Annotated in this window: 54 protein-coding genes (1 of these 54 only partly in view); 22 read left to right on the plus strand and 32 right to left on the minus strand. The window is 62.5% G+C overall.

Translation table 11 applies throughout. From position 1 onward, the window contains the following. The first annotated feature begins 29 nt into the window (after positions 1-29). A complete protein-coding gene (locus tag ACIQUB_RS18745; RefSeq protein ID WP_113239388.1) occupies positions 30-1187 on the plus strand; it encodes a GGDEF domain-containing protein in 1158 nt (385 codons plus the stop codon). Between the two features lie 46 nt (positions 1188-1233). On the opposite strand, the gene cysE is transcribed toward ACIQUB_RS18745, so the two are convergent. The 6 genes from cysE to ACIQUB_RS18775 all read right to left on the minus strand — a co-directional run bounded on the left by cysE (position 1234) and on the right by ACIQUB_RS18775 (position 5995). Next, positions 1234-2043: a serine O-acetyltransferase gene (gene cysE / locus ACIQUB_RS18750; RefSeq protein ID WP_402931292.1), complete on the minus strand. Its 810-nt coding sequence runs from the start codon at positions 2041-2043 to the stop codon at positions 1234-1236. Positions 2044-2230: 187 nt separating this feature from the next. Next, entirely contained in the window at positions 2231-3220 is a 990-nt protein-coding gene (locus ACIQUB_RS18755; RefSeq protein ID WP_113239385.1) for a WD40 repeat domain-containing protein, read from the minus strand. Then, the gene (locus ACIQUB_RS18760; protein WP_113239384.1) at positions 3220-4356 is read right to left on the minus strand and encodes a GTP-binding protein; all 1137 of its coding nucleotides are present in this window, start codon (positions 4354-4356) and stop codon (positions 3220-3222) included. The genes ACIQUB_RS18755 and ACIQUB_RS18760 overlap by 1 nt, the downstream gene beginning before the upstream one ends. A 119-nt stretch (positions 4357-4475) precedes the next feature. After that, positions 4476-4874: a type II toxin-antitoxin system VapC family toxin gene (locus ACIQUB_RS18765; RefSeq protein ID WP_113239382.1), complete on the minus strand. Its 399-nt coding sequence runs from the start codon at positions 4872-4874 to the stop codon at positions 4476-4478. Next, positions 4871-5131: a type II toxin-antitoxin system Phd/YefM family antitoxin gene (locus ACIQUB_RS18770; protein WP_018901933.1), complete on the minus strand. Its 261-nt coding sequence runs from the start codon at positions 5129-5131 to the stop codon at positions 4871-4873. The genes ACIQUB_RS18765 and ACIQUB_RS18770 overlap by 4 nt, the downstream gene beginning before the upstream one ends. A 72-nt stretch (positions 5132-5203) precedes the next feature. Then, a complete protein-coding gene (locus ACIQUB_RS18775) occupies positions 5204-5995 on the minus strand; it encodes a creatininase family protein (protein ID WP_113239381.1) in 792 nt (263 codons plus the stop codon). Between the two features lie 185 nt (positions 5996-6180). Here ACIQUB_RS18775 and ACIQUB_RS18780 point away from each other — a divergent pair, with 185 nt between their 5' ends. The 4 genes from ACIQUB_RS18780 (at position 6181) to ACIQUB_RS18795 (ending at position 10120) form a co-directional block, all read left to right on the plus strand. Next, positions 6181-6693, plus strand: coding sequence for a MarR family winged helix-turn-helix transcriptional regulator (locus ACIQUB_RS18780; RefSeq protein WP_113239379.1), 513 nt, complete (start codon positions 6181-6183; stop codon positions 6691-6693). A gap of 136 nt (positions 6694-6829) precedes the next feature. Then, positions 6830-7852 carry a LacI family DNA-binding transcriptional regulator gene (locus tag ACIQUB_RS18785; protein WP_018901930.1) on the plus strand — a complete coding sequence of 341 codons (1023 nt, stop codon included), beginning with the start codon at positions 6830-6832 and terminating at the stop codon, positions 7850-7852. A 57-nt stretch (positions 7853-7909) separates the two neighbouring features. Next, entirely contained in the window at positions 7910-8857 is a 948-nt protein-coding gene (locus ACIQUB_RS18790) for a 2-hydroxyacid dehydrogenase (RefSeq protein ID WP_113239378.1), read from the plus strand. Positions 8858-9115: 258 nt separating this feature from the next. After that, positions 9116-10120 carry an adenylate/guanylate cyclase domain-containing protein gene (locus ACIQUB_RS18795; RefSeq protein WP_402931297.1) on the plus strand — a complete coding sequence of 335 codons (1005 nt, stop codon included), beginning with the start codon at positions 9116-9118 and terminating at the stop codon, positions 10118-10120. Between the two features lie 3 nt (positions 10121-10123). Here ACIQUB_RS18795 and ACIQUB_RS18800 read toward each other — a convergent pair whose 3' ends face one another. Continuing rightward, on the minus strand, positions 10124-10903 hold the full coding sequence (locus ACIQUB_RS18800) for a gamma-glutamyl-gamma-aminobutyrate hydrolase family protein (protein ID WP_113239847.1): 780 nt from the start codon (positions 10901-10903) through the stop codon (positions 10124-10126). 291 nt (positions 10904-11194) lie between these two features. On the opposite strand from ACIQUB_RS18800, the gene ACIQUB_RS18805 reads away from it, so the two are divergent. Further along, the gene (locus ACIQUB_RS18805) at positions 11195-12301 is read left to right on the plus strand and encodes a TRAP transporter substrate-binding protein (protein ID WP_018901926.1); all 1107 of its coding nucleotides are present in this window, start codon (positions 11195-11197) and stop codon (positions 12299-12301) included. Positions 12302-12474: 173 nt separating this feature from the next. Here the strand turns inward: ACIQUB_RS18805 and ACIQUB_RS18810 are convergent, their stop codons facing one another. Together ACIQUB_RS18810 and ACIQUB_RS18815 are read right to left on the minus strand one after the other, a co-directional pair. After that, complete coding sequence (locus ACIQUB_RS18810) at positions 12475-13983, minus strand: TRAP transporter large permease subunit (RefSeq protein WP_113237472.1); 1509 nt, start codon at positions 13981-13983, stop codon at positions 12475-12477. A 21-nt stretch (positions 13984-14004) separates the two neighbouring features. Then, positions 14005-14544 carry a TRAP transporter small permease subunit gene (locus tag ACIQUB_RS18815; protein WP_018899834.1) on the minus strand — a complete coding sequence of 180 codons (540 nt, stop codon included), beginning with the start codon at positions 14542-14544 and terminating at the stop codon, positions 14005-14007. Between the two features lie 341 nt (positions 14545-14885). Between ACIQUB_RS18815 and ACIQUB_RS18820 the strand changes: the two genes are divergently transcribed. From ACIQUB_RS18820 to ACIQUB_RS18830, 3 genes are all read left to right on the plus strand, one after another. Beyond that, a complete protein-coding gene (locus ACIQUB_RS18820; RefSeq protein ID WP_113237473.1) occupies positions 14886-17192 on the plus strand; it encodes an EAL domain-containing protein in 2307 nt (768 codons plus the stop codon). A gap of 188 nt (positions 17193-17380) precedes the next feature. Next, positions 17381-18133, plus strand: a complete 753-nt coding sequence (locus ACIQUB_RS18825) for an N-acyl amino acid synthase FeeM domain-containing protein (RefSeq protein ID WP_112823385.1) — start codon at positions 17381-17383, stop codon at positions 18131-18133. Between the two features lie 173 nt (positions 18134-18306). After that, a complete protein-coding gene (locus ACIQUB_RS18830) occupies positions 18307-18531 on the plus strand; it encodes an aa3-type cytochrome c oxidase subunit IV (RefSeq protein ID WP_018899831.1) in 225 nt (74 codons plus the stop codon). A 97-nt stretch (positions 18532-18628) separates the two neighbouring features. Here ACIQUB_RS18830 and ACIQUB_RS18835 read toward each other — a convergent pair whose 3' ends face one another. The 4 genes from ACIQUB_RS18835 to rpsU (ACIQUB_RS18850) form a co-directional block, all read right to left on the minus strand. Next, complete coding sequence (locus ACIQUB_RS18835; RefSeq protein ID WP_402931500.1) at positions 18629-20287, minus strand: sensor histidine kinase; 1659 nt, start codon at positions 20285-20287, stop codon at positions 18629-18631. Positions 20288-20502: 215 nt separating this feature from the next. Beyond that, positions 20503-21564, minus strand: a complete 1062-nt coding sequence (locus ACIQUB_RS18840) for an FAD-dependent oxidoreductase (RefSeq protein ID WP_113237474.1) — start codon at positions 21562-21564, stop codon at positions 20503-20505. Positions 21565-21596: 32 nt separating this feature from the next. Beyond that, positions 21597-22454 carry a tetratricopeptide repeat protein gene (locus tag ACIQUB_RS18845; protein WP_402931303.1) on the minus strand — a complete coding sequence of 286 codons (858 nt, stop codon included), beginning with the start codon at positions 22452-22454 and terminating at the stop codon, positions 21597-21599. Between the two features lie 134 nt (positions 22455-22588). Next, positions 22589-22804: a 30S ribosomal protein S21 gene (rpsU, locus tag ACIQUB_RS18850; RefSeq protein WP_018899827.1), complete on the minus strand. Its 216-nt coding sequence runs from the start codon at positions 22802-22804 to the stop codon at positions 22589-22591. 704 nt (positions 22805-23508) lie between these two features. Here rpsU (ACIQUB_RS18850) and rpsU (ACIQUB_RS18855) point away from each other — a divergent pair. From rpsU (ACIQUB_RS18855) to ACIQUB_RS18865, 3 genes are all read left to right on the plus strand, one after another. After that, positions 23509-23748 (plus strand): 30S ribosomal protein S21, encoded by a 240-nt coding sequence (gene rpsU / locus ACIQUB_RS18855; RefSeq protein ID WP_018899825.1) that lies wholly within the window; start codon positions 23509-23511, stop codon positions 23746-23748. A 34-nt stretch (positions 23749-23782) separates the two neighbouring features. Further along, positions 23783-24007, plus strand: a complete 225-nt coding sequence (locus tag ACIQUB_RS18860; RefSeq protein ID WP_112982644.1) for a hypothetical protein — start codon at positions 23783-23785, stop codon at positions 24005-24007. Between the two features lie 208 nt (positions 24008-24215). After that, on the plus strand, positions 24216-25397 hold the full coding sequence (locus ACIQUB_RS18865) for a TadE/TadG family type IV pilus assembly protein (RefSeq protein ID WP_113237476.1): 1182 nt from the start codon (positions 24216-24218) through the stop codon (positions 25395-25397). 68 nt (positions 25398-25465) lie between these two features. Here ACIQUB_RS18865 and ACIQUB_RS18870 read toward each other — a convergent pair whose 3' ends face one another. After that, entirely contained in the window at positions 25466-26206 is a 741-nt protein-coding gene (locus ACIQUB_RS18870; protein ID WP_402931307.1) for an SDR family oxidoreductase, read from the minus strand. 121 nt (positions 26207-26327) lie between these two features. Here ACIQUB_RS18870 and ACIQUB_RS18875 point away from each other — a divergent pair, with 121 nt between their 5' ends. Then, positions 26328-27251, plus strand: a complete 924-nt coding sequence (locus ACIQUB_RS18875; RefSeq protein WP_113237478.1) for a LysR substrate-binding domain-containing protein — start codon at positions 26328-26330, stop codon at positions 27249-27251. Between the two features lie 56 nt (positions 27252-27307). On the opposite strand, the gene ACIQUB_RS18880 is transcribed toward ACIQUB_RS18875, so the two are convergent. From ACIQUB_RS18880 to ACIQUB_RS18890, 3 genes are all read right to left on the minus strand, one after another. Next, positions 27308-27745 (minus strand): VOC family protein, encoded by a 438-nt coding sequence (locus ACIQUB_RS18880; RefSeq protein ID WP_111563435.1) that lies wholly within the window; start codon positions 27743-27745, stop codon positions 27308-27310. Positions 27746-27759: 14 nt separating this feature from the next. Then, complete coding sequence (locus ACIQUB_RS18885) at positions 27760-28026, minus strand: DUF2277 domain-containing protein (RefSeq protein ID WP_113237479.1); 267 nt, start codon at positions 28024-28026, stop codon at positions 27760-27762. 201 nt (positions 28027-28227) lie between these two features. Continuing rightward, a complete protein-coding gene (locus ACIQUB_RS18890; protein WP_113237480.1) occupies positions 28228-29109 on the minus strand; it encodes an AraC family transcriptional regulator in 882 nt (293 codons plus the stop codon). A gap of 136 nt (positions 29110-29245) precedes the next feature. Here ACIQUB_RS18890 and ACIQUB_RS18895 point away from each other — a divergent pair, with 136 nt between their 5' ends. The 5 genes from ACIQUB_RS18895 (at position 29246) to ACIQUB_RS18915 (ending at position 32303) form a co-directional block, all read left to right on the plus strand. Then, positions 29246-29989 (plus strand): SDR family oxidoreductase, encoded by a 744-nt coding sequence (locus ACIQUB_RS18895; RefSeq protein WP_113237481.1) that lies wholly within the window; start codon positions 29246-29248, stop codon positions 29987-29989. 15 nt (positions 29990-30004) lie between these two features. Continuing rightward, complete coding sequence (locus ACIQUB_RS18900; RefSeq protein ID WP_113237482.1) at positions 30005-30400, plus strand: VOC family protein; 396 nt, start codon at positions 30005-30007, stop codon at positions 30398-30400. A 1-nt stretch (position 30401) separates the two neighbouring features. Further along, positions 30402-31385 carry a saccharopine dehydrogenase NADP-binding domain-containing protein gene (locus tag ACIQUB_RS18905; RefSeq protein WP_113237483.1) on the plus strand — a complete coding sequence of 328 codons (984 nt, stop codon included), beginning with the start codon at positions 30402-30404 and terminating at the stop codon, positions 31383-31385. A gap of 13 nt (positions 31386-31398) precedes the next feature. Further along, the gene (locus tag ACIQUB_RS18910) at positions 31399-31725 is read left to right on the plus strand and encodes a nuclear transport factor 2 family protein (protein WP_113237484.1); all 327 of its coding nucleotides are present in this window, start codon (positions 31399-31401) and stop codon (positions 31723-31725) included. Positions 31726-31829: 104 nt separating this feature from the next. Continuing rightward, the gene (locus ACIQUB_RS18915; RefSeq protein ID WP_113237485.1) at positions 31830-32303 is read left to right on the plus strand and encodes a nuclear transport factor 2 family protein; all 474 of its coding nucleotides are present in this window, start codon (positions 31830-31832) and stop codon (positions 32301-32303) included. A 157-nt stretch (positions 32304-32460) separates the two neighbouring features. On the opposite strand, the gene ACIQUB_RS18920 is transcribed toward ACIQUB_RS18915, so the two are convergent. Further along, positions 32461-33480 carry a DUF1254 domain-containing protein gene (locus ACIQUB_RS18920; protein WP_113237493.1) on the minus strand — a complete coding sequence of 340 codons (1020 nt, stop codon included), beginning with the start codon at positions 33478-33480 and terminating at the stop codon, positions 32461-32463. Between the two features lie 333 nt (positions 33481-33813). Here ACIQUB_RS18920 and ACIQUB_RS18925 point away from each other — a divergent pair, with 333 nt between their 5' ends. The 4 genes from ACIQUB_RS18925 to ACIQUB_RS18940 are packed head-to-tail and all read left to right on the plus strand — an operon-like array spanning position 33814 to position 38952. Next, positions 33814-35067 (plus strand): sarcosine oxidase subunit beta family protein, encoded by a 1254-nt coding sequence (locus tag ACIQUB_RS18925; RefSeq protein WP_016557052.1) that lies wholly within the window; start codon positions 33814-33816, stop codon positions 35065-35067. Positions 35068-35079: 12 nt separating this feature from the next. Continuing rightward, a complete protein-coding gene (locus ACIQUB_RS18930; RefSeq protein WP_016557053.1) occupies positions 35080-35421 on the plus strand; it encodes a sarcosine oxidase subunit delta in 342 nt (113 codons plus the stop codon). Further along, the gene (locus tag ACIQUB_RS18935) at positions 35418-38411 is read left to right on the plus strand and encodes a sarcosine oxidase subunit alpha (RefSeq protein WP_402931314.1); all 2994 of its coding nucleotides are present in this window, start codon (positions 35418-35420) and stop codon (positions 38409-38411) included. Before ACIQUB_RS18930 ends, ACIQUB_RS18935 begins: the two co-directional genes overlap by 4 nt. Then, on the plus strand, positions 38404-38952 hold the full coding sequence (locus ACIQUB_RS18940; protein WP_113237487.1) for a sarcosine oxidase subunit gamma: 549 nt from the start codon (positions 38404-38406) through the stop codon (positions 38950-38952). The genes ACIQUB_RS18935 and ACIQUB_RS18940 overlap by 8 nt, the downstream gene beginning before the upstream one ends. Before the next feature lie 327 nt (positions 38953-39279). On the opposite strand, the gene ACIQUB_RS18945 is transcribed toward ACIQUB_RS18940, so the two are convergent. The 14 genes from ACIQUB_RS18945 to ACIQUB_RS19010 form a co-directional block, all read right to left on the minus strand. Beyond that, the gene (locus tag ACIQUB_RS18945) at positions 39280-39405 is read right to left on the minus strand and encodes a hypothetical protein (RefSeq protein ID WP_402931316.1); all 126 of its coding nucleotides are present in this window, start codon (positions 39403-39405) and stop codon (positions 39280-39282) included. A gap of 497 nt (positions 39406-39902) precedes the next feature. Next, positions 39903-40028, minus strand: a complete 126-nt coding sequence (locus ACIQUB_RS18950; protein ID WP_402931318.1) for a hypothetical protein — start codon at positions 40026-40028, stop codon at positions 39903-39905. After that, positions 40025-40258, minus strand: a complete 234-nt coding sequence (locus ACIQUB_RS18955) for a hypothetical protein (protein WP_113237489.1) — start codon at positions 40256-40258, stop codon at positions 40025-40027. The genes ACIQUB_RS18950 and ACIQUB_RS18955 overlap by 4 nt, the downstream gene beginning before the upstream one ends. A gap of 32 nt (positions 40259-40290) precedes the next feature. After that, positions 40291-40776, minus strand: a complete 486-nt coding sequence (locus ACIQUB_RS18960) for a MaoC family dehydratase (protein WP_113237490.1) — start codon at positions 40774-40776, stop codon at positions 40291-40293. Positions 40777-40865: 89 nt separating this feature from the next. Next, positions 40866-42821 (minus strand): glycogen debranching protein GlgX, encoded by a 1956-nt coding sequence (glgX, locus tag ACIQUB_RS18965; RefSeq protein WP_402931321.1) that lies wholly within the window; start codon positions 42819-42821, stop codon positions 40866-40868. Positions 42822-43197: 376 nt separating this feature from the next. After that, positions 43198-44829, minus strand: a complete 1632-nt coding sequence (locus ACIQUB_RS18970; protein WP_111563428.1) for an alpha-D-glucose phosphate-specific phosphoglucomutase — start codon at positions 44827-44829, stop codon at positions 43198-43200. A 6-nt stretch (positions 44830-44835) separates the two neighbouring features. After that, positions 44836-46278 carry a glycogen synthase GlgA gene (glgA, locus tag ACIQUB_RS18975; RefSeq protein ID WP_111563427.1) on the minus strand — a complete coding sequence of 481 codons (1443 nt, stop codon included), beginning with the start codon at positions 46276-46278 and terminating at the stop codon, positions 44836-44838. Positions 46279-46281: 3 nt separating this feature from the next. After that, positions 46282-47544 (minus strand): glucose-1-phosphate adenylyltransferase, encoded by a 1263-nt coding sequence (gene glgC / locus ACIQUB_RS18980; RefSeq protein WP_018899809.1) that lies wholly within the window; start codon positions 47542-47544, stop codon positions 46282-46284. Between the two features lie 19 nt (positions 47545-47563). Further along, positions 47564-49771, minus strand: coding sequence for a 1,4-alpha-glucan branching protein GlgB (glgB, locus tag ACIQUB_RS18985; protein WP_113238631.1), 2208 nt, complete (start codon positions 49769-49771; stop codon positions 47564-47566). Next, entirely contained in the window at positions 49768-52230 is a 2463-nt protein-coding gene (locus ACIQUB_RS18990) for a glycogen/starch/alpha-glucan phosphorylase (protein WP_113238632.1), read from the minus strand. The genes glgB and ACIQUB_RS18990 overlap by 4 nt, the downstream gene beginning before the upstream one ends. 275 nt (positions 52231-52505) lie before the next feature. Continuing rightward, entirely contained in the window at positions 52506-53777 is a 1272-nt protein-coding gene (locus tag ACIQUB_RS18995) for a pilus assembly protein TadG-related protein (RefSeq protein ID WP_402931325.1), read from the minus strand. Between the two features lie 228 nt (positions 53778-54005). Further along, the gene (locus ACIQUB_RS19000; RefSeq protein ID WP_402931327.1) at positions 54006-55010 is read right to left on the minus strand and encodes a TadE/TadG family type IV pilus assembly protein; all 1005 of its coding nucleotides are present in this window, start codon (positions 55008-55010) and stop codon (positions 54006-54008) included. A 138-nt stretch (positions 55011-55148) separates the two neighbouring features. Then, positions 55149-56027, minus strand: coding sequence for a transglutaminase domain-containing protein (locus ACIQUB_RS19005; RefSeq protein ID WP_402931329.1), 879 nt, complete (start codon positions 56025-56027; stop codon positions 55149-55151). Positions 56028-56031: 4 nt separating this feature from the next. Beyond that, positions 56032-56057, minus strand: the end of a protein-coding gene (locus ACIQUB_RS19010) for a circularly permuted type 2 ATP-grasp protein (protein WP_113238635.1). 2392 nt of this gene lie beyond the right edge of the window; 26 of the gene's 2418 nt are visible here — the last part of the coding sequence; its start codon lies off the right edge, out of view; it ends in the stop codon at positions 56032-56034.

The raw sequence follows: 56057 nt of genomic DNA on the forward strand, positions 1-56057 counted from the left end.
GTACGCGCCGGTGAATTGGAGGCGCGTACATGATTTTGGATCTGCGGACGATCTACGTCGTCTCCGCCATGACGCTGCTGGTTCTCGGAAGCGCGCATATGGTGAGCTATTGGACCGGGCGGTTCGGCCGCTGGCCGGCATGGTGGGGCGCCAGCTATCTGGTGCTTGGCGTCGGGACGCTCCTCGTCTGCCTGCGCAATTTCATTCCCTATGTGCTGTCGATCCAGCTGGGCAACGTGCTGACCATCGCCGGTTACCTGCTGTCGTTCTTCGCCATCCGCGTGCTCGCCGGCCGGCCGGTGTCGATGCTTGCCTGCGCGCTGGCGCTCGTCTGCATCAGCCTCCCGGTCGCGGCTCTGCCCTCAGGCGACATGGCTGTGTCGACGCGGCTGTTCTATGTCTCGGCCATCTGCTGCCTGTGCGATCTGGCGGTGCTGCGCGAGGGTATCGGTATCCACAGGCGCGAGAAGCTTTTCTCGGCGGGCCTGCTGGCGTGGCTCTATCTGCCGACGGCGGCGATTTTCCTGGTGCGGAGCGTCATGGCGGCAACGGGCGAGATTGCGGGTCCTGATCCCTACGGCGCCACCGTCGCCCATAGCTGGATGGCATCGACGGCGGTCATCTTTCTGGCGCTGCGCAGCATGCTGATCGTATTGATGGCGGCCGAGCGCAACAGGAGCGAACTGATCGCGCTGGCGCATCATGATCCGCTGACGGGCGCGCTCAATCGCGGTGGACTGGCGCAGCGGCTGCCGGTGCGCGACGCCCACGCGTTGGCACTCCTGGTGGTCGATATCGATCACTTCAAGCAGCTGAACGACCAGCATGGCCATCCCGTCGGAGACGATGTGCTCCGGCTGTTTTCCAGTGCGGCGCGCAGCGTGCTGCGGCCCGATGATCTCCTGTCGCGCCACGGCGGCGACGAGTTTCTCGTGGTACTGAAGAATACCGCCGAGGATGGGGCGATTGCCGTCGCCGAGCGGATGCGGCTGGCATTCTCGCAGCAGGTTTCGGCGATGGCGCTGTTCGCGTCGCTTCCGACGCTCAGCATCGGCGTCGCCGCCTGCAGCGGTCCGGACATCGATTTCAAGAAGCTTCTGGAGCGGGCCGATACCGCGCTCTACGCTTCCAAGCGGCGAGGCCGCGACCGGGTCGAGGCATCGCCCGCGCAGGAGCAGGCGGCCTAGAGCATTTCCGCGTTTCTTCGAAACGCAAAAATGCTCTAGCCCGAGCTCAGATATTCTGATCCATGCTTTCGGCGGGGATTTCGCTGGCAGAGTGGATGCGCACCACCGCTGCCGGGACGCCGGCCACCGTGCAATGAGCCGGGACCGGCTTCACCACCACGCTGCCGGCCGCCACCTTGCTAAAGGCGCCGATCTCGATATTGCCGAGGATCTTGGCGCCTGCGCCGATCATCACGCCGCGGCGGATCTTCGGGTGCCGGTCGCCGGTTTCCTTGCCGGTGCCGCCGAGCGTGACGCCCTGGAGGATCGAGACCTCGTCCTCGATGACAGCAGTCTCGCCGATGACGATCCCGGAGCCGTGGTCGAGCATGATGCCGGAGCCGATCCTTGCCGCCGGATGGATGTCCGGGCCGAAGACCAGCGAGGCGAGATTGGCAAGCCAGCTGGCGATCTCGACGCGGCCTTCGATCCACAGTTTGTGGGCGGCGCGGTGGATCTGCAGGGCGTGGAAGCCCTTCAGGTTGAGCAGCGCATGCAGATAGGTCGTGCAGGCCGGATCGCGCTTGCGCACTGCCATAAGGTCGGCCTGGATCTCGGTGAGGATAGCAGGTGTCAGCGTTTCCTGGAGAAGCGTCGTCAGAGCCGCTGTATCGACATCGGCGCGCGAGAGGCGCGCGGCGAGCACGCGGGCAACGATTGTCGCGCTATCCGCAGCCTCGATCACCTGCGATGTCAAAAGAGGCCGCAAGACCGGTTCGCGTTCGCAGAGCGCCAGGGCCTCGGCGCGGATCAACACCCACGCCGAGGCATCGTTGGCGGCTGCGGTTTCGGCGATGGCGGTTCTGGTCTGCGACATCTGGCTCAGCTCTCTGTTTTCACGCCAACTGTTTTCAAGCGTGTCATATCCCGAAACCGGTGGCCAGTCTCGGGATATGTGTCTTAAAGCGTGTCGCGATCCTTCGGATTCGCTCGTCACGCTTTAAGTGTTTGTTCTGTCGCATGTCGGTGCCGCAAAACCGCTGCACACTTTCGCGCGACATGCCCTAGGCGGCGATATCGACCACGCCGCAATCGCCTGCTTCCGAAGCGAAGGCCAGCAGCTTGCCGTTCTTGCTCCAGCTCATGGCGGTGATCGCACCCTTGCCGGGGCGGCGGATCAGCGCTTCCTTGCTGTCGGCAAGGCGAACGGCGAGGATCATGCCGTCGATGAAGCCGATGGCGAGGATGTCTTCGGCCGGGTGGAACTTGACCGATGTCGCCATGATGTTGGCGCGGGTGCCGAGTTCGAGCGGCGCCTTGCCCATCGGGCCATCCTTGCCCGAGAACGGCCAGACGATGGCGGCAGGGGCGCCTGATGAGGCGAGCCACTTGCCCTTGGCCGACCAGGAGAGCGACTTGACCTTGGCGGGGTAGCCGGTCATGCGCATGTGGCGGGCTTCCGAGCCGGGCTTGATGTCGAGCTTCCAGCCATGCAGCGCGTTTTCCTGCATTGTCGTGACGAGGAAGTTGCCATCCGGCGAGAAGGTCACGCCTGTATGGGCGCCCTTCCATTCGAGATCGACGGGCTTAGCATCGCCCGCCACCCAATGCAGCGATACGCCATTATAGCGGGCGGCGGCGACGCGCATGCCCTTGGGCGCGAAGGCGAGGCCTTCGACGGTGCGTTCCTCGGTGAATTCGCGGGTGGTGCCGTCAGAAAGGCGGACGATCGCGCTCTTGCCGTGGGAATAGGCGATGGCGCCCTGCGGGCCGGCTGCGAGCTGCGAGATCCACTTGCGCGGCGCATGCGCCAGCTCGGTGACGCCGCCATCGGCGGCAATCCGCAGCACCTTGCCGTCTTCGCCGCCCGAGATCAGGCTTTCGCTATAGGGATCGCGGATGCAGGTGAGCATGCCCTGATGGGCTTCGGTAACCTTCTCCGAACCATCCAGCCGGTGAAACGTGCCGGTGGCGCTGGCGAAGAAGGGGGTATCACCTAAAAATTCGACGGCCAGGATATGGCCGTCGATATCAAACGGGGCAACAGTCGGCATCAGGCAGAGGCCTCGCACGCCTTGAAGGAAGCTTCGAGCTTTTCGCGGTCAAGCTCGCGGCCGATGAAGACGAGACGGGTCTCGCGCTTCTCGCCGTCCTTCCAGGCACGCTGGTGGTCGCCTTCGATGATCATGTGCACGCCCTGAACGACATAGCGCTCGGCATCGCCCTTGAACGCGATGATGCCCTTGAGGCGCAGGATGTTCGGGCCCTGCGTCTGGGTGATCTTCTGGATCCAGGGGAAGAAGCGGTCCGGGTTCATCTCGCCGCCGCGCAGCGACACCGACTGCACCGTCACGTCATGGATCGGGGAGACGGCGCCGTGGTGATGGTGGTCGTGTCCATGATCGTGGTGGTGATGATCGTGCCCGTGGTCATGATCATGGTGGTGATGATCGTGATCATGCGCATGGTGATGGTGGCCATGGTCGTGGCCGCAATCCGGGCCGCAGACATGGTCGGGGTGATCGTGGTCGAGGAAGTGCGGGTCGTTTTCCAGCGCGCGTTCCAGGTTGAAGGCGCCCTGATCGAGCACGCGGGCGAGATCGACGCCGGAGCGGCTGGTCTTGTAGACGCGGGCCGACGGGTTGATGGCACGCACGACGTCTTCGATCTGCGCCAGCTCTTCCGGGGTGACGAGGTCGGTCTTGTTGATCAGCACGACGTCGGCGAAGGCGATCTGGTCTTCGGCCTCGCGGCTGTCCTTCAGGCGCAGCGGCAAATGCTTGGCGTCGACGAGGGCGACCACGGCATCGAGCTCGGTCTTGGCGCGGACGTCGTCATCCATGAAGAAGGTCTGGGCAACCGGCACCGGATCGGCAAGGCCCGTCGTCTCGACGATGATGCCGTCGAAACGGCCGGGGCGGCGCATCAGGCCTTCGACGACGCGGATCAGGTCGCCGCGCACCGTGCAACAAACACAGCCATTGTTCATCTCGTAGATCTCTTCGTCGGATTCGACGATGAGGTCGTTGTCGATGCCGATCTCGCCGAACTCGTTGACGATGACGGCATACTTCTTGCCATGCGCTTCCGTCAGGATGCGGTTCAACAGCGTCGTTTTGCCGGCGCCGAGGTAGCCGGTGAGAACGGTGACGGGGATGGGCTTGGGTTGCGTCTGGAGAGCGTCGGTCATGAGAACCTCGATAGGTGGGGGCTTGCTCGGGGTTTTTCGCCCGGGCCTTTCAAATTCGTCGTCTCATATAAGGGGTGCGGCGCGGCAGTTCAAAGGGATTCGTATGTTATAAGATCACATTAGGATGTGGAGGCCGCGATCGCCGATTTCACGTCGGTCTTTGAGAAGTCGTTGCCGATGTAGAGCAGCGGGCAATCGAACTCCTTGGCGGTGGCGTATGAGAAGCAATCGCCGAAGTTAAGATAGGCGGGGTGAAAGCCTTTGCCCCACGAGCGATAGGCGTTCGCTGCAAGTTCGGCGCGGATTGATGTCAGCTCGACGATCTCGGTGACCGATGTTTCGATGATATAGCGCATATCGGCTGAGATGCCTCGCCCTTCAGCCACGATCAACGCCTCCGTCACGGTTGCCGCCGACATCAGTATCTCCCGCTCTCGCTCCAGGATAGCTTGGCACTGTTCTGCGGCCGGCTCGCTCGCGATGAAGGCCATGAGTGCGGACGTGTCGACTACGATCACTTTGGCAGACCGTACTCATCATACAGAAAGTCCTGGCTGTGAGCGGCGTCGGGACCCGGGGGAAGATCCATCTTTCTGACGCGCTCCCTGACCTCATTGAAGATTCGTGACTTCTCTTCTGCGCTCAGGGGCTTTTTCAATGGTGTTATACGCGCGCTAGGACGACCATCCTGCGTCAACACGATCTCTTCGCCCTGATTGGCAAGGCGGACCAGTTCTGTCAGCTGACCCTCAGCCTCTTTCACGGAAATGCGCATGCGGGCCTCCTTGGTGAGCCACTGCGATTGCAATCAATATGATGAAAAGCACCGGCCGATACAAGCGGCCCGCTATGTCAGCGTGTCGACGTCGAAGGCGTCCACATCCTCCAGCAATTCCACCAGACCCTTCACCGCATGCGCGATCAGCGCCTCGCCTTTTTCGGCGGTCGCCTTGGCGGCGTTGCCGGCGACGCCTTTATCGTTGAGGTCGGACATTTTCCAGCCGAAGGCGTGCTGGCCGTAGGCACGCAGGTGCTTGTAGCGGGCGGCGAAGTCGGATTGGCGGGAGGGGAAGTTTTCGGCTTTCGACATGTCCACCTTGTCCGGGTGCAGCGCCAGCATCACCGAGGTCTCGATGTCGCCGCCGTGGATGTCGATCGCTTTCTCTTCCGGCGAGATCACGCCATCGGGCAGGCCGAAGCGGGTCCAGCTAGTGGCGACGGCCAGCATGTTGAAGCGCACGCGGGCTTCGGTGGCGACAACAGTCGTCAGCGGAGAATTGCCGCCATGGGCGTTGAGCATCACGAACTTGCGGATGCCCTGTTGCGACAGTTTTTCGGCTATGCCGAGCCAGCGTTCGATCGCCTCGCCGTAGGTCAGCGTTTGCGTTCCTGTCACATCCATATGCTCGATTGAGTAGCCGACTGATTCCGTCGGCAGGAAGGTCACGGGAAGCTTTTCAGGAAGCGCGGTTTTGAGCCTGCTAACGATGCCGTCGGCGATCAGCGTGTCGGTGTCGAAGGGAAGGTGGGGGCCGTGCTGTTCATGGGCGCCGAGCGGCAGGACAACGATGTGCCGCTCGCGCTCCGCACCAGAAAATTGCGGATCGTGGTCGTCGAACTCGGTCGCTGGCGCGTTCATCCGGCTAAGGCCTCTTGTTTATGACGAGATCATGCGCAATGTCATAACGCAACGATCTCAATGCTTAATGCATAAGCCTTTAAATCAAAATGGATTTGGAGGAAGGCTTAGGCGCCAAATGAAACTGTTGCCGTCCCTCACAACCTCGATTGGGGGCAGGGCGCGGCAAGATCAAAGGGACGGCAATGGGTAAGAAGCACAAGGACGGCAAGAAGCAGAAGTCGAAGAAGAAGGACCAGACCGAATATACGGTGGTCGATCTTTCGCCGGCTTTGACGCAGGCCGCCCGCTCGATGCGCACCGTGCTCTCCCGCAACCTTCTGGAGAGCGGGCTATATGCCGGGCAGGATGGCGTCATCACCTCTCTCGCCGAAAGCGACGGCATGACCGCCGGGGCGCTGGCGCACAAGCTCGGCGTCAAGGCGCCGACCATGACGCGCACGATCGGCCGCATGGAGGCGCAGGGCTTTCTCGAGCGCAAGGCCGATGCCGACGATGCGCGCCTTACCAAGGTCTACCTCACCGATCTCGGCCGCGGCAGCGTTGCTGCCATCGAGCAGGCCGCGACAGCCTGCGATCGCCTGGCGACGCTCGATTTTTCCGAGAAGGAAATCCGCAATCTGGTGCGGCTTCTGAAGGCGATCGACGGCAATCTGCAGGCCGATGCCATCATGCTCGAAGAGCCGGATGAAATCTGACGGTTTTGTGAAATTAGAAATTGCCTGCTCCGGTTTAATCTTTTAATTAAACATTTTAAGGACGCTCGGCTCATAGCTGGCCGGGTGCATATGTTCATCGCGCGTCACAGTCCTTCCGCGCGATCCGGGAGGCACAGTGGCGCAGAAGATCAAGCTTTCGACGATCGCCGAAACGCTCGGCATTTCCACCGCAACCGTATCATTGGCGCTCCGCGACAGCCCGCTGGTCGCCGGCGCCACCCGCGACAAGATCAAGGAACAGGCGCGCGCGCTCGGCTATATCTACAATCGCCGCGCGGCCAGCCTGCGCACCTCGCGCTCGGGCATCATCGGCGTCGTCGTGCACGACATCATGAACCCGTTCTACGGGGAAATCCTGAAGGCGATCGAAAGCGAGCTCGACCGCAGCCGACACACCTTCATTCTCTCCAATCACTACGATTCCGTCGAAAAGCAGCGCACCTTCATCGAGACGCTGCTGCAGCTCGGCGGCGATGGCGTCATCATGTCGCCGGCGATCGGCACGCCGCCGGAGGACATGCAGCTCGCCGAGGATAACGGCATGCCGGCAATTCTCGTTGCCCGCTCGATGGACGGATCGGAGCTGCCGACCTATCGCGGCGACGACAGCTACGGCATCTCGCTTGCCACCAATCATCTGATCGGCCTCGGCCATCGCTCGATCGCCATGATCGGCGGCACCGACCAGACCTCCACCGGCCGCGACCGCTACCAGGGCTATGTGAATGCGCTGCGCAAGGCGGAGATCGAGGTCGATCCCGGCCTGCGCATTCCGGGCCCCCGCTCGATGCAGGGCGGCTTCGAGGCGGCGGTCCACTTCCTGTCCCTGCCGCAGAAACCGACGGCCGCCGTCTGCTGGAACGATCTGGTCGCCATCGGCCTGATGAACGGCATCGCCCGCGCCGGTCTCGTCCCCGGCACCGACATTTCCGTAACCGGTTATGACGACCTCGAGGAGGCGTCGATCTCGATGCCGGCGCTGACAACCGTGTGGAACGGCCAGGCCGAAGTCGGCCGGCTTGCCGCCCGGGCGCTTCTCGATCGCCTCGCCGGCAGCCACGAACCCGACGGCATCCATCTCATCAAGCCCGAGATGCGCATCCGCCAATCGACCAGCCCCTTCCGGCCCCGGTCATAATCCCCGCCCTTCATCCCAAGTCATCAAGGGCGCGCGACAAATCGAAGAGGAAAAGCAATGTCCCGTACCGCTGTTCTCGTTCCGGGGAAAATGCACGAGCGCGCTCTGGCGCGCCTGAAGGAAGGCTTTGACGTCATCGAGGCTGACGCCAAGTCGCTCGATGCGCAGACCGCAGGCCGTATTCGCGGCGTCGCCGTATCCGGTACCTTCTCCGCCGCCGATATCGATGCGCTGCCCAATCTGGAGCTGATCTCCAGCTTCGGCGTCGGCTATGACAATGTCGATGCCAGGCATGCCGCGACCAAGGGTATCGTCGTCACGAATACCCCCGATGTCCTCAACGACGAAGTGGCCGACACCGCGATCGGGCTGCTGCTCAACACCATCCGCGAATTTCCGCGCGCCGAAAACTGGCTGCGCGCCGGCAACTGGAAGCCGGGGCAGAGCTATCCGCTGTCGCGTTTCTCGCTGAAGGGCCGCCATGTCGGCTTCTACGGTCTCGGCCGCATCGGTCAGGAGATCGCCAAGCGGCTGGAGCCGTTCAAGGTGAAGATCAGCTACCACACGCGCACGCGCAACGAGGCGCTGCCCTATGATCACTATCCGACGCTGGAAGGTCTCGCTGAAGCCGTCGATACGATGATCGCGATCGTCCCGAAGACGCCGCAGACGCACAAGACCGTCAATGCCGATATCCTGAAGGCGCTCGGGCCGGATGGCGTGTTCATCAATGTCGGGCGCGGCTGGACCGTCGATGAGGATGCGCTGATCGAGGCGCTGTCCTCGGGTGCCTTGGGTGCTGCCGGTCTCGATGTGTTCTACGACGAACCGAACGTTCCAGCGGCGCTGATGGCGCTGCCGAACGCCGTGCTGTTGCCGCACATCGCCTCCGGCTCGGTTCCGACCCGCAATGCGATGGCTGATCTGGTGGTCGACAATCTGGTTGGGTGGTCCGATGCGCGCAAGCCGCTGACGCCGGTGGCTGAGACGCCCGTCAAGGGGTGATGGGTTTGAAGGGGTGCTTTGCTCTGTGGCTGCGCTCTTGCTTCGATCCACTCCCGTTGCATTCTTGGATGCGTGCTTAGATCCTCGGGACGAGCCCGAGGATGACGGCGGAGTGAGTGGGTGGCGCCCGTAACCTATTGAAGTAATGGGGAAAACATCCTCTCGACGTCATCCTCGGGCTCGTCCCGAGGATCTGCGCACGGTCCCACTTGCTCGACTTTCATGGACAGTTGGCGCTAGGATGCAACGCACGAGATCATGCGAGAGGGAGCTGAGGTGGCGGATAGTTCGAGTGAGACGCAGCGCAAGCTGACGACGATCTTTTCAGCGGATGTGCAGGACTATACGCGGCTGATGGGCGCCGACGAGGAGGGGACGCTCGATACGCTGAAGCGGTATCGCGACCGGATGTCGAGGCTGATCGAGGCGCATGGCGGACGGGTGGTCAATACCTGGGGCGACGGGTTGATCGCCGAGTTTCCGAGCGTGGTCGAGGCGGTGCGCGCCGCCGTCGACGTGCAGAACGAGCTCGCGGGGTTGAACGCAGCCCGGCCGGCCGATGGCCGCATGCTGTTTCGCATCGGCATCAATCTTGGCGACGTGATCGTCGAGGGCAGCGATATCTATGGCGACGGCGTCAATATCGCCGCGCGGCTGCAGGCGCAGGCGCCGGCCGGTGGCGTGGTGATCTCGAACACGGTTTACGATCAGGTGCGCAACAAGGTGGCGGTAGGGTTCGATTTTCTCGGGCCGCTGACGGTGAAGAATGTTGCCGAGGCGGTGCCGAGCTATGCCGTCAGGATCGGGGAAGGGGATGCGGCGCGGGCGACTGGGGGTGATGCGCATGCCGCTGGGTCGCCGTCGGGCGCTGCGGCTCAATCGACGGGGCCGGGGCCGTCGGCTGGTGGGCGAGGGGGGCTGGTGGCCGGCGTGTTGTCAGGTCAGAACGCGGGGCAATCGCCGGATCAGCGGCGCAACCTTGCTGTGCTTGGCGTCATCGCGGTCGCGCTTGTCGTCATCAACACGCTCACATGGCACGGCGTCTTCTGGGCCGCTTGGCCGCTGTTGGCGCTGGCCTATGTCGCGGCGATGCGTTGGGCGCATCTGCAGGATCGGTTCGATGCGCGGCTCGTGGCGCTTGCCATCTCGGCGCTCGGGCTGATCGGCATCAACCTTCTCTCCTGGCACGGCACCTTCTGGGCGATCTGGCCGCTTCTCGCCATCGCCGTCGTGGGCGGTCTGCGCTGGGCGCGGCGAGGTTAAAACCTACGCCACCACCTTCGTAGCCTTGGCAGGCAGCTTGGTCGCGGCATAGTCGCGGACGGCGTCGCCGAAGGCGGTGAAGAGCTGGTTGGAGGGCTTGTCGGTCTCGGCCCAGTATTCGGGATGCCATTGGACGCCGACGGCAAAGGCCTTGGCGTCGATGACGGAGACGGCTTCGACCGTGCCGTCCTCGGCCACCGCTTCCACGGCAAGGCGGGGCGCCGTCTCGGCGATCGCCTGGCGGTGCAGCGAGTTCACCTTGATCTCGCCGGCGCCGACGATGCCTGCGATGCAGGAGCCTTCCCTGACATGCACGTTCTGGCGGATGGCGTACATGCCGTCGCGGTCGACATTATCGGGCTTGCGGTGGTCCCAGATGCCGGGTTGGTCCTGGATCTCGCTGGCGAGCGTGCCGCCGAGCGCGACGTTCAGTTCCTGGATACCGCGGCAGATGGCGAGCAGCGGAATGGCGCGGTCGATGGCGCGGCGGATGAGCGGCAGCGAGGTGGCGTCGCGGGCGGGGTCGAAGGGGCCGTCGGCTTCGGTCGCTTCTTTGCCGTAGCGCGCGGGGTGGACGTTGCTGGCCGAGCCGGAGACGAGGACGCCGTCGACGCGGTCGAGAATGGCGTCGATGTCGTAGCCTTCCTCGAAGGCCGGGATGATGAAGGCCATGACGCCGGAGGCATTCAGCGCGGCACGGACATATTGGTGCTGCACGGCATGCCAGGTGGCGCCGTCAAAGCTGCGGATATCGGCGGGAACGGCGACGATGGGCTTGGTCATTGTCTATCCTGAGGGCGATCATCTCTTGCCAAAGAGAGAAACCAGAACGGCTTTCCTGTCAACGTGTGCCTGATGTGCCCGGCCAAATTGCGGCAAGGCCATGTGCCGGCCTCGCTCCATCCATGACTAAGCCGCTGATTCCGATCGAAATGCGCTACTCGCCATATTGGTGTCGTGATCCCAAAGACTAATAGGCCGGCGCTTGAATCACCTGCGTCCGCATGCTTAGCTTCCCTCGTTCCGCGGGTGGGGAGAGTTTGGCCCCGCAGAACCAACAATGGGAGGTTTTTGATGGATCGTCGTTCATTCTTCAAGAAGGCAGGAACAGCGGGCGTCGGCGCCGTTGCTGCCTCGGCTCTGGCGGCACCCGCCATCGCCCAGGAAAATCCGAAGATCGCCTGGCGCATGACATCGTCGTTTCCGAAGAGCCTGGACACGATCTATGGCGCGGCCGACGATATCGCCAAGCATCTGGCCGCATCGACCGACGGCAATTTCACCATCCAGCCCTTTGCCGCCGGCGAGATCATTCCCGGCCTGCAGGCGGCCGATGCCGTCAGCGCCGGAACGGTGGAAGCGGCGCACACCTGCTCCTATTACTTCGTCGGCAAGGACCCGACCTACGCGATCGGCACCGCCATTCCCTTCGGGCTTAACGGGCGCCTCACCAATGCCTGGTTCTACGAGGGCAACGGCAACACGCTGATGAACGAATTCTACGCCACGCAGGGCATTTACGGCCTGCCGGCGGGCAATACCGGCGCCCAGATGGGCGGCTGGTTCCGCAAGGAAATCAATACGCTGGATGATCTGAAGGGCGTGAAGATGCGCATCGCCGGCCTCGCCGGCCAGGTGATCAGCAAGCTCGGCGTCATCCCGCAGCAGATCGCCGGCGGCGACATCTATCCGGCGCTGGAAAAGGGCACGATCGACGCTTCCGAGTTCGTCGGCCCATACGACGACCTGAAGCTCGGACTGCACAAGGTCGCGAAGTATTACTACTATCCCGGCTGGTGGGAGGGTGGCCCGACGGTGCATGCCTTCTTCAACCTGGAAAAGTGGAACAGCCTGCCGAAGCACTACCAGGCGGCACTCACCGATGCCTGCGCCTTCGCCAATACCAACATGATGGCGAAGTACGACATGAAGAACCCGCCGGCGCTGAAGCAGCTAGTCTCCGAGGGCGCGACGCTCAGGCCCTTCAGCCAGGAAATCATGGAAGCCTGCTTCCAGGCATCGCTTGGGATCTATGCGGAGATTTCGGCGTCCAATCCCTACTTCAAGAAGATCTACGAGGATCAGACGGCGTTCAAGCGCGATGCGTATCTGTGGATGCAGCTGTCGGAATATACGTTCGATACGTTCATGATGATCCAGCAGCGGGCTGGGAAGATCTGAGGGTTTTGCTCTAAAGAAAGACCCCGCCCCAAACCCCTCCCCACAAGGGGGAGGGGCTTAACTCGTTGCGCCCTTCTCGCCCACCATTAGCCCCCTTTTTTGCCAAGGCGTTGAGCCCAGGTTAGCCCCTCCCCCTTGTGGGGAGGGGTTGGGGAGGGGACTTCCTTACTGCCCTACTTGATCACCGGCGGCTGGCTCAAATCCGGCTGCGCAGGTTTCACCTGCGCCGGCGGCTGTCCCGGCAAGCCGTTCATCGGCGGCAGCGCCAGGCCCGGCATTCCGGGTGGAGTGCCAAGCCCGTTGCCGCCAAAGCCGGGGACCTCGATCTTGATAGAATTCAGGTCCACCTCCGGCCCCTTCTTCAGCCAGTAGGTTACCGATTGCGGCCAGAAGATCACGATGGCAACCAGGATGAGCTGCATGCCGACCCAGGGCAGGGCGCCCATGTAGATATCGGAGGTCTTGACGCTGCGGTCGGCGATCGAGCGCAGATAGAAGAGCGCGAAGCCGAAGGGCGGGTGCATGAAGCTCGTCTGCATGTTGACGCAGATCAGCACGCCAAACCAGATCAGGTCGATGCCGAGTGCGGAGGCGACCGGGGCCAGCATCGGGATGACGATGAAGGCGATCTCGAAGAAATCGAGGAAGAAGGCCAGCACGAAGATGAAGATGTTGACGAAGATCAGGAAGCCCACCGGGCCGCCGGGGATGCCGGATAGCATGTGCTCGATCCAGCGCGAGCCGTCCATGCCCTGGAAGACGAGGCTGAAGCAGGTGGAGCCGATGAGGATCATCACCACCATGGACGTGATGTGCATGGTGGAGCGCATCGCCTCCTGCATCAGCGGCCAGGTCAGGCGGCGGTGCATGGCGGCCAGCGCCATGGCGCCGACGACGCCGAGCGCGCCGGCTTCGGTGGGAGTCGCAAGACCCATGAAGATGGTGCCGAGGACGAGGAAGATCAGCACGATCGAGGGCACCATCCCCGACAACACCTTGAAGAGCAGCGCCCAGGTGAAATCGCCGCGCACTTCCTTGGGGAGCGGCGGCACGGAGGCGGGTTTTACGATCGACAGGATCAGGATGTAGATCATGAAGATCGCCACCTGCAGGATCGAGGGGCCGATGGCGCCGAGATACATGTCGCCCACCGACTTGCCGAGCTGGTCGGCGAGCACGACGAGGACGAGCGAGGGCGGGATGACCTGGGTGATGGTGCCGGATGCGGCAATCACGCCGGTGGCGAGCCGCGGGCTATAGCCGTATCGCAGCATGATGGGCAGCGAGATAACGCCCATTGTGATGACGGAGGCTGCGACCGTTCCGGTGATGGCGCCGAGCACCGCGCCGACGAGGATGACCGCATAGGCAAGGCCGCCGGGGATGCGGCCGAAGAGCTTGCCCATGCCCTCGAGCAGATCTTCCGCCAGGCCGCAGCGCTCCAGGATGGCGCCCATGAAGGTGAAGAAGGGGATGGCGAGCAGCAGATCGTTGGAGACGATGCCGAAGAAGCGCAGCGGCAGCGCCTGCAGGAAGGCCTCACTGAAATGGCCGGTGGCGACGCCGATGATGCCGAAGAACAGGCCGACGGCGGCCAGCGAGAAGGCGACCGGGAAACCGTAGAGCATGAACAGGACCATGCCCACGAACATGGCCGGCGGAATGATGCCGAAGTCGAACAATGGCTTTCCTCCCGGTCGCGGTTACTGCAGCGGCTTTTCGTATTTGGTCTCGACGACCAAATGACCTGTCAGCGCGGCGATGCGCTTGATCAGCTCGGAGAGACCCTGCAGCGTCAAAAGGCCGAAGCCGGCGACCAGGATGAGCTTGACCGGCCAGCGGATCAGGCCGCCGGCATTGGAGGAGACCTCGTGCTGGACATAGGAGAGCCAGAAGAAGGGCCAGCAGAGCCATGTGAGGAAGATGCAGGCCGGAAGCAGGAAGACGATCAGCCCGATCGTGTCGATCCACAGACGCGCCCGGTCCGACACCGAGCCATAGATCAGGTCGACGCGGACATGTTCATTCATTCTGAGCGTATGGGCCGCACCGAGCACGACGACGAAGGCGAAGAGATACCACTGGATCTCGAGCCAGCCGTTGGAGCTGTAATTGAAGGTGTAGCGAATCAGCGCGTTGGCGGCGCTGATCAGGCAACAGAACAGCACCATATATTCGGACAGCTTGCCCATGAACTGGCTGACAGCATCGATCAGCCGGCTGGCGGCTAGAAAAACCGGCATGCCTTTCCCCCTCCTATTTCATGGGTTTTACCCCATGCTCTCCCACCTCAAGTGGTAGATCAGGGACCCTGAAATTGGAAGCGGAAAGCCCGGATGTTGGATTATAGTCTTATATCGCGGGCGATCGAGGGCGGACCGCCAGCCGCACTTGCCGGCGAGGGTGATAACAACTTGTGGATGGACCGCCTTATTGTGAAACATCCCCGTGAAGCTGCAAAAACAGCAAATTCCCAAGGTTGTTCTTGTTAAGGTTGTAGAAAAATCCACCAAATGTATGGGTGCCCTGAAATCAATTTTTAAAGGGTTGGCGGTAGGGTGCTGCGGTACAGGGAAAATATTGGATGAAGCCAGATAGCCCGAGCAGGGTCCCTACGGATGTATATCTCTCGTTTGTGAGTTCCCTTTCGGGAAACCGCATGACGTTGCTCGCCGGTGTCATCGTTCACATCGCGACCTGCCTGGCCATTGCCTTCAAGACCGGCACCACCCTCTATCTATGGCTTGCCGCAGGCTTTCTCCTCGTCTTCTGCGCACGCATGATCATTTTCCGCCAGTTCGACCGCGTCGACAAGCAGACGCTGTCGCATGCCGGCATCGAGCATTGGGAGCGGATACTTGTCGCGGGGGCGGCCTGCACGACGACGCTGCTCGGCATCTGCAGCGGCTATGCGATCTTCATGGTGCACGACAGCTTCTCGGAGCTTGCCAGCATCTCGGTGACGATGGCGACCATGGTTTCCGTCGTCGGGCGCAACTACGGGTCGCGCATGGCGGTCGACCTGCAGACCTTCTCCTGCTGCCTGCCGATGATCATCTGCAGCCTGATGGCGATGGATTTCTATCGCGGCATCCTGTCCATTTTCCTCATTCCCTTCTGGCTGACCACCCGGGCGATGGCCAACGGCGTGCGCGAGTTCCTCTATGAGAACGTCATCGCGCGGCGCGAGATCACCTCGATCGCCGACCGGTTCGATACGGCGCTCAACAACATGCCGCACGGGCTCGTCATGGTGGACGCGGAAAACCGCATCCAGGTGGTGAACCGCAAGGCATGCGAACTCCTGAAGATCGGTGCGCCGGACCGGTTGAAGGACCGCGATCTCGGTGCCGTGCTGCGCTATGGCGCGCGCTACAATTTCATGGATTCCTCGCAGCCTGAGCTTATCCTGCGGCAGATGACACATGTCGCCGAGGGCAAGCTGTCGCGCATGCTCATCCATTTTCCGGAAGACCTGTCGCTCGAGTTCTCCGCCAGCCGCCGCGCCGATGGCGGCGCCGTGCTGATCTTCGAGGACGTGTCGAGCCGCGTGAAGGCCGAGCAGAAGATCCTGCACATGGTGCGCTACGACGCGCTGACGGGCCTGCCGAACCGCGAATATTTCAGCCACCTCGTCCAGGATTACCTGAACAAGCATCCGAAGAAGCGTGGCCCGCTCGGCTTCATGGTTCTCGACATCGACGAGTTCAAGCATGTCAACGACATGCGCGGCCACATCACCGGCGACCGGCTGCTCTGCGCCATCGCCAACCGCATCGAGGAGCGCTCGCGCAAGGCGATCGTCGGCCGCCTGATGGGCGACCAGTTCATCCTGTTCTTCCCGCATGCCAAGGATGCGGAAGCAATGGATGCGGAGATCCGCCGCGTTCATGCCGAAATCCAGGGGAACTACGAGGCAGACGACGTCACCTTCCTGGTGTCGCTCTCGGCCGGTTTCGCCATCCTCGAAAGCGATGCCTTCGCGATGGACGAATGGAGCATCAAGGCGGATCTGGCGCTGTTCGAGAGCAAGTCCAAGGAGCGCGGCGGCATTTCCGGCTTCGAGCGCGAGATGGACGGCCGCTATATCGAAAAGCAGAAGCTGAAGGCGGACCTGCGCGACGCGGTGGCTGCCGGCGGGCTTAACATCGCCTACCAGCCGATGTTCAAGGCCGACGGCTCGCGCATCGAATGCGCCGAGGCGCTGGCGCGCTGGGTGCATCCGGAGAAGGGGGCCATCCCGCCGGATGTGTTCATTCGCCTTGCCGAGGACATGGGCATCATCTCCGACATCACGCGCTTCATCCTGATGAAGGCCTGCATGGACTGCATGACGTGGCCGGATCACATCGCGGTCTCCGTCAACCTTTCGGCGCGTGACCTGCGCGACAACGATATTCTCGCCGTCGTCTCGCAGGCGCTGAAGAATTCCGGCCTGAGCCCCGATCGGTTGCACCTCGAAATCACCGAGAGCTGCCTGATCGACGAGCCCGCGGCGGTACGCGCGATCCTGGCGGAGCTGCGCAACAGCGGCATCACCATCGCCATCGACGATTTCGGCACCGGCTTCTCCAGCCTGAGCTATCTCGATACGCTGCCGCTCGACATCATCAAGATCGACCGCTCGTTCCTGCGCAATATCGTGGAGGACGGCCGCCGCTTGAAGCTTCTGCGCGGGACGGTCAACCTTGCCCGCGAACTCGGGCTCAAGATCGTCACCGAAGGTGTCGAGACCACCGAGCAGCTGGCGTTGCTCAACAAGTACCGCGCGACCGATCTCGTCCAGGGCTACGTCTTCTCGCCGCCGGTGCCGTCGCAGAACATCGCGCTGCTGCAGGAGGCGATTGGCCGCCGTACGCCGGTGCCGCGCCGCCGCAACAACGTCGCCTGATCGTTCATCTCACCACTTCTGATCGCCGCTGACGCCGTCCGCTTTGCAACCGGGCGGCTTTTAGCTGTTTCTTAATGATTGCGGCACGTTAACCTTAACAACTTAAATACGATTAAATTTATCTTAAAATCTTGCGTTCCGGGCCGTAATCGTATGATTAATAAGCCGTTAACGAACGGACGGACAAAATGTCAGGATCACATTCCAACGTAAGTGATTTCAGCCGCAAGATTCTTGAAGTTCTCGATAATGTCGAATACCGCCGCGTTGAAAGCAACGAGGACCTGGCACAGGTGGAACGCCTGCGCTACAAGGCCTACAAGGCGCACGACGTGCTGGCGCTGGCTCCCAAGGGCCTGCTCGACGACAGCGATTTCGACAGCCATGCCTATGTTTTCGGACTGTACTATTATGGCGAGATGGTGAGCACCGTCCGGATCCATTATGTGACACCCGACCATCGCCTCAGCCAATCGGGCGGGGCGTTCCCCTGGGCGATGGATGCGATGCTCGATGCAGGGCTGACGCTGATCGACCCGGCACGCTTCGCCGCCGATCCCGAGATGACGGCGGACCTCTCCTGGATCCCCTATCTCACGCTGCGCCCCTCGATCGTTGCCGCGGCCTATTTCCGCGCCAGCCGGGTGCTGCAGTTCTGCCGGCCGCCGCATGCCGCCTTCTACAAGCGCGTCTTCTACGCCGACACCATTGTGCCCGGCCAGCTGGCGAAGAACTACGGCATCGACATGACGCTGATGGCGACCAACGTGATCGAGGTCGGGCGCAAGCTTTTGACCCGCTATCCGTTCTTCATCTCCAGCGCCAGCGAACAGCGGATGATGTTCTCGCGCAACCCGAACGACACGCTGCCGCCACTGACCATCATTCCGACGGCGCGCTTCGTGCCCGAGGGCCAGTTCGGCACCGATCTGCCGCTCTAAGCAGTTAAGCACGATGCATGGGAAAGCCGCGTGGCCGCGGCATTCTCATGCATTGCGCTTTTGAAGGCTTTGTGCAATTCCTCTAGCGGGACATTTGCGCGTGGGAGCGCGTGGATGAGAAAGTCATGCGGCCGCATCTTGATGCGGGCCGGGGTTTCAGGGAGATGACAAGCATGGCCGAGCACAATACCGGACCCGCCGAAGTCGGCGCGCCGATGGACTATCCAGCGCACGAGCAGACCTACAACATGTTTCTGGCGGCCGCGAAGTTCGGCACGCTGTTTCTGATCGCGCTGCTGCTCGGCATGACCGCCGGCTTCTTCGCCGGCGCCGGCCTGCTCGGCGGCATCGTGGTGCTGCTGATCGTGTTCATCGCCGGCCTCGTGCTGCTGCGCTAAGCGCGGCCGGCCGGCGACTTCAAGAGAGCTTAAAGTGATGGATCCGGGTGGGTAACCGCCCGGATTTCGTTCATGCGCGTGTAGCGGGGGGATTGCTTCAGTCGCGCTGCAGCACGCGGCGCGGCGCCGTCAGTTCCCAGCGCAGACCTTCCGGGCGGAAGTCGACATGGACGCTGCCGCTGAAGGCGGCGGCGGCGTGGTTCTTGATGACAGTCGTGCCGAAGCCGGAGCGCTCGGGTGCTGTGACAGGCGGGCCGTTGCGCTCGTCCCAGACGACGCGGAGCATCTCCTCGGTGTGCTCGTCTTCCTGGATGCTCTGCCAATAGAGCCGGACGCGGCCCTGGGGGACGGAGAGCGCGCCGTACTTGATCGAGTTGGTGGCGAGCTCATGCAGGGTGAGGCCGAGGTTCTGCACGGCCTCGGGCTTCAACATGAAATCGGTGCCGGTCACCTCGATCTGCTGCAGGGCGTGCGGGAAGGCTTCGAGGTGGATGTCGATGACGCGGCGCAGCGACGCGCCGGCCCATTGCTCGCTGGTCAGAAGCTGGATCGAGCGCGCCAGCCCCTCGAGGCGGTCGGCGACGCCTGCCTGGTATTCCTCGACCGAGCTCGCCTGTCGGGCGATCTGGCGCATCATCGCCTGGGCGAGCGCAAGCAGGTTCTTGGTGCGGTGGACGAGCTCGTTCATGACGAAATGCAGCCGGTCTTCCGTCTGGCTGCGGTCGAAGGAGGCGTTGGAGAGGGCCACGGCCACGCGGTTGGCCTCGATCACGCTGGTTTCGATCGGCGCTACGATATGGCCTTCGCCCATGCGGTTGGCCATATCGGCGATGGCGCGGATGGTGGTGCGCACCTGCCGGGCGACGATGTAGGCGCCGAAGATGGCGACCAGAAGCAGCGCGATGCCGCCGATGATCAGGAAGCGCCATGTCGTGAGGATCGAGGCCTGGGCGGTGGCGACCGGCCCCCAGACCACGGCCTTCCACGACCAGCCGGGGATCTGCGCATAGCCGAGCAGGGCTTTCGGCATGACGACGCTGTCTTCGTACACACCGCTCGAATTGATGAGTTCGGGGAGGATGCGCGGATCGAAAGGCTTGCCGAAGGCGAGGCTGGTGGCCCCCGCCGAGGCGACGACGTGGCCGCTCTGGTCCAGGATCGCCGCCGACCAATCGGCCGCCAATCCCTCCGTCGAGACCAGCTTCGCAAGGTCCTTGGCATTCTGCGTGACGATCAGGGCCGCGACGTCGCCGACATTAACCGGCATGGCGACGTTGTAGACCCACTCGCCGCTGGTACGGCCCATGAAGACGTCGGATGCCTCGATGCGGCCGGAGCGCAGGACCGATTCGACGGATGGGATGTTGGCCACCTTGCCGAGCGGCGTACCGTAATCGACGCGGGTGTTCAGCAGGAGCTGGCCCGATTTGTCCACTGCCAGCACGTAGAGCGTATCGGCGCGCATCGCGGTTTCGGTGCGGTTATGGAAGGCCGCAAAATCGTCGTGCTCGAGTTCTGGCGAGGTCGAGAGCAGTCTGAGCGTTGTCGCCATGTCCTGCAGCTGGCGATCGACGGTGCGGGCAAGGGCGGTCGCGTCCTGCGCGGTCTCGCGCTTCAGGATCGAACGCTGGCTGTCTTCCAGCTGGCCGAGCAGCAGCGCCACCAGCGCGAAAATGGGGAGCGCCACGGCAACAGCCATCGCGATCAGGTAGGTACCGATCGATGCCTTGGGGAAGAAACGCAGGCTACGCTTCATCGGCACTGGCACCGCCTGACGCGTGAGAAGACGGCCGCGGACACAGGTTTCCAACAGGTAACAGCAGAGACTTCAATCACGATATCCGCCCTCAACGCGCTATCACATTCCCGATAGCCTGCTATCGAACGTGTCGCATGTTAGGGGCAGGGGGGATCGCTTGCAACACACTAAAACATACCCGAAGGCATTTCTCGGTCAGTGCTCTCGCGCTGTCAGAGGAAGCGGGTGGGCCGGAAGGGCGTGAGCATCGGATCGCTCTCGCCCTGCAAAATCTCGCTGGAGGCGAGCAGGCCGGTCAGCGGCGCCAGCGTCACGCCGGAGTGCATGACGGCGATATAGAGGCCTTCGCAGACGTCGCCGATAACAGGGAAACCGTCCTTCGGCGTCGGGCGGTAGCCGACGGTGAAGACGTCCATGGCGAGCGACTGGCTTTCGGTAAGTGCGGCCTTCACCTTGGCGAACAGGGCTTGCGCCGTCGCATGCTGGTCCTCGCCCGGCTGCGCGCCGCCGAAATCGCTGCCGGCGATGATGCGGCCCTCCGATGTCTGGCGCATGTGCAGCTCCGGCGCCATGACGAGGCCGTTCAACCGCCTTGCATGCGGGCGGGAGTGGACGATGAGGCCGGCGGGTGTTTCGATCGGCAGTGTGATGCCGATGCTTGCGGTCAAGGGCGCGGTGCCGGCGCCGGAGGCGAGCACGACATGATCGGCCTCCATCACACCCGCAGACGTCACCACGCCGGAGATGCGCTCGCCGGTGCGCAGCAGCCCGCGCACGGCGGCGTCGATCACGGTTGCGCCGCGCGTCTTGGCATCGGCGAGCATCATGCGGGCGGCGGCGACCGGCTCGACGGCGCCTTCCTCGGCAACGACCACGGCGTGGTCGGGGCAATTGGCGAGATGGGGTTCGCGCTTACGGATCGCATCGCCATCGACGCGTTCGATGCCGTAGCCCCAGGCGCCATGCTCCGCGATGAAGGCGTCCAGCCGCTCCGGCGGCAGGTCCCAGGAGAGGCTGCCGCACCATTCGAGCGGCAGGCCGGGCAGTTCGCCGGCCAATCTCTTCCACTCGGCCATCGAGCGGCGGCGGAAACGATAGTAGAATTCGGGATTGCCCCAGCTGGCGTTGATCCAGGAGAAGGAGCAGGGGGTGGCCACGCCGCCATTGTCCTCGGCGACGACGGTGACCTTGGCGCCGTCGCGGGCAAGATGCCAGGCGATGGAGGCGCCGATGATGCCGGTGCCGACGACGATCACATGCGGTTTGGCAGCCATCGTCGTCTTCATCCTTCGCTGATTAGGCTGGATCAGCCGGCGGCGCTGACGCGGGCGAGGCCGTCCTTGGCAGGCTGGTATTTCGGGCTGAGGCCGATGGCGTGGCGATAGGAGCGGGCAGCCTTCTGCTTGTCGCCGCGGCGCTCGTAGACCAGCGCCTGGTTGGCCCAGCTCTCGGCGATGTTGCCGTTCAGCTCGATCGCGTGGTTGAAGTCGGCGAAGGCGTTGTCGTCGTCGTTGAGCGCGATGTAGGAAATGCCGCGGCCGTTATAGGGTTCCGGCGAGTTCGGCGAGAGCGAGATCGCCTTGGAGAAATCGTCGATCGCCTTGTCCTGCTGGTTGCGCTTCTGGAAGATCAGGCCGCGATTGTGGTAGGCGCGGCCGTCGGTGGTGCCGTTCTGGATCGCCTTGTTGAAATCGTTGAAGGCGGCGTCGTCCTGGCCGGCGGTGCGGTAGACGTTGCCGCGGCCGATCAGAGCCACGTCGTAGTTCGGGTTGATCTGCAGTGCCGTGTTGTAATCCTGGATCGCCTGCTGCTGCTGGCCCATGTTGCGGTAGACGAGCGCGCGGTTGGCGTAGGCCTGGTAGAATTTCGGGTTGATCTGCAGGGCGGTGTTGAAATCGTTCAGCGCCGCGCGGAAGTCGCCGCCGCGACCATAGGCGGAGCCGCGAACGTTGTAGCCTTCGGGATCGCGCGGGTTGGCGTTGATGACCGAGGTCAGCGATGCGATGTTTTCCTGCGAGCCCTGGGCCTTGTCGATGCGGATGACGGCATCGGAGGTGCTGTTCGTGGTGCAGCCGGCGAGGCCGAGAGCGGCGACCAGCGCCAGCAGGGCGGTCATTTTCGTCGACGAACGCAAGGATCGGGCATTCAACATCGTATCAGCCATGCGGGCTCGTTTTCCCCATTACGGCCGGCCGGTCTTGAGACGGGCAGGCGAAGCAGCAAACAAAAAAGGCGGTGGCGACCAGATCGCCCCCGCCAACATGCATCTGAAAACGTCGAAATAACGACGGGAACGCCTTAGCGTGCAGCAACTCCGCCTTCGCGCTGAAGGCGCTTGCGGGCCAGCTTGCGAACGCGACGAACAGCTTCAGCCTTTTCGCGAGCGCGCTTTTCCGAAGGCTTTTCGTAGTAATCGCGCATCTTCATTTCGCGGAAAATGCCTTCGCGCTGCATTTTCTTCTTGAGAGCGCGGAGAGCCTGGTCAACATTGTTGTCGCGGACGAGTACCTGCACGAGAATCACGTTCCTTTGGTTCGGTTGATGCCTGGGTCATCCCAATGACAGAGGCAAAAAATGTTCATTCCGCGCGGCAGCGCCTCGCGATTGGTGTGCGGGATAGCAGATCACTTGGCCGAAGTCCATATGGATCAGCGGGTTTCAGCCGAAAAAACCCTGCAATCCAGGCTCGTATTGGCGCAAAAGGTATTTTCCCCCTCGCATCACGCCACAAGTGCCCGGTGCGGTGCCCGAAAGCCCCGTGACGGCAGGGCTTGGCGGCTAATTCCGGTTCGTTCCTTGCATCGGCTGTCGTTTGCACTATAATTGCGCCATCGACTATTGCTTGTGACCTTTGTCAAAGAGCCCAATCGCTCCGTCAGATCTCCTCTCAAAATCGATCATGCCCGGCACGCAATTGTCGGGAAATGCCTCGCATTGGAAGTGATCATTGGTATCGCTGCGAGGATCGGCTTTTTGCCGGTCGCCTCAGGATTTCGATCCTCCGGCGCAGCAGTTCAGACCGTTTCGGGGCCTTGGTCTCGATTGTCGAAGTTGCCGGCGGCGATTTCGGCACCACTTAGCCGGCATCCTCGATGCCAGACACGAAACCGCGACGATTGCCGCCAAGACATCCCGGCCTAGCTTAGTCAGCCAAGGACAGGAACAGTTTTCGGTTCGTCAAAAACCGGCAATCCGTTGCCGCAAGAAAGGAATACAATTTGCAGGTTCTCGTCAGGGATAACAATGTCGACCAGGCGCTCCGCGTCCTGAAGAAGAAGATGCAGCGCGAAGGTCTCTTCCGCGAATTCAAGGCGCGCAGCGCTTATGAAAAGCCGTCGGAAAAGCGCGTGCGCGAAAAGGCCGAAGCCGTTCGCCGCCAGCGCAAGCTGACCCGCAAGAAGCTGCAGCGCGAAGGTCTGCTTCCTGCACCGAAGAAGGCCGTGCGTCCGGCCCGCTAAAGGCTGGCCCAACGCTTAGATGTAGAGAGCACAGATGACTTCAGACAATGAATTCTTCAATCAGGCCAAGCTCTCGTCTCGCGATAAGGCTGTCGTGACCGACACGACGGCCCGTGCGATCATTTCAGCCGAGGCCGCGGCTCGCGAATTGAAGACGGAGAAGCTCAAGGCTCTCCGCCTGCAACGCGCTGCCGAGGCCCCGCCTGAGGCCGAGCCCGTGAAGAAAAAGCGGGCAACGTCCAAGACCGCGTCCTCCTGATCTCGGAGCGCCCGATCGGGCACGCGTCATTCCTCCCAGACAATCGGTTGATTATGCACATCGGCATGGGGCCGTTTTGGGTCTGTGTCGCCGATCTGTGGTTTATTCCTCTGTTCTAAAATGACCCGGACTTCTCGGTAGGCTTACCTCCGGTTAAGTTCGATTCAACGTGCGATGGCACTTTTGCGCCGCGTGCTCGTTTTCGAGCATGCTGTACGTTCAAGACATAAAGCGCCTCCTGAGGCGTCGAGATGGAAACTTCGGCATCACCACCGCGCTCGTGCTGCCCATTCTGGTCGGCGTCGCGGGGCTGGCGGTCGATACCGCTAACCTCTCCCTGTCGCAGCGCCAATTGCAGGAAGCGACGGATGCGTCGGCGCTGGCCGTCTCGACCGCGCTTATGAAGGGAACCGCCGACGAGACGTCAGGCAAGACGCTGGGGCTCGATTTTCTCTCCGGCCAGGTGGCCAGCATTGCCGGCAGCACCGCCGCCGCGGCCGCCAAGCAAGCAGCCACGGTCTCGATCACGACGACGACCACCGCAGCCGGCAAGAATTTCGTGGTTGCTGTCAATGCGTCGATGCCGGTGACGCTGTCGCCGCTGAGCGCGCTTATGGCTGGCAATACGAAAACCGTGTCTGCCGGCAGCAAGACCACCAGCGGCTCAGGCACGACGAAGAACGGCATCTCGATCGAGCTTTTGATCGATGCATCGACCTCGATGGCCGACGATGTAAACGGCTTGAAGTGCACGCTCGCTCTGCTCGGCATCTGCATCATCACCCCGCCTGGCTATTACGCCAAGATCGACGCGTTGAAGAGTGCCGCGGGCAAGCTGTTCGATTCGCTCGACAAGTACGATCCGACCCCTCGCTATGTGCGAAGCGGGGCAATCTCCTATACCAGCAGCATCAAGGGGCAATCGGCGATGGCCTGGGGCACAGCCGGCGCGCGGGACCACGTCAAGAACATCACAATCGTAGGAAATAGCGGCACGGACGCGACGGCGGCTGTGAAAACGGCGAATGCAAATATCGCGCAGAACTCATATGGCACGGACAAGGAAAGCGTCGAGCAGGCGAAAAAGCTCAACACCACTTCCGACCGCATCATCATCTTGATGACCGACGGCGACATGACGGGCGATACCGGCAGTTGGGTGAGCAAGCTCGACCAGTCGGTGCGCGACGAGTGCACCAACGCCAAGGCGGCCGGCATCAAGATCTATACGGTGGCCTTCATGGCGCCGGACAAGGGCAAGGCGCTCTTGAAATTCTGCGCCTCTACCGACGCCAACTACTACGAGCCGAACACCATGGATGCGCTGACGGCGGCGTTCAGCTCGATCGGCGAGGCGGCGACCAAGACGATGAGCCGGCTGACCAACTGATAAACAGAAACGGCTCGCCGCTCCTTTCCGGAGAGGCGAGCCGCTGCATCGTCACGTCATTAAATAGATCAGAAATCCTGGGCGGTCGGGCGCAGGACGATCTCGTTGATATCGACATCATCAGGCTGTGAAATGGCATAGGCGATGGCGCGGGCCACCGCGCTTGCCGGAATGGCGATCTTGTAGAAATCGAGCACGGTCGATTGCGCGGTGCCCGTGGTGTTGTGCTTGAGATCGCTGTCGACGGCGCCGGGCTCGATCGAGGTGACGCGAACCTTGGCACCGACTTCCTGGCGCAGACCATCGGAGATGGCGCGGACGGCGAACTTGGTGCCGGAATAGACGGTACCGCCCGGCGCGAAAACCTTGATGCCGGCAACCGGACTCAGGTTGATGATGTGGCCGCGGCTCTTTTCGAGGAAGAAGGGCAGGGCAGCGGCGATGCCATAGAGTGTGCCCTTGATGTTGACGTCGATCATCGCGTCCCATTCCTCGGTGTTGACCTCGGCCATCGGACGGATCGGCATGATGCCGGCATTGTTGATCAGCACATCCAGTGTGCCGAAATTGGCGATCACGGCGTCGGTGACCTGCTTGACCTGGTTCTTGTCGACGACGTCAAGCTGGTAGGCGCGGGCCTCGCCGCCGGCCTTGGTGATTTCGGCGACGACGTCATCCAGCTTGTCCTTGCGGCGGGCCGCGATCGCGACGCGGGCGCCGTTGGCTGCCAGATGGCGCGCGGTTTCAGCGCCGAGGCCGGTGCTGCCACCGGTGATGAGTACGACTTTGCCCTTGATGTTCTCACTCATGATCGTTCTCCCTGTTTCAGCCAGACTGTGTCGGCCTTCGATGACGGGATCATGCGCTCGGCGGCGATATTTCAGAAATTTATTTGTTTGATCCTAGATATTCACCGTGCATTATAACTGTATGCGATACGACCTCAATCTGCTCCCCGTCTTCGTGACCCTGATGGAAGAGCGCAATGTCACGCGCGCCGCCGACCGGCTGGGCATTACCCAGCCGGCGCTCTCCAATGCGCTGGCGCGGCTGCGGGTCGTCATGCGCGATCCGCTCTTCGTGCGCGAGCGCTATGGGATGCAGCCGACGCAGATGGCGCTGGAGCTGGCGCCCGTGATCGCCACCGCGCTGGCGGCGATCGACGGGGCGGTGCTGGGGCAGCAGGAGTTCGATCCCGCTGAGGCCGGTCTCTCCTTCACCATCGCGCCCAACAGCTATGTCGAATATGTGCTGATGCCCGCCATCGTCGCGAGGCTGCGCGAGACGGCGCCGGGGATCAGGCTTCGGCTGACGCCCTATGGCAACGACCTCATCGAGACCGGTGTCATGTCTGGCACGACGGCCATGGTGCTCGGCCGCATCGTCGAGCCGCCGGACAATCTGGTGGTGCAGCATCTGATGGATGAGGGGCTCGCCTGCGTGATCAGGGCCGATCATCCCGAGGTCTCCGATAGCCTGTCGAAGGAGCAGTACGAGCGGATGCGGCATGTCAACGTCGTGCCCCATGGCCGCTTGCGCGTCGGGTTGTTCCAGGCGCTGGAGCAACGGGGGCTAAGGCGCGAGGTGGCGGTGTCGGTGACGCATTTCCTCGCCGTGCCGGAGATGATCGCCGTTACCGATTATTGCGCGACGCTGCCGCGGCTGATCTGCCGGCACCTGGCGGCTGACCCCAGGCTGAAGATCGTGCCGGCGCCCGTCGATCTCGGCAGCTTCCCCGTCGATCTCGCCTGGCACGTCCGCCACCGCAACGACCCCGCCCACCGCTGGCTGCGCTCGCTGATCGCGGATGTGGCGCGCGAGGTTTCGGAGGTGCGGTGGACGCCGGGAGAGTGAGGGGAATGGCTGGCTTGAGGCGGTGTGGCGACGGCTCTGTGCAGCGATCGATTCCCTCAGTCTAGTTCCTGCGCCAGGCCGATCAACAGCCCGCCCGGACCCCTGATGTAGCAGAGCCGGTAGGCGTCCTTATATTGCACCAGCTCGCCTTCGAGCCGGGCGCCGCGTTTGCCGAGCCGTTCGAGCGTGTCGTCGATGTCTTCAACGGCGAACATGACGCGGAGATAGCCGAGCGCGTTGACCGGTGCGTCGCGGTGATCGGCGATGATTTCAGGCGAGATGAAGCGGGAGAGTTCGAGGCGGCTGTGGCCATCCGGCGTGCGCATCATGGCGATCTCGACTTGCTGATCGCCGAGCCCGGTGATGCGTCCGGCCCACTCTCCCTCGACCATTGTGCGGCCCTCCAGCTCAAGGCCGAGTTCGCGGAAGAAGTCGATCGTCTCATCGAGGTCGTCGACGACGATGCCGACATTGTCCATACGCTTGACTGCCATACGCCCTGCCTCCCTCACGCAAACCGGAGTGCTGATTTCGCGCGCGCCTTGGCGGCCACCTCCTCGCGGTCGCGCGGCGGCTGCGAGGTTTCCAGCGTGTCCAGCAATTCACGGGCGCAGGCGGCGATCGACGCAACGGCGGCCTCGAAGGCTTCCTCGTTGCGTTTCGACGGCTTGTTGGTGCCGCTCAGCTTGCGCACGAACTGGAGCGCCGCATCATGGATTTCCGCGTCCGTTGCCGGCGGGTCGAAATTGAACAGGGGTTTGATATTCCGGCACATGCCTTGCCTCCCTTTCTCGTCATTGCCGCACGGTTGTGGGGCGTGATCTACAGGGAAAGCTAGGCGAAGAGGCGGCGATTGCAACGGATGGCATGGGCGATGCCGGTGGCACTGTAGTCTCGTTGTCGATAGAGCCGGGGCTGGGGTTGCCTTCGGCCCGAAGCGGTTGTTGGGATTACCACATCCCGGCCGAGGTGCTCGTCATCCAGCCACGCCCCGAAGACGCACGACATCCTTCGAGGGTGGTAGCCCGAACTGCCTTGCATATTCCCGGCTGAACTGGTTCGGGCTTTCATAACCAACGCCGAAAGCGACCGACGTTGCGGTTCCTTCTCCGGCCATCAAAAGCCTGCGCGCATGCAGCAACCGGACCTGCTTCTGGTATTGGATCGGGCTCAGCGCCGTGATGGCCTTGAAATGTCGATGGAACGCCGAGACGCTGAGCGCCGCCATCTCCGCGAGAGCCTCGACCCTCAGGGGCTTGGCGAAATTTTCTCGAATCCATTGGATCGCAACGCCGATCCGCGACAGTGCCGCATCGGGCGCGGCAATGTCGCGCAGCATCCAGCCCAGCGGGCCCTGCAGTACCCTAAAGAGGATCTCACGCTCGTAGGCAGGCGCAAGCACGGCGATTTCGTCCGGACGGTCCATCAGCCGGAGCATCCGCACCCAGGCGTCGAGGAACTCGTCGTTGACCGGCGCGACGGAGAAACCGGAGCCGAACAGCTTGCTGCACACCTGCACGGGCAGATCGCTGATGAGGGCGGCAACCGTCGGCGGGTGGAGTGTCAGGCTGACCGCGAGATAGGGTTCTCCTGCCACCGAAGGGTGAACCGACCCCACCGCGGGAAGATCGACCGACATGACGAAATACGTTGCCGGGTCGTAGGCAAAAGTCCGCTCGCCGACCGTCATCGTCTTCGACCCGGTCAGGATCAGGTTGATCATCGGCTCGTAGACGGCCGAGAGCCGATGCTCCGGAATCTCGCCCTGAACCATCGCGACGCGGGGAATTCCCGTTTCCGTGCGGCGGTTTTCCGCCGAAGAGGCCAGGCCACGCAGTTCCTGAAGTTGTTTTTCCATGGAAGCGACCGTGGCATGTCAGGACCGCGTCCGCAACAGGGAAGCAGAAATAGGCAAGCTTCGGAGAGGAATAGGTGAGCGGGCGAGACGGCACAGGCCTAGCTTCAGGGCACAGCAAACGGACAGGGAAACAGCCATGAAGATCGTCATCGTCACCGGGGCAAGCCGGGGTCTCGGAGCCAGCACAGCCATCGAATGCGCCCGCAAAGGAATGGGTGTCGTCGTGACCTACAACAGCAACCCTGCAAAGGCGCAGGATGTCGTGAAGGCAATCTTGGAGATTGGCGGTCAGGCCGTTGCCCTAAAACTCGATGTCGGCGACATCGGCGCGTTTCCGGCGTTTCGCGACGCTGTCGCATCGGAACTGCGGTCCGTCTTCGGCCGGGACGACTTCGATTATCTCGTCAACAATGCCGGATACGGGCTCTTCAATCCGATCGCGACTGTTACGGAAGAACAGTTCGACGGGCTGTTCAACGTCCATCTGAAGGGGCCGTTTTTTCTGACCCAGATCCTGCTGCCGCTGATGGCCGACGGCGGCCAGATCATCAATATCACCAGTGCGACCTCGCGCGTGGCGACGGCAGGCGTCGCCCCCTATGCCTCCTTCAAGGGTGGTCTGGAAGTTTTGACCCGCTACATGGCCAAGGAATTCGGCGAGCGGGGCATCCGGGCGAACTCGATCGCGCCCGGCGCAATCCGCACTGAACTCGGCGGCGGCCTGAACGACGAGTTCGAGGCGATGCTGGCAGGCCAGACGGCACTTGGCCGCGTTGGCGAGCCTGAAGAGATCGGTGGCGTCGTCGCCAGCCTGCTGTCTTCGGAAAACCGCTGGATCAACGCCCAGAACATCGAGGTCGCGGGCGGCTACATCATCTGAACCGCGGAGAGCAATATGCTCGACCATGTCTTCATTTCCGTCAGCGACATCGATCGCTCGATCGCCTTCTACGAGGCGGCGCTGACCCCGCTCGGCATCGTTCACGCCCATGACTACGAGGGGAAGGACGGCCCACCCGGACATCCGGATCTGAAAGGGTTCGGCGCGAACGGCCGGGTGTTCTTCTGGCTGCGCAAAGGCGTGGTCGAAGGCCGCGCAACTCATGTCGGCTTCGTCGCCGATGGCACCTTTGAGGTCGATGCAGCCTTCGCCGCCGCCATGATGGCCGGCGCCTCGGAGCTCCATCCGCCGGGACCACAGCTCCATTACGACCCCCGCTACTACGCCGCCCAGGTCCGCGATCCGGACGGCTACAGCCTCGAATTCGTCTACAAGGAATGGCAGCACTAAAATGACAAAACTGATGATCTACGGCGCGACCGGCTATACCGGCCGCATGGCGGCCGAGCATGCGAAAGCGGCAGGTACGCCCATCGTTCTCGCCGGCCGCAACGAAGCGAGCCTCTCCAAGCTCTCTGCAGAACTCGGCGTCGGATACCGCGTCTTTGGTCTCGACGATGCTGCAGCGATCGATGCCGGTCTGGCCGGAATCTCCGTCCTCCTGAACTGCGCAGGACCATTCATGCGCACCGCCGATGCGCTGATGAAGGCGTCTATTCGCAACCGTATCCACTATCTCGACACGGCTGCCGAACTCGACAGCTATCGTCTGGCCGAGACTTTGGACGACGACGCGAAGGCTGCAGGTGTCATGCTCATGCCGGGCGGCGGCGGAAGCGTCGCCATGCTCGGGAGTCTCGCGGGACATGCGGTGTCGCGTGTGAAGCACCCTCGCAAGATCGGGATCGCGCTGCATGTGACGGGCGGACTGTCACGCGGATCGGCGATCAGCGCCATGGAGAACGTCACCGTCGAGACCTTGGCGCGGGTGGACGGCGCGCTTGTCGCCATTGCCGCCGACGGCATTCGGAAATTCGATTTCGGCAAGGGCGCGGTCGATTGCTTCCCGGTGACGCTGCCCGATCTTATCACCATTTGGCGGGCGACGGGCGTTCCCGATGTCGAGACCTTTGTGCACGTCACTGGCGACGGTTTCCCGCAGGGTGACCTTTCGACGCTCCCTGATGGACCGAGTGAAGAGGAGAGACTGGCGAACCGCTACCAGGCATCCGTCGAAGTTACCGACGCGGATGGCAAGGTCACACATTCCGTCCTCGATACGGTCAACGGCTACACGTTCACGGCGATGGCGGCAGCCGAGGCTGGGCGGCGCGTTCTGGGGGGCGAAGTCCGCCCCGGCTTCCAGACGCCCGCAGCCCTGTTCGGCGCCGGCTTCGCGCAGACCGTTGCCGACACCTCGATCAGCGATGTCTGAGGGAGACGGCACTATGCAAAAGCTCGTCGAATCCTTCATCGCGACCGCCAATGCCTTCGACGTCGAAGCGGCACTGTCCCTGTTCGCAGCCGACGCCGTCATCGACGATATCTCGGTCGGCGACGCCTTTGTTGGCCACGCTGGTGTCCGCCAATACCTTGATCGGTTCTTCGTCGGTTACAACACCAGCAGCAAGCTACTATCCATGGTAGAACTGGACACCTTCCATTCGAGCGTCCGGCTCGATTTCACCGGCGATTTCGGACACGAGACCGGCATCCTGAAGATCGCGATCAATGCCACCGGCCTGATCGAGCGCATCGACGCCGATCTCGAATAACTCACCAACCAGCAGTCCTATCAAACCATAACCATCGGCGCACAGCGCCGATGCCGGGGAAGGTCTGCGTTCCGCAGGCCTCCGGCACGACAAGGAGCACGTTCATGACCAACACATCGTCATCGTTCACACAGGATGCCGCGGACCGGCTCGCCGTCGTCGAGGCCCTCTATCGCTTCGCCGCGGGCATCGATCTTCGCGACAACAATCTGCTCGCCTCCTCGCTGGCGGAGAATGCCGTCTCCGACTTCCGGCCGGCGGCTGCCAAAGCCGGCTTCGAGTATCCTGTTATCGAGGGCCGGGATGTCATTGTCTCGGCGTTGACGACATCGCTCGCTGCCCTGGACACCACGCATTCCGTCAGCAATCCGCGGGTGACGATCGATGGCGACACGGCACGCATGGATGTTCTGGTCGAAGCACAGCACGTTCCCCGCAGCGATCCCTCGCGTCATTACCTGATGAAGAACCGCTACGACGTCGAGCTGAAGAGGAGCGGCGACATCTGGGTCATCACCCGCAATACGGTCGATAATATCTGGCGCTCCGGCGACATCGGAGTTCTTTCCGGGATCTAGCCTCTATTGTGTGCTCAGGGAGGGCGGTGGCGCGACATTGTCTCCGCCGCACAGCAGCATATCGCGACAGGGTAGTGCGATGTCGGCTTTTGGCGCTAAACGGAGACCGCCGTCGGCCCATTGCGGCCATTCGCGTACCTGCGATTTAACGCAATGATCAATGCGGTTGTGGTTCGGGAAACTTCCAGGTTCCATCCAGAGCCTTCGGCTGTGGTTGATACAGCCGGACGGTGTAATTCCACCCGGCCTCGACAGGCAGGCAGTTCGAAGCTTTGCCGTTGCAGCCGCCAAACTGAATCGTAATCCCTCCGTCTATGTCCTTGGCGGCGGTCAGATTGTTGACCGAATAAGCCTTCTGCGGATTGGGAACGAAGAAGCCTTCGCTGTTGTAGCGGCTAACCGACCAAAAGCCATCGACGGGTACATCCGCAGGAACGTGCAGCGTGTAGATTGTTGTCCCATCATTCTTTTCCGGTGTGACGGCGATATAGGTTGCCTCGCTGTCGGGATTGCCACCCCACCCCGCTGCAGTCCCGATCAGGTGATTGATGGGATCAACCTCATTCTTGCTACCGAACGCCCGGTTGAAGCTGTCCATGGTGGCGTTGAGGGCCAAGAGCGCGCTGCGCACCTTGTCCTGACTGGCCTTATCCCAAGTGGGCAGCTCAAGCTTGCCGGGACCACCGGGTTGTTCTACCTTGATCGCGTCCTGGAGCCTGTGAACCTCGTCGGCATCTCCTTCCTTGCCGGGGTCGACCAGGGTGCGAACTGCCGCAAAGACGTACCGCGAGCCGGTGGCGTCCTTGGTGAGCGTGTGGCTCCCCGCGCCGTGATAGACGCCTGTCACATAGTGATCCTGGTTGACCGTCATCAACGACATGAAGCGATTGCCCGCATCCGGCATGGTAATCGTCACGGGACCGGCATCAAGATCAAAGACGCCACTGGAATACAAGGTATCACGGTTGCCACGCACGACCGTCTGGTGCTCCACGTCGAAGGGTTCGCGACGATGGAAGATCTTGCCGATGCCGGCTTCCTTGGCAGAAACCGCGAAGTACATATCGCTTTCCGCCCGAACGAAGTTGTCGGGGGTCACCCTTGTACCGTCATCGGCCAGCACTGAGCTCGCCACCAGACAAAGGCCTGCAAACACCATCTTCGAAATCGTTATCATCCAAACCTCCGTCGAGCGCCGCAGCTTGGCGGCAGGCATCACCGCGCTATGCGACGACGGAACGATGTCATGGAGGCAAAACCGGCGTAAGTACGCAACGGTAAGCGCGCCCGTAAATGACCGCTATTGGCGCAAAGCTGCCGGCCACATCCGCCAGCGCCCACTTCACTCCCCACGTCCTTCCCGCCTCACTTTCTGCCGCATCCGGCGCAATCTTGCACCGTGTCAAAACAAAAGCCTTCCGGCGTCGCAAAAGAAACGTTGTGCCGCATTTGGATTTGCGATTTGTATGGCCGACGACAGGGGATTTTCCCCGCAAGGAGATCAAGGCGGATGCGCAGATATTCGGTTTTTGCCGTGGCACGTGAGGCTCTCAGGGGGCACAAGGGCTGGGACAAGCAATGGACTTCGCCGGAGCCGCGCGCCGAATACGACGTCATCATCATCGGTGGCGGCGGACATGGCTTGGGCGCGGCCTATTATCTGGCCAAGGAGCACGGCATCACCAATGTCGCGGTGCTCGAGAAGGGCTGGCTCGGCGGCGGCAATACCGGCCGCAACACGACCATCATCCGCTCGAACTATCTCTATGAAGAGAGCATGCACATCTACGAGCATTCGATGAAGCTCTGGGAGAACCTCTCGCAGGATCTCAACTACAATGTCATGTACTCGCCGCGCGGCGTGATGATGCTGTCGCACAATGTGCATGACCAGCAATCCTTCAAGCGCCACATCCATGCCAACCGTCTCTACGGCATCGACAATGAATGGCTGACGCCGGAACAGGCCAAGGCTTATTGTCCGCCGCTCGATATCTCCGCCAGCGCCCGCTATCCGATCAACGGTGCGGCGCTCCAGCGTCGCGGCGGCACGGCGCGCCACGATGCGGTTGCCTGGGGCTATGCGCGTGCGGCGTCCGATCGCGGCGTCCATATCATCCAGAACTGCGAAGTGACCGGCATCCGCCGCGGCCCCGACGGTCGCGTCACCGGTGTCGAGACGTCGCGCGGCTTCATCGGCGCCAAGAAGGTCGGCGTTTCGGCCGCCGGCCACACGACCACGGTCATGAAGATGGCCGATGTGCGCGTGCCGCTGCAATCGAGCCCGCTGCAGGCGCTGGTCTCCGAACCCTTGAAGCCGATCTTCCCTTGCGTGGTCATGTCCAACACGGTGCATGCCTATATCTCGCAGTCCGACAAGGGCGAGCTCGTCATCGGCGCCGGCACCGACCAGTACAATTCCTACAGCCAGACCGGCGGCCTGCAGATCATCACGCATACGCTCGATGCCATCTGCGAGCTCTTCCCGATGTTCCGCCGCGTCAAGATGATGCGCCAGTGGGGCGGTATCGTCGACAACACGCCGGATCGTTCGGCCATCCAGTCGAAGACGCCGGTTCCGGGGCTCTACGTCAACTGCGGCTGGGGCACCGGCGGCTTCAAGGCGACGCCGGGCTCGGCCAATCTCTTCGCGCACCTCATTGCCCGCGACGAGGCGCACAAGTTCAATGCCGGCCTGACGCTGGACCGCTTCCGCACCGGCCGTCTGATCGACGAAGCCGCCGCCGCAGCCGTCGCGCACTGACACGAGGACATCATGCTTCTTATCTATTGCCCATACTGTCAGGAAGAGCGCTCCGAGCTCGAATTCCGCGGCGCCGGCGATGCGCATATCGCCCGCCCGACCAATATCGCCGAGATCTCCGACGAACAGTTCGAGGAGTTCTTCTTCCTGCGCGACAACCCGAAGGGGCTGATCTTCGAGCGCTGGCGCCACCAGCACGGATGCGGCCGCTTCTTCAACGCGGCGCGCGACACGATCAGCGACAAGTTCATCATGACGTACAAGGCCGGCGAGCCGAAGCCCGATATCGGTGCCGCGGCTGCGCCCCATGCTCCCGTCGAGACCTATGAGCAGCTCGAAGGAGAAGCGAAATGAGTGCTGCGAACCGTATATCCGGCAAGGGCCGCCTGACGCCCGCCAAGACCGCGCGCTTCACCTTCGACGGCAAGACCTACACCGCGCTCGAGGGTGACACCGTCGCCTCGGCGCTGATTGCCAACAACATCCATCTGGTCGGCCGCTCGTTCAAGTATCACCGCCCGCGCGGGATTCTGTCTGCCGGCGCCGAGGAGCCGAACGCGCTGATCGACGTGTCGCGTGACGCCGCCCGCAAGCAGCCGAACGTGCGCGCCACGGTGCAGGAAGTGTTCGACGGCATGATCGTCGAATCGCAGAACCGCTTCCCGTCGCTTTCCTTCGATATCGGCGGCATCAACAACCTGCTTTCGCCCTTCTTCGCGGCCGGCTTCTACTACAAAACCTTCATGTGGCCGAAGGCCGCCTGGAAGAGCTTCTACGAGCCGATCATCCGCCGCGCGGCCGGCCTCGGCGTCGCGCCGAAGGAAGCCGATCCGGATCATTACGCAGGTCGCTACGCGCATTGCGACGTGCTCGTCGTCGGCGCCGGCGTGGCCGGTCTTTCGGCGGCCCTTGCCGCGGCGCAGACCGGCGCCAAGGTCATCCTCTGCGACGAGCAGGCCGATGTCGGCGGCGCTCTGCGCTACGATAGCGGTGTGACGATCGACGGCCTTTCCGGCTATGAGTGGGCGCAGAAGACGGTTGCGGCTCTGAAGGCGATGGACAATGTGCAGGTTCTGACCCGCACGACGGCTTTCGGATATTACAACCACAATTTCGTCGGCCTCGCCGAGCGCGTGACCGACCATGTCGCCAACCCCAGCCGCCATCTGCCGCGCGAGCGTCTGTGGCAGCTGCGCGCCAAGCGCGTCATCCTCGCCAACGGCGCCATCGAGCGCCACATGGTGTTCCCGAACAACGACCGTCCGGGCATCATGCTCGCGTCCGCCGCGCGCATGTATCTCAACCAGTACGGAGTTGCCGTCGGCCAGAAGGTCGGCGTCTATACGGCGCATGACTCGGCCTATGAGGCAGCCTTCGACCTGAAGCGCGCCGGCGTCGAGATCGCGGCGATCGTGGATTGCCGGCAGACGCCGGGTGCGGCCGTGTTGGCCGAGGCCCGTTCGCTCGGCATCGATGTTCTCTCTGGCCAGTCGGTTATCAATACATCCGGCAAGCTGCGCATCTCGTCGATGACGGTTGCCCGCAACGGCGGCGGCTCGCCGCGCAAGATCGCGGTCGATGCTCTGCTGGTCTCGGCCGGCTGGACGCCTTCGGTGCACCTGTTCTCGCAGTCGCGCGGCAAGGTGAAGTTCGAGGCGGAAACGCAGCGCTTCCTGCCCGGCACCTATGCCCAGGATTGCCTCTCCGTCGGCGCCTGCAATGGCACCGACGACCTGCAGCGGACGATCGAGGAATCGCTGGCAGCCGGCGAGCTGATGGCGCAGGCGGCCGGCAAGGCGTCCGCCGGCAAGATCAGCATCTCGGCCGAGCAGGCGCATCAGTGGACCGGTGGGATGATCGGTGCCGCCGAAGGGGCGGGCCCGGAGACCAGCGCCAAGGCCTTCATCGATTTCCAGCACGACGTCTGCGCCAAGGATATCCGCCTTGCCGTGCGCGAGGGGATGCACTCGATCGAGCACATCAAGCGCTTCACCACCAACGGCATGGCGTCCGACCAGGGCAAGCTCTCCAACATGCACGGCCTGGCGATTGCCGCCGAGATGCTGGGCAAGGAGATTCCGCAGGTCGGTCTCACGACCTTCCGCGCGCCCTACACGCCGGTGACCTACGGCACGCTGATCGCGCATTCGCGTGGCGAGCTGTTCGATCCGACGCGCAAGACGCCGCTGCACCAGTGGGAAGAAGCCCATGGCGCGGTGTTCGAGGATGTCGGCAACTGGAAGCGTGCGTGGTTCTATCCGCGTGCCGGCGAAACCATGCACCAGGCGGTCGCGCGCGAATGCAAGACGGCGCGCGATGTGGCCGGCGTGTTCGATGCCTCGACGCTCGGCAAGATCGAGGTCGTCGGACCTGACGCGGCCGAGTTCATGAACCTGATGTATACCAACGCCTGGGACACGCTGAAGCCGGGCAAGTGCCGCTACGGCATCATGACCCGCGACGATGGCTTTGTTTATGACGACGGCGTCGTCGGGCGTCTCGCCGACGATCGCTTCCACGTGACGACGACGACGGGCGGCGCGCCGCGCGTGTTGAACCACATGGAAGACTATCTGCAGACCGAGTTCCCGCATCTGAAGGTGTGGCTGACGTCTGTGACCGAGCAGTGGGCCGTCATCGCCGTGCAGGGTCCGAAGGCGCGCGAGATCATCGCGCCGCTGGTCGAAGGCGTCGATATCTCCAACGAGGCCTTCCCGCATATGAGCGTTGCCGAGTGCACGGTCATGGGTGTTCCGGCACGTCTCTTCCGCGTCTCGTTCACCGGCGAAACCGGCTTCGAAATCAACGTGCCGGCCGATTACGGCCAGTCGGTTCTCGAAGCCGTCTGGGCCAATGCCGAGCCGCTTGGCGCCTGCGTCTACGGCACCGAGACGATGCACGTTCTTCGCGCCGAGAAGGGCTATATCATCGTCGGCCAGGATACGGATGGTACCGTGACCCCTGACGATGCCGGCCTCAACTGGGCGGTGTCGAAGAAGAAGACCGACTTCGTCGGCATTCGCGGCCTGAAGCGCCCGGATCTCGTCAAGGAAGGCCGCAAGCAGCTGGTCGGCCTTGTCACCAAGGATCCGACGCTGGTGCTCGAAGAGGGCGCGCAGCTCGTCGCCAACCCGAACGAGCCGAAGCCGATGACCATGCTCGGCCACGTGACCTCGTCCTACTGGTCGGAAAACCTAGGGAAGTCGATCGCATTCGCGCTGGTCGCCGGCGGCCGCAAGCGTATGGGCGAAACGCTCTACGTGCCGATGCCCGACAAGACGATCGCGGTCGAGGTGACGGATATGGTGTTCTTTGACAAGGAAGGAGGCCGCATCAATGGCTGATACGGCAGTTCGCACATCCGTTCTCTCGGGCAAGCAGGGCGGCTCGGCCAGCGTACGGCTGACGGCGGCACCTCACGCCACGCGCGTTGCGCTTCGCGCACCGGCGGAAGCGCTTTCGGCTCTCTCATCGGCGCTCGGCGTGACCGTTCCCGACGCACCGAAGACCTCGGGCCGCAAGGGCGGCCGCGCCGCGCTTTGGCTCGGGCCGGACGAATGGCTCGTCATCGACGAGAGTGGCGCTGACCTCATGGGCGCGCTGAAGGACGTGGGCGTCGTGCATTCGGCAACTGACGTCTCGCACCGCAACGTCGCAATCATCGTCTCCGGCCCCGGCGCCGAAACGACGATCTCCACGGGCTGCCCGCAGGACCTGTCGCTCGAAGCCTTCCCCGTCGGCGCCTGCTCGCGCACGCTGTTCGGCAAGGCCGAGATCGTGCTCTTCCGCACCGAGGAGGATACCTTCCGGGTCGAATGTTGGCGCTCCTTCGCGGACTTCGTCTTCGGCCTGCTCGCCGAGGGCGCCGAGGATGCGGGGCACTGAGCTTCGGGGTGTTGTGATTATGAGGTCGGGGACGGTGCGAGGGCGCCATCCCCGATTTGGTTTTGGTCGATGTGCTTTCGATTGTCGGATGCGGGCATTCGTACAACGTCGCCGGTGCGTTCCCCCTTGCGCGACGTCTTCCTCGGGCTTGTCCCGAGGATCTAAGCACGTCTCCGAGGGTTCAACGGTCATGGCTCAAGGCTCTTTGGGCTGCGGCATCGGTCCCCCGTCGCGTCACCGCAATTCACGTCCAGCGCTGATCGAGCCAAGGCAGATGCTCGGCACAAGACCGAGCATGACGTCGCGCGTGGGGTTGAGAGGGCAAGCCTACTCGCCCGGCTGATCGCGATGCTTGCGCCACTCGCGCTCGTGCCAAAGAACAACGGCATAGGCGAGGATGCCGATAATAGCCGGCAGGCCGAATGATATGAACAGCAAGGCGCCAGTGTTCATAGCTTCAATCCCTTCGGCGTTCGTCTCGCCACAGAGTGTAATGTCGCTGCGAGCGAAAGCCAACCTGCGAGATAGCTGGCAAGCCACCAGCTGCATATCTGGACAAAGTTGCCGATGCTGTAGAGCACGTCTGTCCCTTGCGCGACGTCTTCCTCGGGCTTGTCCCGAGGATCTAAGCACGTCTCCGCGGGTTCAACGGTCATGGCTCAAGGCTCTGCAGGCTGCGGCCTCAGTCCTCCGTCGCGTAACGGCAATTCACGTCCAGCGCTGATTGAGCCAAGGCAGATGCTCGGCACAAGACCGAGCATGACGTCGCGCGTGGGGTTGCCCTAGCCAACCTACTCGCCCGGCTCCTTGTGGTGACGCTTGATGTCCCACATGTGCAGGCGCATCGCGATGTAGCCGAGTACGATCACGATTGCCGGTGTGGCGACAAAAGCAAATGTCCAATCGCTCATCGATCGATCCCATTCAGAACATGTCTTATCAGGAGACTACTACTCGCCCGGCTGATTGCGTTGCTTGCGCCATTCGCGCTCGTGCAGCAGGAAGGCGATGTAGGCGAGGGCCGCGATGATGGCGGGCAGGCCGAATGAGATGAAGAATAGTAAACCAAAGCTCATGGGATCAGTCTCCTGAGCGTCAATCTCGCTATGTAATGTAATAGCACCGCCACCGAAAGCCAAGCGCAGAGGTAACCCGAAAGCCAAAGGCGCGACAGCTGAGCGAAATTGCCGATCCCGTAGAACACGCCGGCGATCGGCGTGACGATGCCGACGGTGAAGCAGGCCGTCGAGGCGCGGTCCAGGGCGTTGGCGAAAAGCTTTGTCTGCTCATCATATGCCAAGCTCATCGCCGCCCTCCGCGCGCTATATCTGGCCCCGCCTACACGTCCTCCGGCCGATCCTTCGGGTCGAACTGGATGATCGTCGTCCAGCGGGCCGTCAGCGCCGGCTTGCGTTCGTTCTCGATCTCGATCGATACGTCGTAGGTGGTCATCAGCATGCCTGCGCCGCGGAAGCGGGCTTCGGCGAGAACGAAGCGGCCGCGGATGCGGGCGCCGGATTTGACCGGGGCGACGAAGCGGACGGTGTCGAAGCCGTAGTTGATGCCCATGGTCTGCTCGCGCACCTTGGGCAGGCAGTTATAGTTCATCGCGGACAGCAGCGAGAGCGTCAGGAAACCATGGGCGATCGTGCCGCCAAAGGGGCTGTCGGCGGCGCGGGCCGGATCGACATGGATGAACTGGTGGTCGTGGGTGGCGTCGGCGAAGGCATTGATCATCGTCTGATCGACGACGATCCAATCAGAAAGGCCGGCTTCCGTGCCGACCAGCCCGCGGACATCCGCGAGCGAGATTTCCTTGACCATCAATTCCTCTTGAAAAAAGCTGCTTCGAAAAGACTTACAATGGCTTCGTGACAATTACGACAAGGATATTAGTACAACTTACGGGCGCGTCAATTTCCTACAAGGAAAGAAACGGACCGTGCCGGTACGCGCGCCTGTGTTTGCGGCTCGGAGCCTTCCTCTTCTTCAACCCGGCGCCATGTCGCATCGGCGGGCAGCGAAAAGGTCTGTTCGGATTCGGCGCGGCTGAAGAGGACGGCGAGCCTGATCTGTTTCCCGGTGATTGCGTCCTCGGTTTGCACGATCATGCCGAGCATGGCGAAGTCAGGCGTTTCCCAATCCGAAACGCTCATCGGTTGGCCTGAGGGCGCGATCCAGGAGACGTCGCCGTCGCCTTTGAAGAAGGCGAACTGCGAGAAGACGCCGAAGCGCTTGCGTAGCTTTGAGACGAGGGCGGTGTGGGCGATCAGATCTTCGTCGAGTGCTGCCCAGTCGACCCAGGTGATGGCGTTGTCCTGGCAATAGGCGTTGTTGTTGCCGCGCTGGCTGCGTCCGCCTTCGTCGCCCGCCGTCAGCATCACCGTGCCGCGCGTCGCGAATAGCGTGGAGAGGAGAGCCTTCAGGTCGGCGCTGCGGCGCGCGATGATTGCGGGGTCGTCGGTCTCGCCCTCAGTGCCGTTGTTCCAGGAGTGGTTCTCGTTGTGGCCGTCGCGGTTGTCCTCGCCGTTCGCCTCGTTGTGCTTGCCGGCGTAGGAGACGAGGTCGTTGAGCGTGAAGCCGTCATGGGCTGCGAGGAAATTGACGCTGCGGGTGGCGGTGGCGTTGTTGCGGGCGAAGATGTCGGATGAACCTGCGAGGGCCGATGCCAGCGCGCCGGTCTTGTAGTGGTCGCCGCGCCAGTAGCATCTGAGGTCGTCGCGGGCGCGGTCGTTCCATTCAAGGAAAGGGGCGGGGAAGTTGCCGAGCTGGTAGCCGCCGGGGCCGATGTCCCAGGGTTCGGCGATCATGATGCGGTCGCGCAGAACCTCGTCGTCGAGCATCGCCTTCAGCGTTTCGCCGTGTGCCTCGAAGCCTGACGCGGTGCGGCCGATGATCGGCGCGAGGTCGAAGCGAAAGCCGTCTATGCCGGCGTGGAGTACGAAATGGCGGAGCGTGTCGACGATCAGCTGGCGGACATAGGGGTGGTCGCAGGCGACCGTGTTGCCGGTGCCTGTGTCGTTGACCAGCGTGCCGGGCTGGCCGGGGACGTGGCGTAACATGGAGCGGTTGTCGAGGCCGCGCATGGAAAGCGTCGGGCCGAAGCGATCGCTCTCGCCGGTGTGGTTGAAGACGAGGTCGAGGATGACGCCGATGCCTTCAGCGTGGAGCTTGGCGACCGTGTCGCGCAGCTCTGTCATGCCACCGGGGGCAAGGCGCGGGTCGAGCGCCATGAAGGCGACGGGGTTATAGCCCCAGCCGTTGGTGAGGCCGAGCGGGGGAAGGTGGCGCTCGTCGATCCAGGCGGTGATGGGCATCAGCTCGATGGCGTCGACGCCGATGCGCTTGAGGTGGGCGATGACCGAGGGGTGGGCAAGGGCCGCGATGGTGCCACGCTCTGCTTCCGGCACATCCGGGTGCAGCATGGTGAAGGGGCGGACCGCGACCTCGTAGATGAAACCGCCGGGGCGAAAGACGGGGGCTGCGGGCTTGACGGCGACGTCGCGAGTGACGATCGCGCGGGGGACGAGGTGTTGCGTGTCGGCGCCGAATTTCGAGAGCAGCGGGTCGTAGCGGAAGGGGCGGTCGATTTCTCTAGCGTAGGGGTCGACCAGCAGTTTGGCGGGGTCGAACCAGAGGCCTTCGTCGGGCGCGTAGGTGCCTTCGGCGCGGTAGCCGTAGCAGGCGCCCGGCGCGATGCCCTCGACGAAGAGGTGGTGGAGGTCGTCTTCGCCTCGGGTCATCGGCAGGCGATCGGTTTCGCGGCCGGTCTGGTCGAAGAGGCAGAGGTGGAGCTGCGTGGCCTCGCTCGAGCGGACGACGAAGGTGGCGCCTGTGGCGGTGAGGGTTACGCCGGAAGCGAAGGGCATGGGGTGCTCGGTCCTTGTTCCGGGGGGGTGTTTGATGGGGTTGATGTGGTGCCGTGTGGCCCCCTCATCCGGCTGCACGGCAGAGAGTGAAAGGCCGGTGTCAGTGAGCGTTGCGCCGGGGCTTCGGGCAAATAGGAAGGGCGGCATGCGGTGTTACCCCCCTCTGCCCTGCCGGGCATCTCCCCCACAAGGGGGGAGATCGCAAGCGGCTAGCGCTCGCCCAGCTTGAAAGGTTGCTTTGGCGGAAACGCTACGTTCGAGGAATGATACCGATCGGTGCTCCCAGCCGATCTCCCCCCTTGTGGGGGAGATGCCCGGCAGGGCAGAGGGGGGTAGAGGCATCCGCTGCTCCCGATCGGGCATTAGAGAGGCTATCTCAGGTGATCACCGAAGGGGCGTCGCGGCCGGTGCGGGACTTGATGTCGGCGATGGTTTCGGCGGCGGCGATCAGGTCGGCCAGGGCTTCCTGGGTCTCGATGTTGTGGCGGCTGGAATCGGGCTCGTAGCGCTCGATGTAGACGCGCAGCGTGGCGCCCGAGGTGCCGGTGCCCGACAGGCGGAAGACCACGCGGGAGCCGCCCTCGAACATGATGCGGATGCCCTGGTGTTCGCTCACCGACTTGTCGACCGGATCGTGATAGGCGAAATCGTCTGCCTTTTCGACCTTGAGCGGGCCGAAGGTCTTGCCGGGAAGGCTGGAGAGCTGGGCGCGGAGATTGTCCACCAGGCCGTTGGCGGCTTCTGTGTCGACGCCTTCATAGTCGTGGCGCGAATAGTAGTTGCGGCCGTAGGTCTGCCAGTGCTGGGTGACGATGTCCTGAACGCTCTCGCCGCGCACGGCCAGGATGTTCAGCCACATCAGGACAGCCCAGAGGCCGTCCTTCTCGCGCACGTGGTTGGAGCCGGTGCCGGCGCTCTCCTCGCCACAGATCGTCGCCATGTTGGCGTCGAGCAGGTTGCCGAAGAACTTCCAGCCGGTCGGCGTTTCATACATGCCGATCCCACGCTTTTCGGCGACGCGGTCGGCCGCACCCGAGGTCGGCATGGAGCGGGCGATGCCGGTGAGGCCGCCGGAATAGCCGGGGGCGAGGTTGGCGTTGGCAGCGATGATCGCCAGGCTGTCGGAGGGGGTTACGAAGATGCCGCGGCCGATGATCAGGTTACGGTCGCCGTCGCCGTCGGATGCCGCGCCGAAATCAGGGGCGTCGTCGCCCATCATCTCGTCGTAGAGTTCCTTGCAGTGAACCGGGTTCGGGTCCGGATGGTGGCCGCCGAAATCGGGCAGCGGCATGAAGTTGCGGACCGAGCCGGACGGGGCGCCGAGGCGGTTTTCGAAGATTTCCTTGGCGTAGGGGCCGGTGACGGCGCTCATCGCATCGAACGCGATGCGGAAGCCGAGGCTGATCAGGTTGCGGATGGCGCCGAAGTCGAACAGCTCTTCCATCAGCGCCGTGTAGTCCTCGACGGAGTCCAGAACCGAAAGCAGCATGCCGCCGGGCAGCTCGTCCTTGCCGATGCGGTCGAGATTGACGTCGGGGAAATCGGCGATCTTGTAGGTGTCGATCACCTTGGTGCGCGCATAGATCGCGTCGGTGATCTTTTCCGGCGCCGGGCCGCCATTGCTGATGTTGTACTTGATGCCGAAGTCTTCGGTCGGGCCGCCGGGATTATGGCTGGCGGAGAGAATGATGCCGCCGAAGGCCTTGTACTTGCGGATCACGTGCGAGGCAGCCGGCGTCGAGAGGATGCCGCCCTTGCCGACGATGACCTTACCGAAGCCATTGGCGGCGGCCATCTTGATCGCCTTCTGAATGACTTCCTTGTTGTAGTAGCGTCCGTCGCCGCCGATGACGAGGGTCTTGCCCTGAAATCCTTCCAGCGAATCGAAAATCGACTGGATGAAGTTTTCCGCGTAGTTCGGCTGTTGGAATACCGGGACCTTTTTACGCAGTCCCGATGTGCCGGGCTTCTGATCCTGATAGGGGGTGGTGGATACGGACTTGTTCATTTTCTGTCACTTGCCTTTCGGGGCGAGGCTTGAATAGAGGGCAGCATAGCGCTCGGCGCTTTTCTCCCACGAAACATCCGATTTCATGCCCTGCTTTTGCAATTGGGTCCAGACCTTTTGATCGGTATAGAGATGTAGCGCACGGCGGATTGCCTGCAACAGACCGGAAGCGGTCACCGGAGAGAATTGTATCCCGGTTGCCACTTTGGCCGCAAGTGCGGCGTGATTGGCATCGATGACGGTGTCGGCAAGGCCGCCCGTGTGGGCGACGATCGGCACGCAACCATAGCGCAGGCCATAAAGCTGCGTCAGGCCGCAGGGCTCGAAGCGCGAGGGGATGATGATGGCGTCGGAACCGGCCTGCATCAGGTGCGACATCGGCTCGTTGTAACCGATCGACACGCCGATGCGGCCGGGATGGCGGGCGGAGGCGGCGAGCAGCGAGCCTTCAAGCGCCGGATCGCCGGAGCCCAGAATGGCAAGCTTGCCGCCCATGGCGACGATCTCATCGGCGCAGGCGGCGATCAGGTCCATGCCCTTCTGCCAGGTGAGACGGCTGATGATGCAGAAGATCGGCGCGTTGTCGTCGTGCAGGCCGAAGAATTCCTGGACGGCGGCGCGGTTGGCGGCGCGGTTCTTCAGCGTCGCGCCGGTGTAATGGGTCTGCAGCACGGCGTCCGTGGCGGGGTCCCAGACCTCGTGGTCGATGCCGTTGACGATGCCGTGCAGCGCCTCGATGCGGCTGGCGATGACACCCTCAAGACCCATGCCGAACTCGGAGGTCAGGATCTCGCCGGCATAGGAGGGGCTGACGGTGGTGATCGCGTGCGCGGTCTTCAGGCCACCCTTCAGGAAACCGATATTGCCGTAATATTCCAGCGCTTCCACCGAGAAGGCCTGCGGGGGAAGGCGCAGGCCGGAGAAGATCTCGGCGCTGAACTGGCCCTGGAAGGCGATGTTGTGGATGGTGAGGATGCTGGGGAGTTCGGGCGTCGGGTAAAAGCGCATGTAGACGGGCGTCATGGCCGCCTGCCAGTCATGCGCATGGACGACGTCTGGCTTCCAGCCGGGCATCAGGCCGGCGGCGATCTCGGCGCCGGCAAGCGATAGCGCGGCAAAGCGGCGCCAGTTGTCGTGGTAGTCCTTGCCTGTTGCGTCCAGATAGGGGCCGCCGGAGCGGTCGTAATAGGCGGGCGCGTCGAGGACGAGGATATCGAGCCCCTCGTGATTGACCTCCAGAACCGTCGCCGGTTCGCCGAGCAGATCGTCGAAGCGCATGCGGACGACCGGGTCGCGGATGACCTTCATCACCGCGGGATAGCCGGGCATCAGCGTCTTGGTTTCGATGCCGAAGCGCTTCAGCGCGATCGGCAGGGCGCCGGCCACATCGGCCAGGCCCCCTGTCTTTATCAATGGGAAGACTTCGGACGAAACCGAAAGAACTTTCATCGTTTACATATCCAGCTTGTCGATCATCGGCTGCGTGATGAGGCAGATCCCGCCTTCTGAGCGGCGGAAACGCTTGGCGTCGAGAACCGGGTCGTCGCCGACAACAAGACCTTCCGGAATGACGACGCCGTGGTCGATCACGACATTCGTCAGCTGCGCGTGGCGGCCGATCTTTACGCTCGGGAGCACGACGGCGCCCTCAAGCTTCGAGTAGGAATTGGCGCGCACACCCGTGAAGAGCAGGCTGTTGTTCAGCGTGGCGCCGGAGATGATGCAATCGCCGGCGATGACCGAGGAGGTCGCCGAGCCACGGCGGTTCTCGTCGTCATGGACGAACTTCGCCGGCGGCGAGATCTCGGCATAGGTCCAGATCGGCCAGGACTTGTCGTAGATGTCGAGTTCGGGAACGATCGCCGTCAGGTCGATATTGGCCTGCCAGTAGGCATCGATGGTTCCGACGTCGCGCCAGTAGGGCTCGCGCTCGAAATCGGAGCGCACGCAGGAATTGGCGAAGCGGTGCGCGACGGCCTTTCCGTTCTTGACGATATAAGGAATGATGTCCTTGCCGAAGTCGCGGCTGGAATTCGGGTCGGCTGCGTCGCGGCGCAGTTCCTCGATCAGGAACTTGGTGCGGAAGACGTAGATGCCCATCGAGGCGAAGGCGCTGTCCGGCTTGCCAGGGATGGCCGGCGGATCGGCGGGCTTTTCGACGAAATCGATGATGCGGTCGGTCTCGTCGACATGCACGACGCCGAAGCCCACGGCTTCCATGCGCGGCACTTCGAGGCAGCCGATGGTGACGTCGGCGCCGCTGTCGACATGCTGCTGCAGCATGTACTCGTAGTCCATCTTGTAGACGTGGTCGCCGGCGAGGATGACCATGTACTCGACGCCGTAGTCCTGGATGATGTCGATGTTCTGGTAGACCGCGTCGGCGGTGCCCTCATACCACTGCGTCTCGGAGACGCGCTGGGAGGCCGGCAGGATGTCGAAGCTCTCGTTACGCTCGGGGCGGAAGAAGTTCCAGCCGCGCTGCATGTGGCGGATCAGCGAGTGTGCCTTGTATTGGGTGGCGACGCCGATGCGGCGGATACCGGAGTTCAGCGCGTTGGACAGCGCGAAATCGATGATGCGCGACTTGCCGCCGAAATAGACCGCGGGCTTGGCGCGTCGGTCGGTGAGTTCCTTCAGACGGCTCCCCCGGCCGCCGGCGAGAACATAGGCCATTGCATCGCGGGCAAGTGGCTGAATGCGTTTTTCTACCATTGTCTTCCTCCCACCAGTCTCAAGTCTCAGGTTCAAGCATGATAACCGCCAGCGGCGGCAAGGTCAGTGATGCGACGATGGTGCCGCCGGCGTTGACCGCCTGGACACGACCGCCATTGCCTTTGCCGCTGCCGCCATAGATGTCGGCATCGGTATTCAGGATTTCGCGCCAGCGGCCCTCGGTCGGCAGCCTGACTGCGTAGTTCTCGCGGTATACCGGCGTCATGTTGCAGATGACGGCGACCGGCTTTTCACCTGGCGATTTGCGCAGCCAGGCGAAGACCGAGTTCTCGTGGTCGTCGGCAACCAGCCATTCGAAGCCTTCGCCCTCGCAGTCGCGGGCGTGCAGCGCCGGCTTGCTGCGGTAGGTGAAGTTGAGGTCGCGCACCAGGCGGCGCATGCCCTCGTGCATGCGATACTGCAGCAGGTTCCAATCGAGCGAGCCGGCCTCGTTCCATTCGCTCCACTGGGCGAACTCCTGGCCCATGAACAGAAGCTTCTTGCCGGGATAGCCCCACATCAGCGCGTAATAGGCGCGCAGATTGGCGAACTTCTGCCAATCGTCGCCGGGCATCTTGGCGATCAGCGAGCCCTTGCCGTGCACCACTTCGTCGTGGGACAGCGGCAGCACGAAGTTTTCCGAGTAGGCGTAGAGCAGGCCGAAGGTGAGCTCGTTGTGATGATGCTTGCGATGCACCGGCTCGCGGCTCATGTAGCTCAGCGTGTCGTGCATGAAGCCCATGTTCCACTTGAAGCCGAAGCCGAGGCCGCCTTCATGCACCGGCTGCGAGACTTTGGGCCATGACGTCGATTCCTCGGCGATGGTCATGACGCCGGGGTGCTCGGCATAGATGCGGGTGTTCATGTTCTGCAGGAAGCGGACGGCCTCGAGGTTTTCGTTGCCGCCATATTCGTTGGGGATCCACTCGCCGTGCTTGCGGGAGTAATCGAGGTAGAGCATCGAGGCGACGGCATCGACGCGCAGGCCGTCGAGATGGAATTTCTCGGACCAGTAGAGCGCGTTGTTGACGAGATAGGACACGACCTCGGTGCGGCCGAAATTGTAGATCGCCGTGTTCCAATCCGGGTGGAAGCCCTTGCGCGGGTCCTCGTGCTCATAGAGTGCGGTGCCGTCGAACCAGCCGAGGCCATGCGCGTCGGTCGGGAAATGCGCCGGCACCCAGTCGAGGATGACGCCGATGCCGACCTTGTGGGCGCCGTTGACGAAGCGGGCGAAACCCTCCGGCTCGCCGAAGCGGGCGGTGGGCGAATAGAGGCCCGTTGTCTGGTAGCCCCAGGACGGATCATAGGGGTGCTCGGTGATCGGAAGGAATTCGATATGGGTGAAGCCCATGTCGACGCAATAGGGGATCAGGCGGGCGGCGAGCTCGTCCCAGGAGAGGAACGTGCCGTCGTCGCGGCGCTGCCAGGAGCCGGCATGCACCTCGTAGATGGAGATCGGCTGGCGGCGCTTGTCGATCTCGCTCCAGTGCTTGAGGTGGGCTTCGTCCTCCCACTCCTGCAGAAGTTCAGGCGTGGTGACCGAGGCGTTCTTCGGGCGCAACTCGCTGCGGCGCGCGAAGGGGTCCGCCTTCAAGGGCAAGAGCACGCCGTCCTGGCCGCGGATCTCGAATTTGTAGGCGACGCCCGTCGGCACATCGGGGGCGAAGATTTCCCAGATGCCGGCGCCTGATCGAAGCCGCATGACGTGGCGGCGGCCGTCCCAATTGTTGAAATCGCCGACGACGGAGACGCGCTGCGCATTCGGCGCCCAGACGGCGAAGTGGATCCCTTGAGCGCCTTCGTGCTTGATCCAGTGCGCGCCCATCTTGTCGAAGAGGCGCAGGTCCGAGCCTTCGCGGGCGTAATAATCGTCCATCGGCCCGAGAACGGGGCCGAAGCTGTAAGGGTCGGTGACGGCCCATTCGGCATCACCACGGCGGGCGCGATAGCGCACCGGCACCTGCTTGTTGACCGCGATGGTGCCGGCGAAGAAGCCATCGGGATGCTGAAGCGCCAGATCGCCGATCGCGGTGCCGTCGAGCGACATCGCGGTCACCTCTTCGGCGCCGGGAATGAAGCATCGGGCAACGTAAACGCTGCCCGATTTGTGGACGCCCAGAACGGCAAACGGATTGGAATGCGCGCCGGCAAGGATCGCCGCTATTTCATCTGCCGAAATTTCCCAGGGAAGCTTGACTTCAGGGGTCGCCTTCGGCGTTTTCATCCGGCTCTCCAGATTTCCTTGGCATACTGCCGGATCGTGCGGTCCGACGAGAACCAGCCCATGCGGGCGGTGTTGCGGATGGTCTTTTCGCTCCAGGCGGACTTGTCGTTCCAGAGCTCGTCGACTTCGCGCTGGGCCTGGGCGTAGGCATCGAAATCGGCGGCGACCATGAACCAGTCGTGCGAATAGATGCCCTCGATCAGCTCGGAATAGCGGTTGCGGTCATCCGGCGAAAAGACGCCGGAGCCGATGGCCGAAAGCGCCTGCGACAGCTCGTGCGAGGCCTCGATGATGGCGCGCGGATTGTGACCGTCGGTGCGCAGGTTGGCGACCTCATCGGCGCGCAGGCCGAAGATCTTGATGTTGTCCTCGCCGACATTGTCGCGCATTTCGACATTGGCGCCATCGAGCGTGCCGATGGTGAGCGCGCCGTTGAGGCCGAACTTCATGTTGCCGGTGCCCGACGCTTCCATACCGGCGGTCGAGATCTGCTCGGAAAGGTCGGCGGCCGGAACCATGACCTCGGCGAGCGAGACGTTGTAGTTCGGCACGAAGACGACCTTGAGCAGGCCGCGCACGGCCGGGTCGTTGTTGATGGTGCGGGCGACGTCGTTGATCAGCTTGATGATGAGCTTGGCGTTGTGATAGCTCGGCGCCGCCTTGCCGGCGAAGAGTTTTACGCGCGGCACCCAGTCCAGTTCGGGACGCGAGCGGATCTGGTCGTAGAGCGCGACCGCCTCGATGACGTTCAGGAGCTGGCGCTTGTATTCGTGGATGCGCTTGATCTGGATGTCGAACATCGCCGACGGATCGATCTTCACGCCCATGCGCGACGCAACCAGATTGGCGAGCGCCACCTTGTTGTTGCGCTTGACGGCCGCGAACTTCTCCTGGAAGGCGCTGTCGGTGGCGAATTTGTCGAGCGCGCGCAGTTTTTCGGCGTCGTCGAGGAAATCGTCGCCGATCGCCTCGCGGATCAGGCCCGTCAGACCCGGATTGCACTGCTGCAGCCAGCGGCGCGGGGTGATGCCGTTGGTCTTGTTGTTGATACGGTCGGGATAAAGCTTGTGCAGGTCGGCGAAGACGGTGACCTTCATCAGGTCGGTGTGCAGCGCCGAGACGCCGTTGATCGAATGCGAGCCGACGAAGGCGAGGTTGCCCATGCGCACCCGGCGGCTGCCGCCTTCCTCGATCAGCGAGATCGAGCGAATTTCGGTGTCGGAGAAGTTCTTGGTCTTGCGGGCCTCGAGCAGAACCTTGGCGTTGATCGCGTAGATGATCTGCATGTGGCGCGGCAGGAGACGCTCGAACAACGGCACCGGCCAGCTTTCCAGCGCTTCGGGCAGAAGCGTGTGGTTGGTGTAGGCGATGGTGCCGCGGGTGATGTCCCAGGCCTGGTCGAACTCCAGCCCGTGCACGTCGCAGAGCAGGCGCATCAGTTCGGCGATGGAGACGGCCGGATGGGTGTCGTTCAGCTGGATCGCCACCTTGTCGGGCAGCGACGTGAAGTCGTCATACTGCTGCAGATGGCGGCGCAGGATGTCCTGCAGCGAGGCGGACGAGAAGAAGAACTCCTGGCGCAGGCGCAGCTCCTGGCCGGCAGGGGTCGCGTCGGCCGGGTAGAGAACGCGGGTCAGGCTTTCGGCCTTGTTGCTCTCGCGCAGCGCGCCGATATGGTCGCCGGCGTTGAAGGCATCGAGCAGGATCGGGTCGATCGGCTGGGCCGACCAGAGGCGGAGCGTGTTGACGCGCTTGCCGCGCCAGCCGACGACGGGCGTATCGAAGGCGGCGGCGATGACGCGCTCGGCGGGCTTCCAGACATAGCGCGGTTCGCCATCGGCGCCGTTGGCGACATCGACCGAGCCGCCGAAGCCGATTTCATAGGCGCTCTCGCGGCGTTCGAATTCCCAGGGGTTGCCGTGAGCGAGCCAGCTTTCCGGCAGCTCGACCTGCCAGCCATCGGCCATCTGCTGGCGGAACAGGCCGTGGACATAGCGGATGCCATAGCCATAGGCAGGCACGTCGACGGTCGCCATGCTCTCCATGAAACAGGCGGCGAGACGGCCGAGACCGCCATTGCCAAGCGCTGCATCCGGCTCGAGGCCGGCGATGACTGACACATCGACGCCGAGCGAAGCGAGCGCGTCACGTACCTCTTCCATCAGGCCGAGGTTGGACACGGCATCGCGCATCAGGCGGCCGATGAGGAATTCGAGAGATAGATAATAAACGCGCTTGGCGCCCGTGGCGTAGACCTTGCGGGTGCTCTCCATCCACTTGTCGATGATGCGGTCGCGGATGACGAGGATGGTTGCCGTCAGCCAGTCGTGCGGCTTGGCGACCTTGGCATCCTTGCCGATGCGGTAGGTCAGGCGCTCGATGATTTCTTCTGCGAGAATTTCCGGCTTTGAGCTGCGCGGTGCGGGAGAGGGGATGGTGGGCTTCGAAACGGTGGTCATCGTCAGGGCTCGCCAATTCTGTTTTGGTTTCAGTAGGTTATACGTACTTCAATCGATTTACTCACGCACTAGCGATGCAGTTTATGCACCGTTACTACGCACTTGCAACAAGGGAAAACCAGCAAACGGAAAAATTGACGCGGGGCACCCGTGGACGATGGAAAGAACTTGATTTTTATCGGCTTTCTGATTTTGATAGATGGGATTGCACAACAACGAAAAGCCGCTCCGGTTTGTTCCGGAGCGGCTTTTTTGTTTTGTGGAATGGGAGCGGCTTACTGTGTCAGCAGGGTCTTGTCGGACGCTGCATCCTGACCGATCTTCTGGAACGCTGCGACCAGATCGCTCATGCTTTCAGCCTGGAAGTAATAGCTGGGGCTGGATGCGCAGCTTCTGAGCAACGCCTGCCCACGGCCACCGGCCGGGGCCATGAAGGCAACCGAATAGATCTTGATGTTGTCGGTGTCCTTCGCAACGGTGCATTCGTTGAGCGTGTTTGTGTCTGAGCTGGTCGCGTTGTTGTTACCATCCGTCATGAAGACGATGTATTTTGTCAACTTCGTGTTGCCGGCCGCCGCCTGTACCTTTGCTTCAGAACCTGCCGGGCTATCGAGGAGGCCAGCATGAGCTGCCTTCATCGGGGCATAGGATTCTGTACCGTTGCCGCCGGATAGGCCGTTGACCAAGGTACGCGTATCTTTCGTGCCCCATACAAAGGAGCTGGAGCTGCGAATGATGTTGTTCCAGCCGATCGCATTGGTACGGCTATACTTGGCGGGCTTCGATGGGTCGGCCTTGTCCAGTTCGTCCAACAGCAGATTGGCGGCCGTCTTCAGCGCGTCGATCTTCTTGATGTAGCAAGGACTGAACTCGGTAATGGTCGTTCTGCCGCTTTTTTCGGTGATCTGACTACCCGATTCGTCCCATTTGGCGCATTTGGTTTTGGTGGTGTCCAGCGTGGAAGTGTCAGCCAGCATCGAGCCGGATTGGTCGAGAATCAGGGTCATCGAGACAGCGCTTCGCTGCTCGCTGATGCCGCTGGTTGAGGTGCTGTTGCTGGCAATGGTAACGCTGTCTTGGCCGAGCACTTTCATGAGCGGCGTAAGGCTCATGTTGTAGCCTGCGTTCACATTGATCTTGTAGCTCTTGCTGGTCGCGGTCGTCGTCGTCGTGATGGTGACAGTCATGGAGTCTTTCAATGCTGTCGCATCGGTGCCGCTGATATAATTGGCCATCTGTCCAGCAACGAAATCCTTTGCTAGGGCCTGAGCCTGTGCGTCGGTGGTTACTTTGCCATTGGCCAGCGCCGTCGCGGCTGCCAAGGCTGCCGAGTCAGCAGCGTCCTGAAGCTGACGCTTCTGCATGGTCATGTTCGAAAGGTCGATAGCAACGCCTGCACTGCCAATCAGAACGGGCAGAACAATGGCCGTCATCATCGCGAAATTGCCACCGCGATCACGCCAAAGGGCGGTTATGCTTTGCTTAAACGAATGCAAGGTGTTCATCATGCTCACCCGAATAGTTGCTTTTAACAATGTGGCAGTCATGCGCCCAACATGTTGAGGTTGTTTTTACGGATTCGCTTCGATTTTAACGAAATGTCGCTTTCCAACACGAATTCGGGCTGGGCTTGTCATTCTGGCGAATTGCGCCCGGCGCTGTGGCCTTCCGGCATCACCATCGCGTTGCGCGGCGTGGTCGTCCCCGGTTTCACGGCAACAAAAAAGCCGCCCCGGATCGGTTCGGGGCGGCTTTTTCGTGCAATGAAATCGATGTTATTGCGTCAGGCGAACGTAGTTGCTGTCGCTGCCGCTGCAGTCGGCGCTGACGGTGTAGAAGAAGTCCTGGCGATCGGCGCCGCCACCGTCTTCCCACGCATGGCTCTGCTTGGCGGAGCAACCGAAGTAGCTTTCAAGCGGATAGGCCGTACCCTTCTGCAATTGCTTGCCGTCGACATAAAGCGAGTCCATCTGGTCGGGATTATCGGTCCGCAGCGTGTTGCTATAGACCATCTTCTGCTGCCAGGTGCCCGGGTTCTTCAGCTTATAAGCGGCATCGACGACCGTGCAGGTTACCGTCTGCTTCGAATTGTTGGAAACCGAGCCGGCATAACCGGTGCCGCAATAATCCGTCTTGATTTCCATCTTCAGTATCAGCTTGGTGTAGTTGTCAAGGTTGATGACGCCGCTGGGCGGATCGACCGTCATCGTACCCTGGCCGGCGTTGTTGAGGGTTGTCGGCTGATAGACGATCGTGCCCAAGGTCACTTCCGACGGGCTGCCGGGACGGATGACCATGATCGAAATCTTCTTGTACCAGTAGCCCTGGGCCTGCGTCGGGGTGAAGGTGATCTTCGTCGGCTTGACGGGGGCTATGGCTGCGGCGTTGACGCCGATGGCGACCGAATTGATGTTGGCGATCTTCATCATGGACGTCGGTACGGACGCCGTCATGGCGACCTTGAAGGTGCGTCCATCGGCGGACATGGTCGACGCGACGTCGCTCGGCATCTGCGCGGAATAGCCCTTGATGAAGGCCTTGGCGAGCGTGGTCGCCGCCGCGAGATTGGTGCCGTCGAAAACCTTGCCGCCTTCCAGGGCCGCGGCGTCGGCGATCTCCTGAAGATTGGTTCTCTGGCTCGACGCATAGGAGAAATCGACCGCAGCGCCGCCTGCCAGAAGCAGCGGGGTGGCAATCAACGCCGTCACCATGGCGAAATTCCCGCCGCGATCATTCGCGAGACGGGAGATAGTGGTCTTCAGCAAGTGCAAGGCGCGCATCATGTTCACCCAGATGGTTTTCCAAAGTCTGGGAATATCCTTGGGCCACGTTCATTTAGGTGAGCTTTATGAGTCTGGTCTAATTTTAGCGAATTGTCGCTTTCTCACGCGCTTTCGAACGAAACCGGCCTCCGACCCCTACTTCACCGGAATGACATCCACCGCCTGCACGGCGCGCTGGCCACCATAGCTTTTCAGCACGCCGATGACGGGGGCGACGTCGGAGTAGTCGCGGCCGTAGCCGACGACGATGTGGTCGGTGCCGGCGGGGATGTTATTGGTGGGGTCGAGTTCCACCCAGCCGGTGGTCTCGCCGCACCAGACGCGCACCCAGGCATGCATGGCGTCGGCCCCTTCCAGCCGCTCCTTGCCCGGCGGCGGGATGGTGCGCAGGAAGCCGGAGACATAGCCCGCGGGTATGCCGAGGCTGCGCAGCGCCTGGATCATCACATGGCTGAAATCCTGGCAGACGCCGCGCTTCAGCCGGAAGGCTTCGATCGGCGTGGTGTCGACGTTGGTCGCCTCGGCGTCGTATGTGAAGTCTTTGTGGATCGAGGCGCAGAGGGCGGTGGCGATCTCCAGCACCGTCAGCCGGGGCTGGACGACGCCCTGTGCGTAATCCGAAATGACGGGCGTTTCGATCAGGCGCGGGCTGTTGCCGAGAAAATGATGCGGCGAGCCCGGCTTCAGCGACCAGACGCCTGCGATCTCCTCCGGCAGATCGGCGAGCACGGGCGAGAAATCGGCCGTGATCGAGTGGCTCTCGACCTGCACGCGGGCGTGCATGCGGATATCGAGCTTCTCATGGGGTGCGCGGACCATGAAGGAGGTCGCGGGGTGCTCGAAGAAGTCGATGAAATTGGACTGCTCGTCCGGCGTCGGCGATACCTTGATCGAGCCTGCGATCAGGCGCTGGCGATCGGGCAGCGAGAGCGGCAGAAGACGCATGATGTGGCGGGCGCCCGAGGCCGGCCAATCGTAGCTATAGCCCATGTGCAGCGACAGATCGTAGAGCACGTAATCACCCCAGATAGGTTTGCGCGAGGA

It is taken from the genome of Rhizobium sp. NPDC090275, from assembly GCF_044772225.1.
GTDB lineage: Bacteria > Pseudomonadota > Alphaproteobacteria > Rhizobiales > Rhizobiaceae > Rhizobium.

What these genes read in the sequence shown, in the direction of transcription:
- ACIQUB_RS18745 (WP_113239388.1), top strand. Translation starts at nt 30, where the DNA reads ATGATTTTGGATCTGCGGACGATCTACGTCGTCTCCGCCATGACGCTG.
- cysE (WP_402931292.1), bottom strand. Translation starts at nt 2,043, where the DNA reads ATGTCGCAGACCAGAACCGCCATCGCCGAAACCGCAGCCGCCAACGAT.
- ACIQUB_RS18755 (WP_113239385.1), bottom strand. Translation starts at nt 3,220, where the DNA reads ATGCCGACTGTTGCCCCGTTTGATATCGACGGCCATATCCTGGCCGTC.
- ACIQUB_RS18760 (WP_113239384.1), bottom strand. Translation starts at nt 4,356, where the DNA reads ATGACCGACGCTCTCCAGACGCAACCCAAGCCCATCCCCGTCACCGTT.
- ACIQUB_RS18770 (WP_018901933.1), bottom strand. Translation starts at nt 5,131, where the DNA reads ATGCGCATTTCCGTGAAAGAGGCTGAGGGTCAGCTGACAGAACTGGTC.
- ACIQUB_RS18775 (WP_113239381.1), bottom strand. Translation starts at nt 5,995, where the DNA reads ATGAACGCGCCAGCGACCGAGTTCGACGACCACGATCCGCAATTTTCT.
- ACIQUB_RS18780 (WP_113239379.1), top strand. Translation starts at nt 6,181, where the DNA reads ATGGGTAAGAAGCACAAGGACGGCAAGAAGCAGAAGTCGAAGAAGAAG.
- ACIQUB_RS18790 (WP_113239378.1), top strand. Translation starts at nt 7,910, where the DNA reads ATGTCCCGTACCGCTGTTCTCGTTCCGGGGAAAATGCACGAGCGCGCT.
- ACIQUB_RS18795 (WP_402931297.1), top strand. Translation starts at nt 9,116, where the DNA reads ATGCGAGAGGGAGCTGAGGTGGCGGATAGTTCGAGTGAGACGCAGCGC.
- ACIQUB_RS18800 (WP_113239847.1), bottom strand. Translation starts at nt 10,903, where the DNA reads ATGACCAAGCCCATCGTCGCCGTTCCCGCCGATATCCGCAGCTTTGAC.
- ACIQUB_RS18805 (WP_018901926.1), top strand. Translation starts at nt 11,195, where the DNA reads ATGGATCGTCGTTCATTCTTCAAGAAGGCAGGAACAGCGGGCGTCGGC.
- ACIQUB_RS18815 (WP_018899834.1), bottom strand. Translation starts at nt 14,544, where the DNA reads ATGCCGGTTTTTCTAGCCGCCAGCCGGCTGATCGATGCTGTCAGCCAG.
- ACIQUB_RS18820 (WP_113237473.1), top strand. Translation starts at nt 14,886, where the DNA reads ATGAAGCCAGATAGCCCGAGCAGGGTCCCTACGGATGTATATCTCTCG.
- ACIQUB_RS18825 (WP_112823385.1), top strand. Translation starts at nt 17,381, where the DNA reads ATGTCAGGATCACATTCCAACGTAAGTGATTTCAGCCGCAAGATTCTT.
- ACIQUB_RS18830 (WP_018899831.1), top strand. Translation starts at nt 18,307, where the DNA reads ATGGCCGAGCACAATACCGGACCCGCCGAAGTCGGCGCGCCGATGGAC.
- ACIQUB_RS18835 (WP_402931500.1), bottom strand. Translation starts at nt 20,287, where the DNA reads ATGAAGCGTAGCCTGCGTTTCTTCCCCAAGGCATCGATCGGTACCTAC.
- ACIQUB_RS18840 (WP_113237474.1), bottom strand. Translation starts at nt 21,564, where the DNA reads ATGGCTGCCAAACCGCATGTGATCGTCGTCGGCACCGGCATCATCGGC.
- ACIQUB_RS18845 (WP_402931303.1), bottom strand. Translation starts at nt 22,454, where the DNA reads ATGGCTGATACGATGTTGAATGCCCGATCCTTGCGTTCGTCGACGAAA.
- ACIQUB_RS18860 (WP_112982644.1), top strand. Translation starts at nt 23,783, where the DNA reads ATGACTTCAGACAATGAATTCTTCAATCAGGCCAAGCTCTCGTCTCGC.
- ACIQUB_RS18865 (WP_113237476.1), top strand. Translation starts at nt 24,216, where the DNA reads ATGCTGTACGTTCAAGACATAAAGCGCCTCCTGAGGCGTCGAGATGGA.
- ACIQUB_RS18870 (WP_402931307.1), bottom strand. Translation starts at nt 26,206, where the DNA reads ATGAGTGAGAACATCAAGGGCAAAGTCGTACTCATCACCGGTGGCAGC.
- ACIQUB_RS18875 (WP_113237478.1), top strand. Translation starts at nt 26,328, where the DNA reads ATGCGATACGACCTCAATCTGCTCCCCGTCTTCGTGACCCTGATGGAA.
- ACIQUB_RS18880 (WP_111563435.1), bottom strand. Translation starts at nt 27,745, where the DNA reads ATGGCAGTCAAGCGTATGGACAATGTCGGCATCGTCGTCGACGACCTC.
- ACIQUB_RS18885 (WP_113237479.1), bottom strand. Translation starts at nt 28,026, where the DNA reads ATGTGCCGGAATATCAAACCCCTGTTCAATTTCGACCCGCCGGCAACG.
- ACIQUB_RS18890 (WP_113237480.1), bottom strand. Translation starts at nt 29,109, where the DNA reads ATGGAAAAACAACTTCAGGAACTGCGTGGCCTGGCCTCTTCGGCGGAA.
- ACIQUB_RS18895 (WP_113237481.1), top strand. Translation starts at nt 29,246, where the DNA reads ATGAAGATCGTCATCGTCACCGGGGCAAGCCGGGGTCTCGGAGCCAGC.
- ACIQUB_RS18900 (WP_113237482.1), top strand. Translation starts at nt 30,005, where the DNA reads ATGCTCGACCATGTCTTCATTTCCGTCAGCGACATCGATCGCTCGATC.
- ACIQUB_RS18905 (WP_113237483.1), top strand. Translation starts at nt 30,402, where the DNA reads ATGACAAAACTGATGATCTACGGCGCGACCGGCTATACCGGCCGCATG.
- ACIQUB_RS18910 (WP_113237484.1), top strand. Translation starts at nt 31,399, where the DNA reads ATGCAAAAGCTCGTCGAATCCTTCATCGCGACCGCCAATGCCTTCGAC.
- ACIQUB_RS18915 (WP_113237485.1), top strand. Translation starts at nt 31,830, where the DNA reads ATGACCAACACATCGTCATCGTTCACACAGGATGCCGCGGACCGGCTC.
- ACIQUB_RS18920 (WP_113237493.1), bottom strand. Translation starts at nt 33,480, where the DNA reads ATGATAACGATTTCGAAGATGGTGTTTGCAGGCCTTTGTCTGGTGGCG.
- ACIQUB_RS18925 (WP_016557052.1), top strand. Translation starts at nt 33,814, where the DNA reads ATGCGCAGATATTCGGTTTTTGCCGTGGCACGTGAGGCTCTCAGGGGG.
- ACIQUB_RS18930 (WP_016557053.1), top strand. Translation starts at nt 35,080, where the DNA reads ATGCTTCTTATCTATTGCCCATACTGTCAGGAAGAGCGCTCCGAGCTC.
- ACIQUB_RS18935 (WP_402931314.1), top strand. Translation starts at nt 35,418, where the DNA reads ATGAGTGCTGCGAACCGTATATCCGGCAAGGGCCGCCTGACGCCCGCC.
- ACIQUB_RS18940 (WP_113237487.1), top strand. Translation starts at nt 38,404, where the DNA reads ATGGCTGATACGGCAGTTCGCACATCCGTTCTCTCGGGCAAGCAGGGC.
- ACIQUB_RS18945 (WP_402931316.1), bottom strand. Translation starts at nt 39,405, where the DNA reads ATGAACACTGGCGCCTTGCTGTTCATATCATTCGGCCTGCCGGCTATT.
- ACIQUB_RS18950 (WP_402931318.1), bottom strand. Translation starts at nt 40,028, where the DNA reads ATGAGCTTTGGTTTACTATTCTTCATCTCATTCGGCCTGCCCGCCATC.
- ACIQUB_RS18955 (WP_113237489.1), bottom strand. Translation starts at nt 40,258, where the DNA reads ATGAGCTTGGCATATGATGAGCAGACAAAGCTTTTCGCCAACGCCCTG.
- ACIQUB_RS18960 (WP_113237490.1), bottom strand. Translation starts at nt 40,776, where the DNA reads ATGGTCAAGGAAATCTCGCTCGCGGATGTCCGCGGGCTGGTCGGCACG.
- glgX (WP_402931321.1), bottom strand. Translation starts at nt 42,821, where the DNA reads ATGCCCTTCGCTTCCGGCGTAACCCTCACCGCCACAGGCGCCACCTTC.
- ACIQUB_RS18970 (WP_111563428.1), bottom strand. Translation starts at nt 44,829, where the DNA reads ATGAACAAGTCCGTATCCACCACCCCCTATCAGGATCAGAAGCCCGGC.
- glgA (WP_111563427.1), bottom strand. Translation starts at nt 46,278, where the DNA reads ATGAAAGTTCTTTCGGTTTCGTCCGAAGTCTTCCCATTGATAAAGACA.
- glgC (WP_018899809.1), bottom strand. Translation starts at nt 47,544, where the DNA reads ATGGTAGAAAAACGCATTCAGCCACTTGCCCGCGATGCAATGGCCTAT.
- glgB (WP_113238631.1), bottom strand. Translation starts at nt 49,771, where the DNA reads ATGAAAACGCCGAAGGCGACCCCTGAAGTCAAGCTTCCCTGGGAAATT.
- ACIQUB_RS18990 (WP_113238632.1), bottom strand. Translation starts at nt 52,230, where the DNA reads ATGACCACCGTTTCGAAGCCCACCATCCCCTCTCCCGCACCGCGCAGC.
- ACIQUB_RS18995 (WP_402931325.1), bottom strand. Translation starts at nt 53,777, where the DNA reads ATGACTGCCACATTGTTAAAAGCAACTATTCGGGTGAGCATGATGAAC.
- ACIQUB_RS19000 (WP_402931327.1), bottom strand. Translation starts at nt 55,010, where the DNA reads ATGCGCGCCTTGCACTTGCTGAAGACCACTATCTCCCGTCTCGCGAAT.